Consider the following 57,671-nt stretch of genomic DNA (forward strand, 5'->3'; position numbering starts at 1 on the left):
ACAAGCTATAACCGAAGAAGAGTATCATCAAATTCTTACCGAAGTATTTGATATTATTCCGAACAGATATCTCAATAAAATTTTAGAAAGAGGCTAGCTTAGCTTTTTATCAACTAATATAAAATTTCTTTATCACTCTAAACATAAAATTACTTTTTAAGGAGCGTTTATTTTGAAGAGAACAACAGAATTTATATTAGGACTTCTCGGTGGAACCTTTGGCATCTTGTTTTCAGTTTTTGCTTTATTTATTGATAATATGAGTTCCACTCTAAAAACGGAGAGTATAAATGGACTGTTTGGATTTAATTTAGGTTCCATTTTTATATCTGCTATTGGAATTATTGGTTGTGTAATTGTTAAATTCAAGGCTAAGATTGGTGGAATTCTAATGACCACAGCCGCCATTGGAGGTTTTATATGTATCTCTCTCTTCTACCTATTACCGGGTACTTTACTATTAATTAGTGGTTTAATGGGTATTTTCCGTAAAGAAAAACCAAAGCTTTTTGTATTATAGATATTCACAACTTAATGACTTATTTTTATATCTTATATACTAAACAAATCTCGTTCTATTTAATAATCTCCATTTAGAATGTAAGTATAAATAAGGCATTTCCTTTATGTGAAAATGCCTTATTTACATAAAAAAGAAAATAGAAATCATTCTCTTTACTAATAAAATATCAGATTGTTTAAATTTTTGGGAGGGCATATTATCACATAGTAATAGCAAAATTGAATACTTTACTTTATTAAGTTAAACATAAATACTTATTATATTACGCCCATTATACATAATTTTAGTATATACGTTAGAAAATTATTAAATATAGACCTTCTCTATACCAATAGAACTATGAATATGTAAGAATAAACAAATGAAAACTAGAAAGATTTGTTATGCTTACAACTTTTGCAGTAGAATGTAGATTTGATTTTGGCTCCATACTAGCTTTTGCGAATCTAAATAAACTCTACTTTTATCTCATCAATTGAGAATCAAGAAAAAATCCCCTTCACAGGATATGTTATCTTTACTGATACTACTTATATCACTAGCGTGGATACACCTACGCTGGAAAAAGCAATGTTATATAAAGAAACTTAATGAGACCAAGTAAACATAAATAAAATCTCATCCCTCCTATAACTTACAATAACTAACATACTATATAAGATAAACTGAATTTTTATTATAATGCCTTGGCTGTGTTACTCCTACCTATTACAATTTCGACTATAATTAAAAAATACAGAGTATAACAATTAAATTCAATTTCCAAAAAACACATTGTGAATAATGCTTATTTATCATCAAAAGGTACTAGAATATGAAATTTTTTAAAATATTAATTTAATTTATTAACAAGTCTTCAAGCCAAAGCGGAAGAAATTAACTTGCTAATTATTGCAGGTTCAGCCTAATTTACAGCCCTTCAATTTTATAATGTAGCAATTAAAATAATATTTTTACAAAAATTTAAAATCGCAATATTTATTTATATTGTAACAATTATGTTTATCCCCCCATTCTTTTATATGGTAACATTTACCTGTAAGGCAAACTATTAATATAGGAGGCAGATTTATTATGAAAGCAAGAAAACCAAAATCATTTGTAAAACAATGTACAGGAATTGCGTTGGCAAGTTTGATTGGATGTAGTGGCCTTGGAGTTTTCGCAACGAGTGTAAATGCTGCTGAGAATACGAATCAAGTAACTATGAATCCGTCACTTCAGGCGGAAAACATGACAATTACACAGTTACAGAATGCTATTCAGCATAAAGATGATTCCTTTATTAATCACGTAAAAATATTTATTGATAAACACAAAGAAGAATCAGAAGTTTTATGGGGAAAAGTGAGTTCCTCACTGAAAAAAGACATTGTAAACATACTCACAGGGGAGAAAAAAGATTACTCAACTAAGATTAATAGAGCTCTTGTAAGACACTTTAGAGAAGTTCCTTCTTTATTAAAACTAGCAACCCCTGAATTTAAAAAGGAAATTATCCAATTACTTAAATACTTATAAGATATTTACTAAGATACACATAATTATAAGGTCTACTCCAAATGAATGAGTAGACCTTATTTCATTATTGTCAGATCAAGTATGTAGAAATTCTAAGAATAATAATTTTTTATTTACATAATAACCCTTAAGTGGAAAACATTATATAAATATATTAGGATTCATTAAATATGAAATTAGAGATTTTCTATCTTTCTAATGTATCCATCATCTATTAATCCCTTATGATGACGCTTCCTTCTTCTTCAAAGACAACAATCGTAATCCCATTCACTAAGTTTAAGATGATTCCGCTGTTTATTTTATTAATAATCTGAAAATCTATAAAATAAGACTGGCAGATAGATATTTTAAAGAAAAATAAATTAAGAAAGTTATTATTTTAGAAACATTGGCTACTATTGTCATAGTTCTTTAAGCTTTCACAGTATATCCCAAACTTTTGAGAGAGCGTTGAATATCAATTAATCCCACAACTACCATGCGTTAAGTCCATAAATATTAATATTTAATCTATTAAATCTAGAAGCAGAAAAACAAAGAGGACTTCTAAACTGAAGCCCTCTTTTCTATTTTTCCTTAGCTAATTATTAATATATTTTTCATACAATATATCATGTCTTGTAACAATTTGTTATATTTATCTGATTGCAATTGTTATACTTAAGATCAGATATATAATACGAAATTATTAACATAATTTTAATCCGTTATCTATATTAATTGGTATGATACTATATTATTTATATTTATTCAAAAATTCTAGAACTTTTTGAAAAGCTTTTTCCGCTGGTAGAGTATTCATTTGAAATTGATATTCATGCGTTACAATACCAAAAACTTCCTTGTTAAAAAAAAGGCTATCTACTGGCACTCTCTTACTCCTTAAATTAGATACTAATGCTTTTCCCTGACTTTCAAAAGATAACGTATTTCCATCTGTGATAAATGATGGTGGGTAATCTTCTGTAACATGGTTTAAAATTGAAGCTAATTTCGTATCAGGGGTATTCTTCCAATCTCTTTTACCCATGTAAGCCCAACCGATAGTTTCCAAAAAATGCTCTATCTCTTTAGTTGTTTCCATTTTAGCTATTGAAGATACATCATATGGGCCGCAAAACAGTAATACACCTTTTAATATAGAAGGTTCTACAACAGCCTTAATTCCCATTAATTTTGCATACTCCGGGGAGGTTTGAATGGTAACAAATTGAGCAGATATTTGCGCTCCAGCAGAATCCCCTGCAAAATACACATTATTTAGCTCCAAGTCATATTTATTTTTATGTTTTTTTATAAATTCATAGGCTTCACCCAACTGTAACAAAGGAGTGGGGTAATTTTTCTTAGGCGCAAGAGCATAGTTGATACTCACAACAGTATAACCATGAGCAGCTAGTTCTACCCCATATGTTGTAATTTGTGATTTATCTCCTCCTATAAAACCACCACCATGCATCCAAAAAATAATAGGTTTTTCTTTAATAGATTTAGTAGGAGAAATAATATCTAAACTACCATTTGGAAATTCAGAACTATAGTTGATATCTTTAACAATTTTTACTTGTTTTAAATTATTTTTATAGTCATTAGGTTGAACATTATTTCCTAAATTTTTTTCAAATGCTTTATTGATTATATATACTCTTGGGACTGGAGAAAGAAACCAGTAACTTACTCCTAAAAGAACTAATCCACAAATAACTAAGAATAACCAAAATTTTTTTTTGAAAATATATTTTTTCTTAACTTTCATATTAACATTATCTCCATTATCTTCTTGAATTTTAGAATTACCCAAATTAAAAATCAATTTAATAATTTGATTTTTAATAAAACGATAACTTTTTATTCATGATTATTTTAAGTCTATCAGTTCTCTTGAAATAATTATAATGATATGTATAATTATACTACAAACTTAATTAAAGCCAAAAATTCTTTCCTTTCAAAAGTTAACAACGTAATTTGGGCGCTAATATAGTCCTATGAATAAAAGAAATTTAATTAACAATCTAAAAGGGTTGTTAATTTATATCATTCATAATGATTTTTTATACAATATAAGAATCTCAAACTTCACTAATAAACTTATCAATCTCTAACTTGACTTTATTTTCCCCCTTTTATTTCTTCGTTTTCTAAATAACATAAATTAATATTTCGTATTATAATAAAATTGGGTTTATTAGATGTTAGTACGACGCTTATCTTTCTTCGGTATGATGAGACCATATAAACATACTCCCCATCAATTCTCCTATTTCCCTTTCAATTTCTTTTAATTCATCTGGTGATATACCTTGCGGATAATCATTAAACCACTCTAACCAATCCGAAGTATCCTCCACAGAGGATACTTCGGATTCTGAGCAGAAATTAAATTCCCTTTTTCCTGCTGTAATAAATGTGTCTAAATCATTTAAAATTAGACGGATTATATATGAAGTACTAACATTTCCAATACTATGTTTCATATTTTCTCCTCCTTTTCATTTTTTTCTTCCAATGAAATATGTTTGTTATACCATTTATTTATTTTTCCTTTGTAATACTTTTCGACTTCGTAATCCGGAATCCAAATTTCACGATCATAGATTTTACTCGTAACACTTTCTAAAACGTCCTCATGTTCTCTCGGTTTCAATCTACGGTTATGAACCTTAATCTTTTCTATATAAGCCTCTCTCAGCCAATTTGATATGATTTCACGCTGTTTTTGCTTTAGGTGAGACCATTTCTTCTTATTGGTTTGTAGTAATTGCCCCTTAGAATTCCTTGTGTGATTCTTCATTGAACGCTACCTCCCCTATTTTATTTTTACTTATTTCTTTTTCGAACCAAAAACACAGCGCATTCCAAATCGAGTCACAGCATATGTCGTGCCAATTTTACGGATTGAGCCTTTTGGGAAATCATTTATTCTTTTACGTAATGTCGATGATTCAATTCCCCATTCTTCTATTGCATCCGTACTACTCATAATTTCGTTATCCAATAAATTAAGCTCTCCCCATTCTACATCTTCAAAATTAAATCCATCCATCTCTAACTGCTGCAGCATGTCTCTTTCGTCTCCTTTTACCGCAAATAAATTATGATCCTCTCCCTGCTGGACTTCTTCTAACACTTTTACATTTAGATACTCATGGTCAGTTACCTCAATCGTACTATTCTCAGATATATAATAATAGATTCCTTCTTTTACTTTAAATATAGCCTTGTTCCATATACCATCTGCACTAGTACCCTCAAAAATTCGTTCTGCTTTCATATTATTCCATTCTCCTTTCACGCAAACGTGATACAACCGACTCACTTCAACTATATCACGTTTGCGTGAATTATTAAAGCGAGAATTATGATTTAAATATAAGTAGGACGCTTTAATTGACATATTTTTCTGAATTTTATCGAAAAATAAATATTAAATAGTTAAATACAAAAGAGATTTTGCTACAATGGTAATATATAACATTAGCATACTTCTATAGGATGGGGGAATATATAATGATTGTTTCAGTAAAGGGGAATGAGCAAGTTACCAAAATGTTAAATGACTGGTATATAGAGATACGTGCCAGACATGTAGGAAAGGCACATAAATTAAAACTTGACATTGATCAAAAAATACACAACATTGAAGAAGATCAAAACCTACTTTTATACTATGCTCTTTTAGACTTTCGTCATCAATATATGCTTGATAGTTTAAGTATTGCAAAAGATAGTTTTGATAAAGTAGATTCATTGGATGTACCTGCAGATCAGTTTTTACAATACTACTACCACTTCTTTAAAGCTATTCATTCAAATATTACAGGTAATTTTACAAGTGCAAAAGAACATTATAATCAAGCTGAATTACTCTTAAAACACATTCCCGATGAAATTGAACATGCTGAATTCCGTTTTAAATTATCAACTTTCCATTATCATATTTATAAACCGCTTGCAGCAATCAAAGAAGCTACCAAAGCAAAGGATATCTTTAAAAAGCATGCAGGATATGAAACTAATATTGGATTATGTGATAATTTAATCGGATTAGCTTGTACTCATTTAAAACAATTTGAGGAAGCTGAAGAACATTTCATTACAGCTATTAATACATTCAAAAAATCTGGTGAAGAAAAGAATATCACGTTTGTACGCCATAACTTAGGTTTAATGTATTCAGGTCAAAATTTATCTGAACTAGCAATACGATACCTCTCTGAAGTAATACAAGAACTCCCTAAAGATTATAAAGCAATTTTTTATTAAAGCTAGGGAGCATATGAAAATCGGTGAGTCCAAAGAAACTTCTAATCTTATAGTGAAAGGCTTAGAGATTTGTAAAGAGCTAAAGAATGAAGAATACGAACATCACTTTTTAATTTTAGAAAAATTAAATCAAAAGGTCTCTGCTGACGAATTAGAGAAGACAATTAAAACAGGAATCTCTTATTTTGAAAGAGAAAACCTACATGAGTACGTACAGGAATACGCTAAAAAACTAGCAGTTTTATTCCACCAAGAAAATAACCGTTCAAAAGCAAGCGATTATTTTTATCTTAGCCATCAAGCAGAAGAACAAAACTTTGAAATGGAGGCTTTAAAATGAAAAAAGTAATGTCTAGCTTAATTGGATTAACAGCCGTATTCACGTTTATGTTTAACGCTAGCAATGGAACTTATACACAGAAAGCTCTTAGCGAGGATAAAATCGTACAATATGCTCACGGCCATACTGGCGGATGATAAATAAACAAAGGTCTTCACTTCATTGTGAGGGCTTTTATATTTTATAAGAATCTCCATAAAAATGTTATAATTACACCATTACATTCATAAAAAGAATTTAAAAAGATTAGACTATTTATAGAGATGAGGATGCTAATAATGTATTCACAAGACAATTTTTATAAAAAATTAATTGAAGAAAAAAGAGTAGTAAATATTTTTCTAATCAACGGAGTTAGAATACCTGGAATCATTATTGCAGTGGATAAATTTTCAGTGTTGATCTCCAGCAATGGAAAACAACAATTCCTTTATAAGCAAGCGATTTCAACAGTTGCTGTATAGACTATCATGAACCCCAGTATTTCATTATTAATTTACTACATTTCAAAATTTATTTAAATTATATTAATATATGAAGCAATAAAAAAGGAATCCTTAGTAAAAGGATTCACCTCAGAAAGAGATATAGCTAGATATACATAAATAAAAAGAATTAACTATATTATAATATAAAAACGAACGAAATATATTGAGAAACATAAAATCAGATTGAATATTCTCGCTATTGTACGTAAAATGAATATAAGACAAGTAACAACAGCTCTCTAACCCTTCTAAAAGAATCCTTTATAACCTGGGGATTCTTTTACTTTAGACAAATTATTCTTATTATAACATTTGCAAAAGAACCCTCTTCTTAACCAACCACTCAACAAATATAAGTCGGGATTTAGTTTTATGAATATTTTCTTGATGTAAGCAACAGGTAATAATCTTCAATATTTGTTGGATGTTATCATCAGAGAATAAATATCCTAAAAAAATAAAAAGATGTTCTATTAATATTATAAGAAGATTCGCTGCTAAATATGCATTTTTTCATTGTACCCTTTATAATCTGAGCTTGTTAATACTAAAGAATCAAGTATAGATTTATAGCCATGAATTCTTCTATTTATACATATAATATTCTTTATATCGTTCGAAATTCGTTTTTTTGTTTGTGTAGATGTTATGGGTGATTTTAATGATTTAGATGTTGCTACCTGCTTTGGTATTTGTAATGCGCCCCGTTTCTTAAGTTCTCTATACAAACTACTCACATTGCACCTCAGTTTTTTTGCAATAGCTGGATATTCCTGTCCTTGATTAAATAATTGTACTGCTTTTTTACATTTTGTGTCCCATTTTTCTTCTGTTGTTTGAAATTTTTGAGTTCGTTTTTTAACTCTATTTTTTTCTAATTTAAAACTCTCTCGTTCTATTTTACATCGCTTGGCAGAATACTGTTCTACGTCTGCCCTACGCCCAAAATGCTCCTCCTGTAAACGTATCATTTGTACTTTTTTCGCAATTTCTCTCAAGTTACAGTCACCTCATTTCGTTTGATAAATTCTATCAGTACTTGATCCCAATCTGTATCCCCAGTCACCGTTTATAAGCAGGCTATAAATGCTCACATTACCTTATGATAGCTTTAAATCTACTATTTACGGAAAATTATAATCAGTTCTATTTTTACATAATTGTAAACTATAGTAAATTGATAATATTGACACATAATATTCTAAACTTTAATTCTCACTATACAAATAGATAAACTAAATATTCTCTTTGCTTGAAAAATGGAGAAATTATCCTAAATCTAAGTTGATAGATGTATACACCTATCTTTATTACAAATACTTAAATACTTTATCTATTGTAGCTAAGGCACAATAAAAAAGAATGCAGACATGTTCTGCACTCTTTTTTAGTAACTCTTATATCAACTTTCCACCACAGTCAGCTCCTCCATCATTAGAAGGACTACACCCTAAGCTTGTAAACTTATCATTCTGCAGCTGTTGCAGCTATATTTAACAATACTCTTTCTCGAGGTAGAATTACAGACCTAATACTCCGACAATTTGGCATGCTTTAGTATTCGCAACATGGTAGTACATCTCCAATCCTTTTCTTTCTGCACGAAGAATTTTTCCGCGCATTTTTGAAAGATGCTGAGATACGGTAGATTGAGGTATATTTAATAGCTCCGTTAACTGTGTTACATTACAAATCTTACGATGTTCTAACTCTTTTACAATTTGTAGTCTAACTGGGTGAGCCATGATCTTAAGTAATTCTACATCTGCCTCTGGAATTTTGTTCATTTCATTATTTACTTGTAGTGTTTTCATTTTTGTTATCTTCCTTTTCATATTTTTTATTTTTAAATTAAGTTTTTAATGCATTTAATTAGACTTACATGTAAATCTCTCTTGTTTAGCGATCTGTTTTACTCCGATTTAATTTACTGTTTGGTTTTATATACAGAAGTACGATTATAGCTAAAAACCCAACAAAAGATAGCATAGGTATCGAGATGAAACCAAATAAATTCAGGTAATCTTCTGTACAAGAAACTCCTACTGAACATATCTTCATCTCACTAGCTGGAAACGTTTGAATTGTAATTTGATATACAGATAACATTAAACCGATACACGCAAATGGGAATGCATACGTGCTGACGTTCGGATCTTTTCTGTACATTCCTATCCCCAATATTAATACTAATGGATACATGGCCATCCTTTGATACCAGTACAAATCACATGGCGGCAGCTTCATCCATTCACTAAAAAACAAACTAATTAACATTGCGCTAGTAGCTATTATCCAAGCAATGGCAATGTGGTACTTACGAATCAATTCCATTTTAGATTCTCCTCACACGATTTACACTGCATGCTATACACTTTTCTCAAGCATATATGCTTCAATTTGTTTTCGATGTTCCATATTCATGAAATCTACTTCAAAAGTAGTGTTATGGTTTGCCATATCAAAAAATCTTTTACTTACATACTTTTCTAGTTCAATTCCTTTTAGGTTTATAAAATCTTTTTTTGGTAAATAGACGAATAACTCCTTATATGGCACTATATGCCCTGAGAATTGAATGTGGATAAAAGGCGTCCATTCAAACTCGTCCATCTCTCCAAAACCAAATATCCACTCTTGTCCGAGCAAAAATCCTATTAATCCGCTTTTAGTCATAGAATCAAACATATGTCCATCGTCTATCGGTACAAAATATGTACTTGCCTTTTGAATGAAATCTAGTAAAACATACTTATCAGGATCCATCGGCTTTCGTACCCGGTTTATTAACTGCTTCATTCTAGTACTTACTGTTTCTATTATTTTAGACTCATTTACTAGCACATGAATAATAGAATCTTTTGCTTGTTCATCGAATGCGGACTGAAAATTCTCATGTGATAGCATCTCTCGTTGATATGTTTCATCCTGTAAAAATCTCAATATAATTTCATGGCTGTATGCCGTTTCAACATGCGAAAGGCAATCTATGAGTTTTTGTAAAAAATCTTTTGCATGTTTATTTTTATCTTTAGAATAATCTGGACAATAAGTTCCGATATACTGAATACCTGGTGAATTAGAAAAACGAAAATACGGTTCTAAAGATTTCGTATCAAGCATGTGATACTACCTCACTTTTCTATTTAGAATGTAACTAACTTATTTCCGTATTTGGAATAGCCTGTTTCTATGGATAGTATCCAATCATTTAAATCTTCCCAGTCATATCCCTTACCTTTTAAATCTGGTGGAAAGCGATTCTCAAAATCATCACGCATTCCATACATAGTTTCTAATGCTTTTTCTAGTGGACCGAATCCATATACAACATGTGTTTTCACTCGTTTATTTTTCTTTTCTGCTACAACCAAATATACATATCGTCTTTCCTTTGCTAAAACAAACTTCAAGAACCCCGGTATTTGACTCATCTTCAACTTCCCCTTTCAGTTTTCCTTACTCTTTGCTTTTACGTATGAGTAAGGAAAACTGGTATTTGTACCATATTAACTCAAGAGATGTCTCGTTTTTTTGCTCTGAAAATATAAGAATACGCTCATCATCACAATATTTATTACACCAGCTGCAGCCCCGATTTTTGAAATAACATATACATATTCATTACTACTAAACGGCAAGAGACTCAAAAAAATAAAGAAAGTTGAAATAAAAAAAGATAAGAGCATGTTTCTTTTGTTTCCATTCATTTATGGACCTCCTTTTTGAATAAGTATTGATATTAAGCTGCATCATTACGGTTATAATGCCGGTTCTTTTCATCTACAAATCCTTTAATGTTCCACACGCCAGCCCTTGTTTCTTTTGCTTCTTTTTCTGCTTCTAGCATTTCTGGTAGCAATGTAGTATTAGGTCTAGAAATATAGGCTATAATCCCATAACCCGATTTGACCATTATTTCGTTGATGTGTATTCCATCACAAAATACATAAGCCAATTTCCTACCTTATTTGTCTTCTTTTTGTCCCCGATCCTAAACCAAAGTTACACTTTTCCCATCTAGCTGTTTCTTTAAAAAGGAAGAAGCTTTTTTTCCCATCTTTTGTGGTGGGATTTTCTGAGATACAGACTCAGGGGTATCTAATAACAGTAATCTTACCGTCTGTTTCTGCCCCTTTACGTTTACGTCTATCGTATCTCCGTCTTTAATATGTAATACCTTCCCTTTAACAGTCTCTAAGCCTTTTAATTTCCCCTTATAAGTTTCTGGAATATCAACAATACCTTTCCCTTCTACGTGCTGTTGTATTCCTTTTTGTACTGCTTGGGGAGGTCTCGAATCATTTTTTGTTTGCGCGGAACTGCTGCATGCTGTTAACATCACAATGCAGGAAGAAACTATACTTACTTTTTTTAAAAACTTAATCATAATAAGCACTCCACTTTGATTTTCATAGATTACCCATCTCCATTTTCCCTGCGTAGTTTACTTTCCAATACTTAGTAATAAAATATTCATATTCCATATGCTCTTTCTCTGTACAACACTCAAGTGCAGTGAGTTCCTGGTACCTATATTCTTCAGATAATGTAGGATATAATACCCCTTCGTAGTTAATAAGCATTTCTAAAACAGTTGTCTTCTCTTCCTCATGTAACTGTTCTTCATTAGCGGAAACCATACAAAAATATCCTATATTCCAATACTCCACTTTTACCGAGTGTGCTAGTAGTAAGATAGCATTAATAAGTTGCAATATTTCAACTTTCTCTTTGTTATGTAATTGCAATTTACCCATTTCTAATCTTTTTCGTATATCGCGTAATATTTCACCATTTAATAAAGGGCCAGCTGAATCTTGACCGGACCATATGTTTTCTATCTCTTTCATATGGTTCACTCTTCTGTATTTACGTATCTCATCTTCAATTGATGAAGGTATGGATAATGTCATCTCTCCACCTGCAAAGCGCTGAAACATATCGACCTCTCCTTTTTTGAACAAATAAAAAAGGACACACCTATGGCATATGTATGCGTAGGTGTGTCCTTTTGCAAGATAGTTTTAGAAGTATTTTGTTACTTTTATCATATCATAGTTCTTATTAATTTTATATATGAAATTTAAGATTTTATGATATTATTTCTTTTTATTCGTTATAAATGTAATACGTTGTTTTTGTACATCATAGGTTAATTTTGCATCGAATTTTTCTCCGGTTTTCTTACTTTCAAATCCTGAGATTGTATCGGTCATATTCTTCTCTAATAACTTTTTTACTTGCGCACTAGTTATTTTCTTTTTCAAAATGGTTCCAGACACAATGAATGCGCAAGGCTTTTTATAATGCTCACATAAATAAGTGGTTTTCCCTACAATTACCCTTCCTTGGCACAAAGGACATTTCCCTATAGTACGATCATCCGTTGTTGGACGTTCAAAACAAATGCTAAGATCTTCTTTTAATCGGATAGCTGCAGTGAATTCTCCGTACTCTCCTTTAAAACCATGAATGAAGTCAGTAACGCGATTCTTCAATAATTTCTTAATCTGGCTATCAGATAATTTCTTTTCTTTAATTTTAGCAGATATCGCAAAATTACATCCGCTTTTATATTCTGAACACCCAAAAAACGTATCACGTTTTAAAATGTGTCCATTTTGACACTTTGGACACTGACCTAGCGATAATTCTTCAACTGAAGGCAAATTAAAGCTGACTTCACCATTAACGAATGCTAGATACGCAGAAAATTCTTTACCATTAGATTTAAATCCTTTTATAATGTCCGTTTTATTCTCTTCAAATAGTTTTTTTACTTGTACTGCAGGGATTGTTTTGTCCTTAATTTTCTTAGGTAATCCAATATTACAATTCGGATGATTACTACACCCGAAAAATTTCCCTCTATCTAAAATTATACCATTTCCACAAGGGCATTGGCATACTTCTATTTGTTTCTTCCAGATCTCTATTAGATTATACGAAACTGTGTCAGGAATTCTTATAGTCTCTTGTGTTATTTTTTGTACAAACGCATTTGTTTGTGCAATGTATTCTTTAAAACTCATTTCATTCTTTTCAATACGATATATCATACCTTCCATTTCTGCTGTGTACAACGGATCTTTAATTTGCTGAACGGGAAATTGTTCAATAAAGGCACGGCCAATTGGAGTTGTTATAATTTTCCCCTTTTCAATGTCTATAAAATTCTTCTCGTGTAAAGCCGGAATAAAAGCCGCTTCTGTTGCTACGGTTCCAATTCGTTTTCCTTTCATTAGCTCTTTTAAATGTTCATCATCAATTTTACGACCAGCCGTTTCCATGAAAGTAAGAATTGAGCTTTCTGTGTGTAGAGCAGGTTTCTTTGTTTTGGATTCCAGCAACTCAAAATCATAGATTTGAAGTTCTTGTCCTTTCTGCAGGATAGGAACTTTAAATGTTTCCACACTTTCTTCCTCTACTTCCTCTTGGAACACTTCTAGGAAACCTTTTTCTCGAAGCACACTTTCTTTTATTTGATAGGTATTTCCCATTGCATCAATAAGGGATACATCTCTTACCAGGTACACTGCAGGACGCATGAAATTGCCCACAAAACGTTTTACCACGAGACTGTATAGTTGTTGTTCAATCTCTGGACGACCTTCCTCTTGATATTGTTTAGTCGTCGGTATAATGGCAAAATGGCTTGATACAAGATCATCATCAAATGTTTTGTGTTTTATATCAATGGCGTCAATATCGACGGATTGTACCAGTAAAGAATAACGACTCTTAGCTAGCGCCTGCATAACACCTTTTACTCGTTCCACTTGTTCTGTAGGTAAATGCCTAGACGAAGAGCGTGGATAGGTTATAAAACCTTCTTCATACAAGTTCTGAATGTATTTTTTTGCAGTTTCAGCATTAATTTGTAATTGTGCATGGGCATCTTTGTACAAGTCTGTTAAGTTGTATAGCAATTTAGGATTTTGCTTCCTAGTGCCCTCTTTAAATTCCTCCACCGTGAGATATTGACCTTTTAGGTTCTCTCCCAAACTTCTTAATGGCAATGGGTTTAACACCTGATCTTCTGTTTTCATAACTGGAGTGAGTCCTAAATTTGTTACTAGCTGCAGATGATAATAAGACTGTTCCTTATAGTTTTCAATTGCTAACTCACGTTGACGGATCTCATGTAGCAAACACATTTGTACACGGCCAGATGCCAATAGGAATTTATTTTGTGCTAATTTTGTGGTGCATCCCCTGGTTATATTCATCCCTAATAGATAATCTAAATACTGCCTTGCTTTAGCAGAATAAGCTAGTCCATCATACTTAGACGCGCTTTCTAATCGATTGAGAGCTGCTTCGAATTCTACAGCTTCAAAAGAGGATTTATATACGCGAGATTGCTTTTTATTCACACCTGCGTATTCGTACACTTCCCTATAGATTAACTCTCCCTCGCGGTCCGCGTCACAAATATTCACGGCATGGTCAACATCAGGTCGTTGTAACAGTTTAACAAGGATTTGAAGTTGCTCTGCATTTTCTTGTATCACCTTATACGATGGTTGAAAAATTAAGGGTAAATGTTCTAACTGAAACACTTTATACTTTGGATCCATCTCTTCCGGATTTTTCAGTTCCAGTAAATGTCCACGGCACCAACTGACAATATAATGATCATTTTCGTAATAACCGTAATAAGGTTTGCTACCAATGTACTTTTGTGAGTGTCGGAAACGTGGCGATTTCATAATTTCATTGGCCACTTTTGGTTTTTCTGCAATAAATAACGTTTTCCCCATAACTTTTTCCTCCTTAACCAAAAAAAGGACACACCTACGCTATGGTTCTGCGTAGGTGTGTCCTTTTGCAATATGATTTTTTAGTATTGGATTAATTCAATTATAGCATAATACTTACGTTATGCAATTCGCTAAAAAAATGAAATTTACCTCAAGGGGAGTGCGCTCGTCCTACACTCATTATTAGTCCCTATTAGGTGAAAATGAAAAACGATACATACTCACTTATCCAAAAATATCTAAACCTATTACACTTTGATCCTCTTTATTCACAACTAAAACAATACATCATTTGTTAGTTGCACCTCAGTATATAATATACACAAAATATTCAGAAATCAATATATCAACTTACCCGAAACTTAACCTAGTGTAATAACATGATAATATGAATATATATAATTTCAAAAAAGCAGGAGATTCTATGAATATAAAAAATCTTTCCACCACAATATTTTGTATAATTAATATTATATGTAAGGGTTTGGTAATCTAGCATAATATTCTAATCGATAGCAAAATATTACAATATATTCAAATATGAACTACAATGTAATAGGAATCTAAAATATTCCAAATTACAATAAAAAGGTGGTTTTATAATGAAAGTTAAACAGATTTCAGCAGTTTTAAGTGGTGCATTATTACTTGGTAGCCTATCGCCTAGCATTTCTCAAGCCGCAACAGAAAAACAAACAGCAGTAAAAACAGAGCAAGTACAAGAAAATCAAAGTAATAAATTTATTCCCATTCAAACAAACGAACAATTTAATCAAACACTTAACACAACAAAAACATTTACTCCATATGTAAAAGTAAATGCAGAAGGACTTTTATATATTAATGCAACAGCAGATGAAATTGGTATAACAAATGAGGAATATCAAAAGTTCTTAAATGGATTAAACTTAGAAAATGAATATATTAAAAAAGGATATTTCACTCTAGAAAAAGATGAACAAGGAAACCCTGGAAAACTTTCCACAACACAAGCACTAAATTCATATGTTAATAATGACCTAAGTCAATTCAAAGAATTACAATCTTCTTCAGCTGGTTTTTATGGATGGGGATTCGGATTAAAATTAAGTAATTCTGAAACTCAATCACTAGCTGAAGCAATGGCATGGGGTAGTGCAGCAATTTGGGTTGCAGCCGAATTAGCAGCAGCTGGATATGTAACAATACCAGCTTCAGTCCCATTAGGATTAATTGCGGCTACAGTTGGACTTGGAGCTGCTACATTAGCTGTTGTTAACAAAGGAAAAGGCGTTACAGTTGGAATTACGTGGACAGGACACCCACACATACACCGTAACTAATAAATTGAAAAGGAGAACGATTTATGAAAAAAAACATTCGATTATTTGCATCTATAATCGTACTCTTAGGTCTTAGTTTATATAATATTGATGATCCAAATGAATCATCTTTCTCTGTTGTTTTCGTTCGATTGTTTAGTCCATCTTTAAATGATGACGAAACATCATTTCCTTTTAACTCATTAAAATCTACTTTTACAGAAGCTTGAGCTGCTTGTAAGGGTACAAGTAATAAAATCATCAAAACAAGCGTGCATAAGACTCCTATCATTCCTTTTTCTCGTTTCATCACACATCACCCGCTAATTTTGGTTTGATGCTCTTTAATTTAATTTCATTTCCTTCTGCTGCATAATAAAGGTCTGCTGCATAATAGATATTTGCTTTTGTATATGCCCCCATAATTGCATTTGCAATTTCTTCTTTTTCTACTGCCTCATATGTTTCATTTTCATTGTAAAACTCAATTTCAATTCGATTAATATTATTATTTAATACTGTAATATGTAACTCTTTTAAGCTATCTAAGCGATTGCCTAATCCAAACACTAACTTAAATACTTTATTTGCAATTGTTGGTGGTTTTACATACGTCGTATTAAAATGAATCGTTTCATCATCTATCACACCATCTTCCTCTACTTCACACGTCATAATGAAAGAATGATTTTGTTTTTCAATTTCTTGTTGACTCAACTTGCGATCAATGACATACTTCACGCTTGTTGACAGGTTTTCTATATATTCGTCCAGTTCGGTATTTGAAATTTTAACCTCTGAGAATTCCGGAAAAATCATGTAAGCGTGTATATTAGAACTACTTTTACTTACACGTAATACCTGGACTTGTTTCTTTTCATAGCGCACCGTTTGTTCTAATTTTTCTACTACATTGTTACTTATGGAATTAATATTCATTTACATTCACCTTTCAAAATTGTTATTTTTTCAACTCAAAAATATTTTTTCACTTCATATAATCCTCATGTTTGGATTTAATCTATTTTAAGCATTGTAATATTACGAAGAGTTCTCAATTCCCCTGTTTTAAGACTGTTAATCACTTGAATCTCAAAACATTTCAATATTACAATGACGTACAATGTCTCATTATAGTCGAATATCTTTATATGGTGAATCAATCTGTCCCACTCATTTGTACAAAAATAAAAAAATGTTTTATTCTTGTACAAATGAGTGGAAAAATGCTGTATTTCATGCTATTTAACTAAGAAAATACAACTAGGAAATAGAATTATATATTCCCTAGTTGTCTATTACTCCATTCAACAAGTGTATAAGAATAAGGTGAATCGACCTCTAATTTCATATACAGTAATTGATTTTTCGGTAATATCTCTCCCTCTGTATGAATCCAATAACGCTTTTTATTAGACATATTTATGACACGTGTTAGTCCTTGTTCTTGTTCTATTACTTTTGCAGTCCACCTCACAAAATCCATATCTTCAACATCAGCTACTCCTTGTTGAACAGGAAAAACGTGTTCCGTTTCCGGTGGAATTGAAACATATTCTGGTTGTGGATACATGTCCTCATATTCGAATAATTCTTCAGGTATATCCTCATCACTTGGAAAAGGAATATCACAAACAACTTCAGGAGTAGGAGTATGATGAAAAGATTCAGCATACTCCACTTCTTCTATATCCTCATTTTTGAACCTGTTACTCTCTTCCTCACCCAGATTCTTATGAACAGATGTAGCAACTAAATCATATATACTTGCTACATCCTTTTCTAAGGTGATTTCTTTTGTTGGAACAGTAACACGCTCTTGTTCCCTTCCAATAGGCTTGTTTTCTCTTGGGCACCAATAAACAGGGCGTTCCACCGGTTTATTTTCCATTTCTTTTTTCTTGGCTTCTTCTATTAGAAATTTTTTCTTTGAATTACGAACTACTAAAAACACATAACAAAATAGACCAATAAAAATTTTTGTAAACATAATATTCCCCTCTCGATCATCCAAATAAATCGAACTCAAACTGTCCATCGATTACTTTGTTTTTTCGTTTCCTTTTCTTTTTAGAAGAACCCACCTCTACAATAACTGAATCCCAGAATGTGATATCCTGTTTTTGCACAAGCATACGCTTATCAGTATTCAGTGTTGTTAAAGCTCGAATGACATCTTCGATTTCTCCATCTATTTCAAGTACATTCTGCTTCATTCGAACTCCAGGTACTTGCTCATTTTTAATACATTCAACAGCTCTTCGTACAAATTGAGCTTCTTTCATAAATGCTACGTCCATCGTTTCTGGTAATTTCTCCACCCAATTCGTAAATTGAATTTCAATTGATTCAAATACAGGTGTAATGACATTACCGATGTTTGCAAGGACGCGTTTCGATTCATCAGATGCTGCTTTTGTCCATTCCTCTGTTGAACCTTTTAATTTATTTCCACTCTTAATGTTTTGAATTAATAAAGTCTGTAGATCTCCAGTATCACCAAGCATTGCATTCAGCCCATCGCTTGTTGCATCACCATTCATTGCTTCAGCAGCTTTATTCTTCTGAGCAATTAACTGTGCCATCTGAGCTTGGAATGTTTCTTTGTAGCCCAGATAAAAGGTTCTACATTGCTTAGTTTGTCCAATACGCCAGTGTCTTCTTGCGGCTTGGTTTAACGTAAATAAGCTAAATGAAAGCTGGTAGAAAATGAGCGTTGGTGTTGCCAATAGTCGGGTAAGTCGGAGGTGTTACCACCTCTTTCTCCCCTAAGAACCGTACTTGTACCTTTCAGCACATACGGCTCAAGCCTCCCTTTATCCTTAACAATCTAGTATTTAAACTTTTTAAATGTGTTCAACATTGTTCTAACTGCTTTTTTGCTGTTAATAGGTATCTTTTGAGATTTTAGATAAGCTTGTACTTTAGGTAGCTGTTTTCCGTTCCCGTACCATTCTAAAAGGGCATGGTGCTGTTTATGACAACTACAATGAAGTAATTCAAGATTATCGTAATCATCTTTTCCACCTATAACTCTAGGAACAATGTGATTACTTTCAAGTGGTTCATCTCCAACTAATGAGTTGTTGCAAACTCTGCATTTATATTTAGTTTTTTTCGCTAATTTTCTCTTGGAATTTGTATTGAACCTATTGAATATCTTTTCATCCCTTTTTGCAAAGTATTTTTAAGATTAGCGTCATCTGGACTATTCTTGTACTTAATCAGTACATGTCTTACAATTGGTGTCCATCTCATACGAATCAATTGATTTTTGTGATTATCAGGGTCCGTTAGTAACCATTTATCTTGGCTAACACCTGTATGATCTGGATGGAAATATTTCTTATTTATCCATCTAGCGCCTTTTCGGTGATGTTTATATTTAAGATGGTGCATTACCTTCTTATGAATATAGTTGTCAATGTCGCCATAAATTACTTTTGCTACAACAGGTGACCAGTAATTTGCTATGCCCGTTATAACTGGATTCAGTTTTCTGATTAATTGTCCAATTGAACGTCCTCTATGAGATTTAAATATTTCGCTTACCTTTTCTTTAGCTTTTTTGACACTTTGGTTGGATGGTTTGATGAAGAGTTGTGAACCTTCTTTAGTAGGATATTGTCTAAAATTAAAGCCTAAGAAATCAAAACCATCAGCGATGTGTACTACTCTGGTTTTTTCCTCTGCCAATTTTAACCCTCTTTTATCAAGATAAGGTTGAAGTTTAGCATACATACTTTCAGCTTCTTCTTTAGAATTACACGCTATAACAAAGTCATCTGCATATCTTACTATCCCAATTGAATCGGGATATAACATAGCTCCATCCCTTTTTGGGAAATGGTATCTTACTCCTAATTCCTTTTCCATTCCACGTAAAGCGATATTAGCTAATAAAGGTGAAATAATTCCCCCTTGTGGAGTACCAGTTTCTGTTTTGTAGAAGGTTTTATTATCTATACATCCTGCGTTTAACCATTGGTTAATTGCATTACTGTAAGGAAAACCTTCTATACAGGATAAAATATGCTCATGATTCAGGTTATCAAAACAACCTTGAAAATCACCTTCGAATATCCATGCTCTATTAGTTCCTCTACTTAATTTAAGGAAAAGGTTTGCCATAGCATCATGAGCACTTCGTTTGGGTCTAAATCCATAAGACATAGACTCAAAGCGACATTCCCATTGAGGTTCTAATGCATTTTTAACCATATTTTGAAATATCCTATCTTTGATAACTGGAATCCCTAAAGGTCTTTTCTTTCCATTCTTCTTAGGAATATAAGTTCTTTTCACTGGAAATGCCTTAATATTTCTAACACTATACCCTTTTAATAAATGGAACAATTTAACTCTATCCTCTGGTGTGTTAGTAGTAATCCCATCAATTCCAGCAGTGCGTTTTCCTTGATTGATTTGCGTTACTCTCTTAATACTTAATAACAGATTTGCCTTACTTCTCAACATTAGACGTTGAAGTTTTCTCACCTTACGTTTATTACCGAATTGTTCGGCACGATAGATTCGTTGTCGAAGTTTCTTCACATAGTTTTCAATTTCCTTCCATTGTATGGAGTTCCATTGAGTTACCTGTGGAGAAACAGCCGACTTCATATTGACAGTATTCATAACATGTTCCTCCTTGATAAGATTCCTCTTTCCGCTTTCTTTCGTGTTGAAGACCAGTTGGAATTCAGCACTTTTTCAAGTTATGTCAAAAGACACTATCCGCTCAGTTATGATTTCCTGCTATCTTTCGATATAGCGGCATTCGCTTTCTCCAACCTCCTATACCCTCTGAAGAATTAGTCGCTCCTTACGGTTTGATTACCTCATTCATAGTGTTCTCGGCTAAAACGATTCACACGATTTATGAGGACTTCATAGGGCTTAACAAGTTCCACTAATAATAGATTCGTTTAAGGTAAGTGTCCTTCTTTACTCCGGCAGATCTGTGGGTCATTATACGACTCTTTGACCGTCGAGCCTTTCCTATCTGCATCTACGAGCTTATTCAATCACAGTACACTCGTTGTCGGTGACGAAGATTACAAAGATTCAGCTTTACGCTTACACATTCTCAAACTTTCCCTAGCCCCTTCAAACGTCTGTGTAACGTTATCCGTTGGACACTTAACTCTCATGCAACCCAACAATCCGATTACTCAGATAGCAGCTTCGAGCGGGAACACCTTTCATGACTAAGGTGACTTCATAATGAAGCACTATTTATTAGCGACTTCTTGTCGCACAGTCCAGACCAACCTTTACCAATTCTTGCGAACAAATGATTACGTTCACACCATTATTTACTTGCTCTTTTAACCATGCACTGCGCTTTGGCGGAGTAACTGTATTCGTGCGAAGAATAGCTACTTTCGCACCAGGTACTTGCTCTGCGACCTTTTGTAAACGAGGCTGAACGTCTCGTTCTTTCACTGTAGATCCTGTATCAGATACATAAATGATGGTTGGACGGCCTTCAGAGATTTCAGTATGCAATATTTCTTGCAACTTCTTCTCCTTCGGCTGTATACAATCCTCATCAAATTTGAATGTATCATTAGACCAAACCAGTTCTTTTCCTGCATTATCTAAGTAATAGTTCGGATAATGGATCATATTGTCTGGATATGCATTACCTGTACGAATATAAGAAAGCCACAGTTTTCCAGCGTCTGGTGTACCTTTCGCTGCTTCGATTGCTTTTTCGAACGACTCTTTCATATGCTCATAGGCTTGCTTTTGCTCTTCAGACATATCAACAAGAATTGTAGGGACATTGACTAGTTCCACAGGATTTGGCCATACATCTTTAAAGCGTACATTAATGGTTGTATCCATTAAAAATTGGGTAAACACATAAGGTGAAATACCAGGTACAACCTTGGTTTTATCTAATGTACCTTGTGCTCCGCGTGAAGCTATATTAGATGGGACCTCACCCTCATGGTAATATGTTCTCTCGATGTTTCCGTAGGTTTCATTCCATTCCATGAAAGAACTGTATTCAAAACCACTTTTCACCATTTTTTTAGGGAATAAACGCCATAACGTATAGAATACATCGCTTGCGCGGCCACCAAATAATGTACCTGTTCCAGCTACAACTTTCTTACAAACCTTTGCTAAACTTCCTAAGGCAGTTCCTTGTGCTGTTTCACTTTTTAATTCGTGGACTTCGTCACAAATTAAAGCATCAAAAAAATGTTTCATTTTTCTACGAATATACTCAACAGTAGCTACCTTTCGATATGCTCGTCCTGATTGCTTCGCATCATATGGCTTCACACGATTCTCTAACTCTAGTTGTTTTTGCAGCGATTTATTTCCCTCTTTTATTGCTTGCACTAATTTATTTTCATATTTGGTCCAATCTTTAAAACTTGCATATTTCGTTTTTACTTTTGGGCTCCAAATATTTGAATTACAATCAGCACATACACTGTTTTTATTTGTTTTCGAATCTAAGTCACTTCCTGTAAAATCTTTATACTGACAGACTTCTTTCTGTTCACCATTAGCTTGTTGAACCATAATTGAAGACGTTTTTTTACGCAACTTAGCACCACAATCTGGACAGTAGTATCCCTTCTTATAATATTTTTGCACCTCTTCCTCTGATTTCTTGGAAAGTGCAATTTTCTTATAAGGTAATGGCATCTGTTTAATAGAGTCCCCTCGCATTGTTGTAAAACTAATAACAAAATAGGTTGGTTTTTCTGGTTTTGGTCTTCCAGCCTGAATCCAGGATTGATGAATGCGAATTAAATCCTCTGTACGTTTAATTAGATATACTTCTGCGTCTGGTATTAAGTGTCGTATTTCTTCTTTTGCCCACTTCTCAGTTAGAGTTGGTGGAACAAATACGCAAGTACGATATCCTTTTTGTCCTGTCAAATGGAAATATCCATCTACTGTCGCTGTCATAATTGCACTTTTGCCGCTCGACATTTCCCCCTGTATAATGATCCCTTTTTGTACTTGTAGTGCTTTTGCTGCTCCTGTTGCTACATGTGCTTGTACAGGGAATAATGGTCTTTTGTATGTATCAAAATGAGATAATGCTTGTTCTTTCATCGGTTGATGTAAAGGCTCATCTAATTTTGTTACCTTATCAAGCATGACAGGCGAATATTCCAATAGATATTCATTTAAATCATTAATTTCATTGATTTTTTTACCTGTACCCTCTTGTGGAAATTGACATTTTCCAGTGCGTATCATTTCTGATAAAAACTCTTTACAATCCTCTGCTTTTAGCACTACCTGCGCAATAGATAGAGAAGTAAATTCATTCTTATCAAAATACACATCTAATGGTTGTAATAGCTTTCTTGTTAGCATCTCTTCGTAAATTGGTTTCGCCCATTCTTCTAAGATTGGAAGACCATACGGAGGAGCCATCAAGAAAACTCTTACTTGCATCTCTGGTGCTTCATCAATTGCAACAATATACTTTTCTTCTAATTCTCTAGAAAATGCAATAATTGCCTTCTTCTTATTTGCTGTTTGTGTGTTAATAAAATCAAACTGACCTTTTGAATTTACATTCACTTTTTTATCTAATATGTAATATAATTCTTCTTTTTTTCCTTCTCCAAAATACAAACGACTGGTTCCCATTGATATGGCAGCACGGAATGACTTTAATGTACTGTCATTCGCACCTAGTACTGCAAATTGCATATGGTTGTTATGATTAACTGCCATAGCAAAGCAGAAGGCTGAATGTGAAGCAGTGCCCATCTCCAATTGCAACATCGCTGGTGTTTGTTCCTGGTCAAATGTATCTTGTTGAATCATTTCTTTTAACATAAATTTCCCTCCTAAAATAAAAAACGCATCTTATCCGATACGTTTCATGTCCTACTCATTCAATTTATTAGCTAAAAATCTATAAACTGTTTCCACTCTGGTAATGATTGTTCAGCCGCATGTAGCATATCACCTGCACCTTGGAACACTGAAAACTGCTCTAATACTTCCAAATGTATACCTGCACCTAATTGAGAAGCACATAAACAAATGACTGTAAGTACAATGGCAATACGAAACATACGATTACTAAATTCCCATACGATAAATAATGCCCCTATTCCTAACAGTACAGACATATCCTTCTTCCTTTCCTAGACAAGTTCTTTGACTTCACCTTTAGGTGTTGCAATGATAAATTTCGCGCGACGTTTTTGTAAAACAACTTCTTTTGTTGTTTTTTCCAATTGCTCAAATGAATGTTCATAATACACATTTTCAGATCCACGAACTGCATGGAGTGTATCACCTTCACCAAGCAAACCGTCTGCCACACCTGTTATCAGCAATAGTCCTAATTGTCCGGAAGCAATTGGCATTTTTGCTCTTTCAGCATCTGTTTTCTCCTCTTGAAGTGAGTAACCATTTCCTCTATTTAAACGCTTCTTAAATGTCGAGATACCTTCCGATTTCCCCACACCTTCATAAGCACTTTTATAATCCACGCGAGATGTGAAAATAAGTTTGTTTTGATGACGCAATTCAGGTATAGTCCAATCCTTATGATTCACCATTTGTGCTAATGTACTCACATGTTTTCTTACGAAAGTAAGATCGGACATATTTTCACAAAAATTAGCAAATCGATCATTGAAATATGTATCATTTTTCGTAGCTGCACGCTTACGGCCAATAAAAACACATTGCTTAAATTGCTCAAATTCTTCATTTTCATCACCAAAACGCATCAAGCCTATTTCCTCATAATTCTTTGCTAAGTAATAACTGATATCGTCTCTAGCGAATCTGTCGTATGGAATGACATACACCATGATCCCACCTTCTTGTAAATAAAGGTGAGCACGCTTTAGGAAGTTGAACTCCATTTTCTCTGATTTTGTATTTTCTGTACGAAGCTCCGTATTATAAGGAGGATTTAAGAAAATAAGCGGAAAGTAGTCATGACTAATCATCATGCTTTCAAAGCTTGAGCGTACCACTACATCTAATTGCTCTTTTGCTTTGTTATATCGGTTTGCATCTAATTCCACACCATATGTATCAAGTTGTATGCCAACCTGTCTCACCTCATCTGCAATGCTTCGTAAAATTGCCCCTTCTCCACAACATGGATCAAAACAAGCATAAGCTCGCTCTGATTCCATTTGTAATAGTTGCATTAAGTGTTTCCCTTCTGTTAGTGGTGTTGGATAAAATCCCGCCGCTAAATCATTTCCTATTCTCATAATATTTTCCTCCAAGTTCTTTTTTTGCAATAAAAAAAGGAAGATCCAAGTATATACATCACTTAGTTCTTCCTTTTACCCTCTATACACTACCTCGATATAATTAGAATGGTAGTTCTTCATCTGTAATCTCCGATAGCTCATCCAAACCAGCGAATATATCATCCGGTTCTTGAGATGGTCCTCTTGTTTCCTGCTCTTTTGGATCGTCTAATATTGTCCAAATGTTATCCTTTTTCATACTTATATCCCTCTATCTTTCTTATTTTTCAGTTTCATAAACCACTTCTTCATAATCGAAGAAAAAATCTTTTAGCTTACGCATGATTTTATGAAACTTCGGTTCAGCTACAATCTTTGTACCATGGTAAAAACTTTGTTGCCCGACAAAGCGCCATAAGATAACATAGCCTATCTTCATTTCCTGAATCCCTTCAATATATAACGCGATTTCTTGAGTGGCTTCTTTTTCATTAAGAGCATGTGGTTTGAAATATTGAAATTTACCATCTGGTAATATAATTTCTGCTTCAAAACACCCTCTCATTTGATTTACTCTTGCTCTGGATTCAGATGACATTGCTGGTGCAGCATATGACTTCTGGTTATTTTCCATTCGTGTTTTATGCTCCTCTACTGTTGGTACTAGTTTTAAGTGTCTACAATCTTTTTTCATTTTACTATCTCCTCTACTGTTTAATTTGTTATGTTATGAATCATAAATAACCCCGCCTGCAAACTTGAAAACAACACAAAAAGGGCTTCTTCAAGTCGATTAAAAATGTGCATAGCAAAATAAGCTATATATACACTAATCGGCTCAAAGAAGCCCTTTCACAATTGAAACAAGACGCAACTTGCTTCTACAACTCAACCACAACACAAGAAGGTGTGGGAATAAACGGAATCAAATAAACTAACAATATAACTGTATATTACACATTTTAGATTTTTATATCAACATTTTCAAAAAATATTTCAATAAATAATATTTTACTATTAAAAGCTAGCCCAAAAATGAGTATAATGCACTACTGATACAAGACAACTGTTGGTACAAAAAATTCGTAATCAGCTCATGTCTAGATTATTCCTTAGCAATCTCCTTCTTGAAAATTCTTAATATCAAAATTAATCATTCTTGAAACTAAATCGATCTCTTTAGGATTATTAATTTGTTCTAGATAATCTAGTTTTAGTTTTGTTAAAGCGGATTTTCTTCTTTTTTCAATCAATCTATCAGCATGTTTATTAAACTCACTAATAACCTTAAATTTTATATACTCTAAGGTTACCACCTCATTTTTCAAATCAGCATAAATATCATTTCGAATATCTCTGTAAAAATCCTCTAATTTCTTTGCCATTCCATTCTCATTAAAACGCGTTTCGATCTTAAATAGCGAAAGGAAATTATTTGCCTTTTCTCTATCTAATGGATTAATCCCATTAACAAAAAAAATTTTTATTTCTTCTTTAACCAATCTGAACTTAAAATAACTAGCTACTTCATCAAAATAGGGATGAAAAATAGGCAATTTAATATAATGTTTTTTAATTCTATCATTACATGTAGGACAAGACATAACTAGATTCTTGGGATATATTGAAAACAACGGGAACTTGGACTTTGGTAAGAAATGATCTATTGATACACCTGCTTTCTCTATCTCATACCAGTCACAATATGGGCAAACATTATGATCTAAAAGCAATAAATTTTTAAATTCATTAATTGCCAATTTATTTTTATTTCCTATTACTTCATTAAATACTTTTGTATGCACTAACTTTTCATATAAGTAGGTAAAAGAATGCTGCAGTGACGTAGAGTATTCTGTCGAATCTTCATATAAATTAGAAAGGATATTTTCATAGTTTTTCGTTAGTTCCATATATTTTTTAAAAATATCATATTCTTCATATTTTAATTTAGTGATACTCTTTTTTAAGTCCGTCTTTGTCGCAACTTTTACAACCGAATGATAAGTAGTTGCAACAGTTTTATTCTTTTTTAGTATTTTAAGCTCGTCAATAACAACCTGTAAATCTTTATTAAATCTCTTTTCCTTTTGCTCAGCTGTTAAATGCTCAATGCTTTCTAGATTAGGTAAATCGTTAATACATTTCAACAGCTCAAGAACAAATCCATGATATGCTCCTATACGTGTCTCTACTTCTTCAAGTAAAAGAAATTTATACATCTCTCTCACCTTTTTGCTCTTGATATGCTCTTAACTTTGAGTATAACTTGTATCTTATATCACTATCTGCCATTTGAGAGTAAATTTCTAATGCTTTGTCAAACTCATCATTTTCAAGTGCTTTTTCTATTACTTTGGCATATTCATGAATCATATTCCCTTTATCATCATCCAGATCAAAAACCTCTGAAAGAATCTCATCATAATTCAATCCTAGTGTTCGTTCTCTAATTTTTATCTGTTCAATAAATCCTCCAAAGTTTTTTAAAGCTACAATACTATTCTTCGGCACATCTGAAACAATAAGTGGTGAATGCGTAGCTATTATTACATGACACCTTTTTTTCCCCAGTAATTCGTTTAATATTTTCACATATCCTTTTATCCATTTTGGATGTAAATGTGTTTCTGGCTCATCAATCAAAATTATTGATTCATGCTCTACATAGTCATATAAATCAAAAATCCTTAGAAATAAACTTAATTCCCCAGAACTTAACATGGATAATGGTAGCTTATTATCTTTGGGACCAATCCAAAGTTCTTTCCAAAAACTAGTTGAACATACTTCGAGTATTTTAAGGTCATTTTTAAACGCCTCTTCTCCTCCATGATAAAGGCTGAATTTATCAATAGGTAAAAACATACTTTTTTTATAATTTACGTTTGATGGCTTTAAGGTATTTATAAGAATTTTCATTTTGTATAATATAAAAAGTACTTCTATGTTACAAATTAATATTTTTCTATCTACATCACTAACATCTTTTAATTTCCAAAATCTATTCCTATCTTCCATACGTCGATCTAAAGTTCCTATACCTTGCAATAAGTTTGCTCTAACTCGAGCTTTATAGCCTATTTTTTCTAAACTCTCTTTAAATAAATCTAGCTCCTTTTGGTAAGATTCGATTACATAGGTAAAGTTATTTTCCTTATATTTATCCTCAAACAGATATGATACAGCATCGTAGTTTTCTACCAATCGAAAAACTGCCCTCCTTCTCATTTCAGATACCTGTGCTAATTTATAAGGGCTAATCTCTAAGTGTAAATCTGGATTTTTGTATCCTACGTAATCAAATATTGAATTTATATCTGCCGTTCCTTTAAAAACATAGTGTTTCAAAATTCTTGTAGCAATATGTTGTAAATTAAGGCGATCAATGTTTGTTTTACGTAATTCTTTATTGTGTTCTAACTCTTTAATAACTTCCTCTAACTTATCAATAGGTGTATAAGTAGACACTATAATTTTTTTGGGTAAGGGTGCCTCATCTTCATTACTAACGAAATCTTCCCCCTCATAAGAATATTCAATATGCCCCATTTGATTGAAGCGTTCCTTATTTAGAAAACAACGAATAACCGCTTCGAAAACCGTTGTTTTTGCTGTACCATTTTCCCCAATTATTATTGTTAAATTCATATTCTTATTACTATCTAACTTATTTACATTTGAAAGATCGAGTTCAAATAACTTCAACTTTCTAAATGATGAAATCTTTATCTTCTTTATAAACAAATTTTTCACACCCTATAATTTATATAATATCTACTAGCTACTTGTTAAAAGATAATTCTCCTACTAATTAACAATATCTCCCTACATATCCTTATTTCTTGATAAAACGTCTAACATCAATTAAACCCCTTTTACTCCCTATAAGCTCATTCACATGCAACTCGTAGCAATATAAGGTTAAATACTACAAGAGGTAATGAATTTATAATAAGTTCACTACTTCTTGTCTCTCTATCCACTTATCCAACTTACTACGTGTTTCTTCGCTTAACCTTTTTCTCTTACCAGTTAACAATTTCGAAAGATTGGAAGGTGATATCTCTATTTCCTTTGCAATATCTCTTAAACTACATTTATTTTCCTCTTTATAATGAAGAATATTCTGCTGATACCAATTAATATCCTTATTTACTTGTTGCTGATTCAATTGAGGTGGTTGAATTTCTTCTGTCTCCATATCCTGTACTTCTATTACTGGATCTTTTACCAATGTTCCCATCAATTTGTTCTTAGGGACTATTTTCTTCTTTTGTAAGAGCTCTTGCTGTAACGATACTAACTCATCAGAAGGCGTAACCGTTACTTTAAGGTTTAACCAATAATTTTCAAGCCAGTTACGCCCAGAACATTTCCCCTCATCAATCGGTGTTTGGTATTGCCATTCCTTTATTACTTCATCACGCATTAGATCATCAAGCGTTTTTTCGAATACATTCCTTATTCTAGCAGGGTTTTGCCCCATGCTTACACCCATTACACTTAGAAGACCTTTAGGACCCCCAATTGAATACGGGTGTACTAAATGCTGATAAGCTTGCTGAATTCGCCATCTCCAACTTAAATACCTAGTCAACCTTTTGTGATACCTCTGTTGTTTACTGTTGTATTCAAGAGCCTTTTTCGATAACAAACCAGTCAATTTTTCTGATCCATATAAATACTTAGATAAAAATGTTCCAGGTGCAACATTCATACTTTCAATACCTAACATTTCATCGGTATCAATATCTTTAGCAAATACTATTTCATCCATTACGAATAGTCTTCGTACTCGTTGCTTTTTATAAGCAAGTGACTCATTTGGATTCTCATCATCATTTAGTATAACTATTTCATTATCTTCGTTTACATATATAAAAATACTTGCCAGTGCAGCTAAACGCTCCATAATCTTTAAACGGTCCTCTTTACGATAATAGGACTTACCATTTCTCACCTGCTTCATACTACACATTTCTAATATTTCTTCGTAACCTATATGTACTGGACTACTTTCCGTGCTTGCTGACTTCACCCATATTTCTGTTACAATATCCAAGCAATCAGCAGTTAAATCATCCATTACACGATCAACAAAAGTAGAATCAACTAATGTATTCCATCTATTCAACTCCCCTGCGCCTCTTAATTTCATATCACCATCATTAAAACGTGAAGATACCACAACAAGGCTATTACTCTTATCTGGTAGCTCAGCAATATGGGCATTCAATTCCTTATCTTCTGTAAAATTATTTTTTGCAATTGTGTCTGTTAAATGGTACATAAAACCAGCACTACTATGTTCGATGAAGCTCTGCTGCTCCTCTGTATGCTTTTTTTCTTGTTTTTGTTTCACTAAAAGAATTTCAAATTCTTTTTCTATATCATTAGCAAGTAATTCAAATACTTCTGGTCGGTATCCTTCTATTTGAGCAACAATTTCCATAATACCAACACCTTGGGATTCCTTATACGATATCCAATTTGCAAATTTTTTAAAGGAGACAGATGTGTACATAGGATCCTCTAAATAACTAACATCGCTATTAATTAACGTACAAAGTCCTCTCCATTTATTAAAGATTCGTTCGTTATTTTCTATATTTTGAAATAGTGGGTATGCCACTAATAATGTACTTTGAAACAATTGTTTTAGCTGATCCATATTCTCCTCCTATTCACCTAATATGGTGCGCATACTTATTTATGTACTAATTCTTCTTTTGAATTATCTGCTAATAATTTCAATAAATTTACACATTGCTCTTTAATTTCTTTTGAACGCATTAAATAAACTATAATTTTTTTATTTCTTGTTTCTGTTCCGGTGATAATTCTGATACCAACGAAGGATGCATTATGTGAATATCTATATATCTCAAAAAATTATCGCTCATAGCATATTTTTTTATTTCTTGTATTACATTTTCCTTCTCATAAATAGATGGAAGGGACTTATCTCTGTATTTTGCTATAAACGAGTATACTATCCCGTCTACAGGTACGTAATCATTATTAAAGTTTTCTTCAAACCTCTTTATAAGGCTTCTCATTCTGTTAACCACTAGCGCATTAGAATTATTTAAAGCATCACATAAATACATTAAATCTAAAATTAACATATTTGCAGTATCTTTGAAATTAACATTCTCGTGCAACCTTCCATGCGCTGCTGTATTTCTTAACTCAATAAAATCATACTTAAAATATTCATGACATTTGAACCGTCTATCTTTTTTTACTATCTCTTCTATTTTTCTATCCAAAGAGGTACGTTCTATATTTGCTGAAGAAACCCCTAACTCAATACAATAATCATATATTATCCCCTCAATTTGAAGAGGTATAATCTGGCAGAATAATTCCATCATATCTTCTTTATAAATTTCTATTGCTTGTTTAAGCATTCCTCTCTTATTAAGTACATGATTTTCCTCTATAAGAGATAATATTTTATTGTCAATTTCATATGTAATTATATATCTATCCACACGTTCATTAAATTCATCTTTATTATTACTGTGTAGAAGTTTCAATTCATTTCGCTCCTGTAACGTTATAAATTCAAATTTATAATTCAATCCATCAAAAACTGACATTTCATATTCTTCTTCCCTACCTCTAAAAGCATATCGAATCGGTAACATTTGATTAAAACTACCGGAGCTAGGAAATCCATTTGGTTTACTCCAATCTTTTACTTCTTTATATATACATGAATTGATTTCCCCTGTCATATATTCACATATCTCATCTTTCGCCTTATAAAGCTTTTCAGCTAAGTATTGATACTTTTTCTTTTCATATCTATCAATATCTTTAACTTGCTGTTTTGATTCATATTCTTGGATCATAAAATTAATTTTTCTTAAATCCTTCATTACAAGAAAAACCTCATGGTTAAAACATTCATAAGGCTCTTTATCCTCTTTAATTCCCATTATGTTATGAGCTACAAATAGATAGATTTCTTCTTCATCTGATAACTGTTTTAATTTATAACCATATTTCTCACAAATTATTTTAGTGACTTCTTCTTTGTTTAGATTACATACATCGATTTCAAGAACATTATTTAGAAAGTGTAGTGCAAGTTGAGTCTTATTCACACTGAAAAATATACCATTGTCTATTAGTTTATAATTAACTTCTTCTATTCTTTGATCCATTCTCAATTCCCCTTATAAATGTTTTTAAAAAATTTCTCTTAATATTTTCTCCTGTATATTTAATCATACCTTGCTAATTTTTCAGATTCAATTTGTATTGTTTCTTCTTTTTCAGAGGAAACATTTTTCCAAAGTTACGCGTATAACGAAAAAAGAGGAAACACCTGCAACAAAATACACTACTTTTGGGAAACATATTCCTTCTTAAAACACAAAACAAGAAACACTTTTCCCAAGTCGCGCGCGTAACTTTTTTATAAACATGCCAAAAAACCTTTTATACCAATAGTTCTATAGTATCTTCGTTTTTTCAAAACATAAATAAACTCTATTTTTTTTCCCAAGTCGTGCGCGTAAAAAAACGGGAAACAGGAAACATTTTTCTCAAGTCGTGCGCGTAACTAAAGAACAATGAGTAAAAAATATGATTAAATCAAGGTTTATTCTGATTTCCATGTTTCCTCTAGCACCGAAACAGGAAACACATTTTCACAAAAGTTGCACATAAAATTTTTTGTAACTTTTTTTTGAAGCCTTGTATATCAAGGGTTTAGCAAGTGTTTCCTCTTTTTAAAAACTCTCTTAAAGGGCGCGTTTTTACAAAATTCGTTTTGATATAATCAAAATTGGAATATTTTATAGTCTTTTGGCATATATTTCTGAATTTGTAGAACGGAGGTGAAAAAGATGGGAAAGTCATTTGTAATACGAAATCAACGTAGCTTAAATGGGGAAACAACTAATGCTGTGTTAGTAACACTAAAATCTTGGCAAAAATTTGTGGAAACATTTGAGGAGAAATACTACAGCTATAAAGATACATATTTAGAAGATATTCTGCAGCACATGACATACGAAGATCGTATTGCTGACGTAGAAGGCTTTGTCGAAAAAGCCAAACCATCTTTTTCACGTCGCACGATGTCTGCACTTGCAGAAAAAGCGGGAAGAAAGCATAAATTATACGGCATTACAAATGCTGATCTCGAAGTGTTCTTATATCTACATAAGAAATGTTTTACTAATGGTGTCATTCCAAATGTAACAATACATATGATGTGGGAAGATTACAAGCAATATAAAGAAGAATTTGCTTATATCCAACACTCTCAATTCTATATCGCATTAAAGAAATTAAACTTACATAACGTTATCTCCATTGAAAACGGACTAGATGGCCGTTATACAATTAAACTCACTCATTTTATGAATGAGGAAACAGAAAAAGCAAATCCATACGTATATATTAGTCCTGTTGTATTTACAAAGGCTTTCTTTAAGCTATCTGTAGCAGCTAAGAAACTATTCTTAGACATCGCAATGCAACAACATACGGAAACAACATTAAAGCGTTCTTTGGACAAGCAGGACGAAAGAGGAAACAAAACTCACTTCGGTGGGATGTATCGTTTCTTACATAAAAAATATCCGCATCAGATCCGTGCGGTTATCGAGGAATTAACAACTGTATTACCATGTACGGGGAATCCCCTATTCAAAATTTGCAAAATGCAAAAAGGTGTAAAGCATACAAAACGATATACGACATTATATCTGTCTATCCATTCAGACTTCTTATGTTCGAAAGAAGCTGGAGAAGAACAACATAGGGATCCATTTACACCAAAAGCTACCTATGCTCGAAAAGCGAAATTTATCGAAGCAGTCCTACAAGAGATGAATATCGGTGAATTGTCTGCAGACATGAATAAATTCATTCATGTATTAAAGCATACTTGTCATCGTCAAATTCGCAGTGTAATTCGCGGACTACGTGACATGGTTGATCGAAAAGAAGGATATCCAACGAAGATTGTATATACGTTGAAGAAACTATTGCATCAAACATCTCAATATCAAATTCTCGATACAGCAGCAAAAGAAGGTATCTACCCTCTTATTGCGCAACATATACCAAAAGAGAGAAATAGCGAACGTGAGCAAGCTGTCTTTAATTTTGGTCTACATTATTCTATGTACTCTCTTCATAACATTAAGAAGATGTTTAAGAATGTGCATGCACTACTGAAGCAGAAGTTTGCGGTACCAGTGACGGAAGAGTCTTATCACCGTAATTATCTAAAATACCAGGAAGAAACGTTATTTAGAAAATATGCATATGATCAGGGAGTGAATCTCCATGCATATATTGCTTTAGAAATTGAAATGCGTGAAAAACTAAAAGTTCGTGGCCATAAAGAACGCACGATTCCAAGTGATGTTCGTGAATGGTTTATCGAGGCAATTGATAAGCTGCCACAAGAAAAACTTCGTGTTATTGAACTACCAAAGCAGTTTAATTTACTAGAGTTTATGCGTACCTTCGAACGTTTAGTACGTGCTGGAGTAACAATAACAGCTCCAGATCAGGTGCTAAACGAAATGGAAATAAAATAATAGTAATGAGCTCTCTATTTTTGAAAAAATCGAAATTAGAGGGCTATTCGTAGTTGTTTCATTCATACTCCTTTTCTACTACTCTATTTATAAATACAAAATCAGAAGGACTTCATGTAAAATGAGGTCTTTTTTTATGCACTTCTATACAAATTCTCTTCTAGCATTATAGAACTCTCCACATAGTGCTAGGGAGTATTCTTTTAAAGTAGTAAAACCTATCTCATAATACCTACAAAAAATCAGAAGAAAAATAATAAAAATAGTGGATATGAGGAAAAATATACTTGAATGTGAATAATATTTTCCTGACATCATTGTAACTACTAGTGTCGTTGTATTTATCTAATAAAAATCATCAATAATAATGTGAGTTATGTGTAAATACTGAGTAATGTTAACAAATAGCAGCCTAATCTGGATAAAATGTGAGTAATTGAACGCTAGATACTGCTGTATTTAACAAAATAAAGAAAATAAAGCCTATTTCCATAGTTGGATAAATATAAAGTGATTTGTATCAATTTCTTTCCGATTTCATGTAGAAATATATAATTCTCTTTATGCTTTTTTGTAGAATTGATAGTCTAATAATCATTGAATTTCCGGATACATTTTCTACTATTTATGATTTTTTACGTTCTAACATCAAATTTTCCCTTGTGGGAGTAGATCTTCCCCCTATTTTTGACACCTATAATAGTTTTATCTTTATTACTTTTTAATATATAAGATATATATTTATAATAGATTTTTAATACAGCTAGTATGATTGTTAATAAGATGTCCGACCTAATTGAAAATATTTGTAAATTGCATTATAATAATGGTAAATAAACATATCATTACCCACATACAAAAGGACAAACCTACGTATCCCTACCAGGGCGAGGTTTGTCCTTTTTTCATTTTAGTAAACAATTCATATTTGGAGGATTAAACATGACTGTACTTAAAGATACGAGTTACATAGAAATGTATACCTATAACGAGATTAGATTTTTCAAAGAGATATTTTGGGGACTAATCTTTGTAGTTCCCTTTTGGAGTATTATGATAGCCACATTCATTTGGCTTTGTAAATAATAATCAACATATCAAAAAAGCAAAGGGTTGTTTGTCCGTTTGCTTTTTTGATATGCCAGCAACCGTGCGTAGCAAAGGGCGGTAGCAGGTCCTTCAATTATTTTCTGTTATAATATATCCTAAGAAATTAGGTGATTATTATGAACGAAACAATTTGCTTAGAGAAAACATTAGAGGCTTTTTCAGCGTATTTAAATGAAAAAGGACGAAAACATTCTACAATTCAACGTTATGCATACGATATTAAGGATTTTTTTAAGTGGTTAGAAGTAAATGAAATACTTTTTCATATCAAATCATGGAATGAACTTTCTGAAGCAGACTATCAGATGTATTTCTCTGAGTTAGAAGACAAACGCAAATATTCTCAGAAAACAAGACACAGAATATGGGTTGTTTTAAAGAAGTTACACATGTTTTTAGGTATAGTTAGTCCGTTGGATGGTATTAATCTCTCTTTAATTCCGGATCAATCACTAAATGATAATGATCTTATTACCGAAATGGAAGAAAAGCTTTTAAAGCAAACTGTTCTATCAATAAAGGGATTAACGGAAAGACAAGCCCAATATCGGCCTTTAATCATGGATAGAAACGCTTGTATAATTAATTTAATAGTAAACTATGGTTTGTCTTTACAAGAGCTTGTATCGCTTAATATGAGCCATATACAGTTTGCTAGAAATATATTAATGATACCTGGGGAAAATGGAGCAACTAGGTCTGTTTCTTTAACTATGGAAGATACGCAGCAGCTTTATAAATATTACACCACTATTCCGGAACCTGTAAGACCTAGACAACACACAGATAATCCCCTATTTGTGGCATTTGATTTTAATCGAGGTACGTATCGATGGGTGTACGAAAATGATGCACCAAAGGCTTTGTCTGAAGTTGCTATACAAAAGATGATACGACTTGAAGTGAAACGTGCGGAGTTAAATAGACGTATTTCTGCACAGCAGATGAGGAATACATTTATTCTACGCCTTATTAAGTTGGGCTTAACTGAAGATGACTTGGTAAGTAGAATGGGATTCAAAACTAAGATTTCTTTAAAAAGGTATTACCAATATTCACTGGGAGCTATAAATAACTCTAAAATATAGTTTTATTAAAAGTTAGAAAGGGTGATTTATTTGGAAGAAAATATTTTTGGACAGAATCTTAGAAAATTAAGAAAAACAAAGGGGCTTAGCCTAGACAAATTGGGTATAGAGTTAGGGGTCACAGGAAGTGCGATATCCTCTTGGGAATTAGGGAATAAAGAACCGAACTTTGATATGGCAAAAAAAATTGCAAGTTATTTTATGGTTAGTACTGACTACTTGTTCAATCACCAAATTTTAGATAGTGATGAACATACAAAAGCAATTGTTACACGTTTAGCTCATAAAATGTACGAAAAAAGCAAGGATGTTCTAGTATTCGAAGAAGAACTACTATCTTATCTTGGTTATTTAGATTTTAAAAATAAATCCAGGCAAATAGCATTAAAAAAATTGAAAATGAGAATGAAGAAGAAAATGTATAGCACAATATATATTAACGGTTTTACCGTGCATGTATTTGTCATATTCTAATAAAAAGACGTCTTCTATTCGTAGAACACGTCTTTTTATCGATTTATTTTAGTTTTATCCCACTTGGTTTACTTTTGTTTTTACCATCTATATTTTCATAGCAGATTCACTCTTACTGATTACCTTTTTTCAATGATCTTCTTTATTCTCTTCTATAACCTTCACAATTTATTTTTTATTAATTGTTCTAATTCAGATACAGAAAGTACCTGAATGTGTAAGAATCTTTTTAAGGCATTCCAAAACTCTCTATGGTCATATAATGATACCTGAAGAATGCTTTCCCAAACAGTAATCCCAACCTCGTTATATTGAGGGCTTCCTTTTATAAGGCATGCCTTATGTATAGTAATCGAAAACAAATCAGGTTTTACAGATTGGTGAATTTCAAGTGAAGGAATCCATTCAATCGGAGCATTTAAGTGCATAAGATTATCTATACATTTCCTTAGCATGTTGTTGTCTCCTATACAATGTACTTCACCTGTTCTGATATCCAAAATGACTGTTTCATTTGCATGTACTTCTCTAATATGAGAAGGCACTTGTTCTGCATATTGTGTATATATTCTCTGAAATCTTTTGATAGCTTCAGTTATAGTTCTTGCATAAAGGAAGCTTATCTTCTGTGCAAAATGTATTTCCAATATGTATAGGCGCATAATGGATCATCCCCCTATATTACTTGTTATACAGTGTCCTCTTGCCTTTTTAATATAGAAAGCACCTATTGTATAGGTACTCTCTAAATATATCTATTATTAATATATTATGCTATCAGATATGCTTCGTAAGCTAATTCTTTAAGTATCTTTGCAAAGAGATGGTTTGTCTCTTCGGATAGTATTTCCTCTGTTTCCATTAATCTAGACAGTCTATTTGTAAACTCTGCAGCATACAAAAGCTTCGTACTAGCTTTTTCATCTTCTTTAAACAATTGTTCATTCTTCATGGATTGAATTAATAGCTGAATTAGCATTTGTTTATGTTGTTCGTTCTTCTTTCCATGGTACATATCCATTCCTAACCAATGACGAACAATTCGTTCAGCGTCTCTTGCTTCTGTTACATCTACTCTAGATACAACAAAGGTTAGCTTGTTCCATGTTAACTTTGCAACTTCATTTGAATAATTTGAAGGAAAGAAGAAAAAGCTTCGTTGTGTAATTCTTTGCCGCTCTTTAATCCAACGAAATAGTTCCTGCTTCCCTAGATGAATATCTATTTCTACAAAAAATACGGGAAATGGAGACGTTGTTTTTTCCTCATTTATTGTACAATCGGGTTTGAACACCAATTCACCTAGATATGCGTGGTGTATAGGTTCCAATTCATCTCGGTATACTCTAATTCCATCCGTTTCATACCAGGCTTGCAGCACTGCCTCAATTTCTTCTTCAGAAATAAGATTTGTATTCATCTTTTGTTGTGTAAAAAGTAGATACTCTAAAAGCATTCTTCTACCTTCTACCGTAAGCCCTCCTGGTGCATAGTCTCCTTTTTCTGTGCGATCAAACATAATATAATCATATTCAGCATGATTTTGAATTGAAAACAAGTCCGAATCCCCTTTATTTTCGTTTTTAAGGAGTGTTTGCAGACTTCGCCTATTCATTACATTCCGATAACGAATATCGTTTCTAATGGAGCGTAAGAAGCTTTTCCATGATTGTAGATAAGCATAATCTGTATATCCTTCGCTTATTAGTTGGGTTAGCATTTTATCCTCACCATTCATCATAAGGCAAGTCCAACAGCCACTACGCGAATTTGCAGCTCCACAAGCATTTCCTTGTTGTTTTCCGCCTGTTTTTATGCCGCATTCAAACATAGCTTGTCCGTATTGTATACTCATTTCTTCAACGTCCACACCAAAAGGCAGTATCCCTCTATCTAAAAGCAACATCCATACTTCATCACCGGTTAAGAATTTGACTGGATTAAAGCAGAGTATATTTTTCATGTCATTGTGACGTGAAAATAAAGATTCATTACTTACTGCATATTTTTGAATACTATGTCTTCTACGTGCGCTTTCTTCGTTACGAACGGCCAACGCAAGGACGCCATCATACTCTTCAAAGCAGTCTACTACTTTTTTAGTTTGGAAATCTATTAGTATTTCCTTCATCTTACGTTGCATGGGTTTAACTTTAAGGGAATCAGTACACCATCGTAATCTACTATTTCCTGTTGGTGGAAGAACACCTCTACCTAGTAGTTTATACCAATATGAATCTTTCATTAATGGTCTCACACTATGTACTATAAACGGAAGGTTTTGCTTATCCGCACTCTTTTGGATTTTCTTTAATGTACGTGAGATATAAGCAGTCATAACAGGTGTTTCTACCCCAACTTCGGAAGTTAATACATGAATAGGTTTTGTACGATCTTCTAGCGACAGCTCGGAAATCGCATCCCATAGCAATGTCAACATAGCAGAACTATCTTTTCCCCCGCTGTAACCTACAAAACAACAATCGCGAGATAAATAGACTTTTTTCATTTCCTCTTTAATTTCTTTATATATATCCATCATTTTATTTTTATCCCCATAGAAAAATAAGATTTTATTTTTTATGTATGGGGCATTCCTCCTCTTTTTGAGATAGAAAAAGAGAGTCCCTTAAAGGCACTCTCTTTTATGTATTTCCTCTATATTTAATCGATTACGATTTCATTTATATTTAGCTTGTTTAAGGTCTCTTTATAAAAACGAATTACTTTTTGAGCATGTTGTATAGCTATTAACCCATCTTGCACAGTAAGGGCTTCAAAATACGGATAACGAATGTCTGTAGCATAACCATTCAGCTGCACGCATTGTTCTAAAATCAATGAGAACTCCTCATCTAATCTACAACAAAATTTATGCAGCATTAAAAGGTTATGAGTTTTAGGGACTGGTCTACCGTTTAGTGCAAGAAATCCTTTTAGGAGTTTCTCCACACATTGTTGACTATGATAACAAATAATTGCAGTGGGGAAAGGTTTCATATCAGATAAGTAAATAGCAGAATCTAAATCGGATTTTGCTATGAATACCCACTCTTTTAGATCCTCAATATTTCTCATATAGGACCGTCCCTTCTAGAGCAATCTTATGTTCCATAGTTACAGTACGGCTAGCACGTTCTTGAAACTCTTCTGGCCCATACACTAAAATATCAACTGGCGTTTCCATTACATCGTAAATCCCCCAATTGATACGATTAATGACTTCCCTTTTTCTTTCTCCTACACCTTCCACAACAATACAGAGATCAAAATCACTGTCTTCATTTGGTGTGCCATATGCATGAGAGCCAAAAAGGATGATTTTTTGGACAGAAGATACAGTTTCACGAATCTTTTGCACCAATAGGTCCAATTCCCTTTGTACCTCTTCGTTAATCCGAATCACCCCTCGGATAATGTAATTAAATTGACGTTTAAGTATATTATACATGCGTTTCTCTTCTCCCTGCTATTATATATATTTTTTTTTATTGTTTTCTTGTTTTCCAACGTTTTGCAATGCTTGATAACATTCGTATACCTGCTTGAAGTCTCGTAAGAATCCATCATCAGAAATACTATGAAATCCTTTGAAGTTCTTTCTACACCAATATAAAAGATCAGATTTATCCTTAGCTAAAAAAGAATCCGGATAGAAATGAATCAGAGCCTCTGCTAGACAAGCCAGAAGCAATGGCATCATTTCGGGATCATGCTTTGATAAATCCAGTACAGATACAACGGTATACTGTTTGTATTGGTAGTATTGTAGAACTCCATCACACATGTTTGTTGGTGTTAATGTACATTGTAATTGAGTGGAATTTAATTGATACACTCTCACTTTGTCCCCTCCTACATCATTACTCACCAATTGGCGCTGCTTTCATAAAAGCCTTTTGAGCATGGAAAATGATATAGTGATTTGATACGGTCCCTTCATCAAAAAGTTCATTAACAAACTGTGAAACAGACAATGCAGCGAATTTATTTGTAATAACGCGCTGTGGTTCTGAAGCAGCTAATTCGGAACAACTTAATTGACTTGGAGCTGTTTCTTTTTCTTTAAAAGCATCTGGAAATAGGTCTCCTAGCGGCGGGAGAATAACCTCTCCATTTCGTTTAATACTTGGCCATTATACCCGCTATTTTTATAGTCCTTTAATTGCTGTGGAGTCCAATGCTTCTTGTCTATCTCTCTCCAATTAGTTGGTACTGTTACTGCTGTATTACCTACATCAATATAGATTAGATTTTCACATTGATTAAAGTATTGATGGAATACTTCCCTAGAGAACATGTTATCAACTGCCCCTATGAGAATAGGTAAATACAAATAGTTATCGTCCGCTTCCTTCTCTAAGATTTTATATTTGTTTTTATATAGTGAACCTAGCGTCTCTATGTCTTCAATATAACTCGAAGTAAATGAGCTTATATTTACTTTATGAGGTTTCTTGTATGCAGCAGTATACCGATCTCTAAGTACATCAGCTTTGTATTTACCAATGTCCTGTAGAACAAAGTGTTGGTTACCTAGATTCTTTGATTCAACAACATCCGGATCAGCAGCAACTATTTCACCATTTAATTTAAAGATACTAACCATTTGTGCAATACTTTGGAGAATTAAACTTCCATTTGCTCCAGTGCCTACTACTACAATATGTGGTACGATCTTCTTTCCTTCTGCGATATCGATAATAATACTCATTTTATATATCCTCCTAATTTTATTTTGAAAGTGTATTCTCTAAGTTTTTTAGATATGGAATTGATAAATTTGTAATCCTATGCACGGTATACAAGTCAAATGAATGCATCAATAGTATCGATGCAGCATGATCGATTCCGTCCTCTTGCACAATGAATACAACATATTGGAGTAAATTCAACTGCACAACAAGCGTATTTACATATTCTTGATGTGAGTTTAAATCAATATGAGTATTCTTGCTCTGTCCTTCTAATGCTTCATATATGTACTTCATCTCTAACTTGCACATAAATTGAAATAGCTTGTAGTCATAATGTGGTTCCTCTAAAACACATTCATTTTTTGTAAGAAATAACAAGTAATGCTTTATCTTTGTAAGCATCGATACGTGAATTGTTTTTAATATTGTCATAATAAAGAAGGAGACATGAATATATGTCTCCTTTACGCCCCCTTTGTAAATTTATTTTAGAAACTCAATCCCACTTAAATCATAATCTTCGCTAACTCCTTTAACGGAATACTCACCTGCAAATATGAGATTTGGGTGAATAGAGTGGAAGGTATTTGCTATGCATGTCCGTACACGTAGTTCAGGGAATACATCCTCAATTCTTCCAACAATTCCATAAAGTATAGGTGCACGTTCGCTTTGGTCATCTATATCACTTGGTTCAGCTGAGTAACGATGGTGGCTATGTAATTCCATTACCTTCATAGCAATACACTGCATCTCTATATTTGTTTCTGGAATTACTAGATCCAGTGAAACCTTTTGGTTTGGAAAGTCCATGAAATAGCCTCGTTTTCTGCTGTAATAAATATCGGCATGTACCTCACATTCAAACTTACGAGAAAAACCTTGTGCGATGACTATAAAATCCATAAGTATTACTCTAGGAATTTCTCCACCAGGTAATAGATGATTTTTCCAAGCGGCAAAAGAATAGGGACAATCCAGAATTGGTTGTCCCTCTACGTTACTTGCTCCTTTTGGTCCGATAGTTAAAATCGGAATTAGTGCATTTGTATCCTCATCAAATTTAATGACAGTTAAATCTTTAACAAATGAGGGACAACGGTGCTCTAATTTTACGCGAATGTCCTCTGTTTCTATTTTTCTTACATTTGTAGAATCTCCATTTTGAACTGCGATTCCATGTGTAATTTCTTCCTCTGTGAACCAATCAACTAACGGTATATCTCCAAATACTTCGTGACGAACAACCGTTTTTGTATTGATCTTATTTAGACAATCTGTAGCATTTGAAGCCTTAGCTTTCTTGCTCGTCGTTGTCTTATTCTTTGCTTTTTCTTTTTTCTCTTCCTTTTTAGCAGTGGCTTGCTCTGAAGCAGCTTTTTTCACTGGTACTGTTGTTTCCTCTACTTCTTTTTCCATATCAAAAAAATCGAATAAGTTATTCATAATAAAAAAATCCTCCTGGTATGTTTGTTTATATAAAATCCTGCTATATTTTAAAAAGTCATTTTTGATTCTATTAGAATGGAATCATCGAAACTTTGGTTTTCAAATCGTTTAAATAACTCTCCTACTAGTTCTGTATGATTATGTGTAAGGTCATGGTTGAATGAACTTGCAAAGAATAAAACATGAAATGTTTCTAAATCTTTTAAAGTCCGGAATTCAGGAATCATAACTCTACCAGTACATACAGATCCATTAGCGTTAACATTTGAATAAGGAAATCGATAAAGTTTCATTCCTTCTTCTAACGCCGTGTCTTCTTTTACAGCAAAGATAGAAATATTCGTAACCTTATTTTGAAACACCGTATAACGGAATAGTAGACGTGGAAAGCCTACTTGTTGAAACGGACGTTCAAAAAATTGAATATCCCATTGTGCTTTAGGAATTTCAATCCAAACAGATTGTTTGTCACCTTTTTGGGATAATACCTCATGTTTCACACAACCTTTTGGAAGAATTCCACTCGATAGGTATGTATTATCCTGTGTTTCCTGCTCCATCACTTCTTTTAAAGCCGCATAGAAGTCTTTAAATGTAACTACAGTTTCACCACGAGATAATCCGTTGTTTGACTGCTGAATCGTTACAATTCCTTTTGGCTCTAAAGCATCAAATATTGCTACTGTCTTCATTTGTTGTTTCCCCCTGCGTAAAGATTGTTTCCAATAAATCTAGTAACATCTCAAATTTATATGGTCCGTATAATGGTTCCTCGCCATAATAGAGATAAAGAGATTCTCCATCAATTTGGTAAGAATACTTTACTGGATAACAATCTAGTAATTTAGATATTTTTTCTTTATGATTCGGTGATATGCCATCTATTGTTTCAGCTATAGCACCCCATGTTTCCTCTGCTACTTTCTTTATTTCCTTTAATGGTATGTCGAATAGTGTAGAGAGCGTTTCATGCTCTTCTTCGTCAATAGGAAAGGCTTCTAATCCCATCTCTTCGATCATGTCCGTCCCCAATTCCACAAATTCTTCTTCATGGTCTAATTCATAAATATTCTCTTGATCCAAGTACACGGGAGAATACTGGGTTACATTAATCGAAAGCGAATGCATTCTTTTAAAGTAATGTAAGTAATGAAATTGACACGGATAAAAGCAAGATAGATTTATATGTAATAGGTTCATGGAAAGTAAGAAGATAACAATCGTATCTGTGGATTCTATGTCCTTCCAACTTAATGTTTGATTTACATCTAAAAAGTCCACACAAGTTAGGATTTTATCAATTGCCTCATGAGAGATTTTGTTAAAATCTATTTCAACATCTTTTGAAAGACTTTCTAATATATATATTTCCTCTTGGTATCGTTGTTTAATCTGTTCCAGATTTACGATGCAATGGTGTTTATTTAACCTAAGAGCATGTAAATAGTATGAAATGGAGAAATTAAGATCATAATGAAATAATTTCTTCACTAGAATTCCCCCTTAATGTGGCCTTGAAAGTCCTTTGATTTCATATAATATTCTTCTTTTTCTTCCCTTCAATAATTGCTGCAAGTCGTATTGCAATCTCATAATAATAAAGCACCCACTCATCAGATGAGTAATCCTCATAACCACCCTCTAAATGTTCGATAAGCATATAATTCGGATATTTTATACTGTCATATGAAAAGAAATTAAAATCATTTAGCACGGAATTAAAATCAGATTGTGATAAATATTTTGATCCAATACATAAGTAGTAACCAGCCGTGTTAACATAGCAGCCATCAGCAGCCATAGAAAATATATCCGAGGTTAGATGCGAATAAATGTCCTCTATACACAATGAGGGATCCTGAGAATTTTGTAGCGTCCCGTTTACAAGCTCTTCATCAGTTATGAAGGCAAAGTGACAAAACACACGAGTTTGCTCATTAAAAGATGCAAGTGACTTATATAAAAGGTCAGGATCAAAATAAAAATTTTGCTTGTGTAAATTTTGTATTTTTAAAGGAAAAGGAATGTTATACTCTTTAATTAATTTTTGTAAACGAATGATTCGAATGTACATCTCCATCTCGTTTCCATGATTAAATAAAAATTTCATTTTCTAATCCCTTCTCTTCAACCTTCTCTAGTTGTTCCATAAAAAGGTTTAGATATAATAACTCTTTTAATAGACAATCTGGTCCACCACTTATGCCAAATGTTCCAGTAGTATAAAAACGAACATGGTGGCGTATTTGCTCAAATTGCTTTCCAAATTCATCTATATGTTCTAATGGTATGTTTTCTAAATCAGGTATTTCGTTCGCAATAAATCCATTTATAATCGATTCAAAAGATTGACGAAGTTCTTGATTATTAGGAAGGACTTCTTTTGACTGTAATAAGTCAAAGAAGTCACTGTGATTCATACTCATTTGGATTCCCCCTTACACACGAACCGGTAGAATTAACTGCAGATTAGAGTTAGTTTTGTCATCTGCTCCCACTATCACAATAGGTCTCTGGTTATTTATTATTTTTATCGTGATTGCTTCAGACGGTATTGTCTGTAGTGCTTGTAACAGATATTCCACATTACAAGCAAACGTAAATGTTTCTTCTTGATCGCATGGAATTTCCACACTCGCAGTCCCTACTTGTGAGTTTTTTGGTTCAATTCTTAAAGATTTTTTTCCTTCTGAAGTAAACATTACTAATGTCGAGAATGCTGACAGCTGTTCTAGTGTATTTTGTACCTCGCTACGTTCTACAGTTACATAGATATCTGAGTAATCGGGTATCATCCTTGATGTATCAGGATATATTCCGGCTAATAATCGAGATTGATAAATAATGCTCTCTCCTCTTATAAGAAGTTGCGTGTCACTAATCAATTTCATTTCTAATTTAGATTCTCTATTAAATAGTTTTAACGCCGTTTTAAGGGATTTACTTGGTAAGATGACTTCACCATCTTTAGCAGCAGGAATATGCGTACGTTCAAAACGTAACCTCGCTAAACGATACGAATCAGTAGCAGTACATGAAAGCTCACCTTCCATGGATTTTAAATTTAAACCCGTTAAGATTATTCGTGTATCTGATACTGCAATAGCATGTAAAGTTCTACTAGCAATTTTTGCAAATTGTTCTTGTGTCATCGTTAGCCAGTCTTCTCCAGCTTCAATTTTGATTTCAGGATATTCTTCATGATCCATGGTACAAAAGCTAAATTGTTTCTTCGTATTTTCTACGATTTTCAGCTCATTGTTTGTATGCTCTAAACCGATGAATTCACTTTTGAATTTCTTAATCGTTTTAAGAACCGGAGCGGCCGCAAAAAGCACCTTCCCCGGTTCAGTACAATCCCCACTGTTTACGTTAAAGCGTGTCACTAATGTTACCGTCTCTGTACCGTCTGAACCCATTAGAATCATTCCTTTTGAATTACACTCTAATAAAACACCTTGTAATGCTGGCATTGGGCTTTTAATGTCTACAGTAGCGCTAGCTTTCTCTAATTTTTCAATAAATAAAGTACGGTTAATTTTAAAATTCATAGTAAATCCCTCCAAAAAAGTAATAAAAAAAGAACAGACCTCATATCCTGTTCATTCGTCTTCCTGCTATAAAACAAAGCTTTACGCGCTTTGTTGTTTTTTTAACTGTTCTATCAGTTGATGAATGGCTTCTGTATGATCATGAAGTAACCATTCTCTAAAGGACGTAATATCGCCGGATATATAGGTAGATAACCAGCGGTTAAGCTGTTTTTCATTCCCATGGCTAATACTTATGGCCTCATGAATCCACTGCAAACGAGTTATAATGTCCTCTAATCCACCAGTCGTTGTATCTTCGAATGTTCTAGCCTGTGCATTATGATTGTGATTATAGGCAAGTAAAACATCCCTAGATGTAATTCCTAAAGGATTAACTAGTTGTTGCATGTCACGAATTAATAACCCCAGACTTGGTTGGGCATCTGATGGTTCTTTCTGTGAATAACCTTGTTTATTCTTTTGCTGTAACATAGTAGGTGGTGTGAAATAATACCTTTTCTTTTGATAAGAAACATAGATATCATTTTTCCCCTTACTAAGTGTAGTAAGCTCTACTTTATGTGGTTTTATATTATATAAATATCTTCCCACGCCCCAAAGGACTGCTGCCCTTTTTAAGCTATTGGAAAATCCACCTTTTACAGCATTGTAATCAGATTCTTCACTTCCATCCTCTTTTAATATCCAACGTTCATTCAAAAACACTGAAATGGTACATTTCGTTGCCTTTTCACCCCATTTTTCATAAGACACTTGCCATTTATCAATACCAAAGACTTCATCAAATCGGTCCTGAATGGCCCGTGCGTCAACAAATGGAGCTACATACGCAAAAAAACGCCCGTTGCTTTCGAATGTATGTGTAATCTTCCAACCTAATTGTTCAAATGGAAATTCGGCTTGTAAACTTTCCATATTCGTCATAATAATCCCCCTACATTAATTGGTATTTCGAATCTGGGTGAATCCCCTTTTTCTTTCGAAATTCATCAATCATTTCACAAATAATCCCTCTATTTTCATGAAGCAGCCAATCCTCATAGGAAGTAATATTCTTTCCCGATTGAATGGATAAGCGCTGATTCAACACTTCTATACTTGTATGACTGATATTCCTTGCTGCATAAATGAGACTTAAGCTTACTTTCAAGTCCCTTAAATCAGAAATAGTAATATCTTTAAATGTCGTAGCTTTCGTATTGAAGTTTTTATTGTGCGCTTGCAGCATTGATACAGAACTGATCCATAAAGAGTTAGCTAGTTCTTTAATTTCTTCAATAATGTCATGTAAATGAGCATCATTTTGCAATTTTCTTTGTGATTTTTTCATGATGTTTCCCCCTAAGTAATAAAATAATTGCCTAAAGTGCTGGCTATACAATAACTCCAAACTTGAAGACAACACAAAAAGGGCTTCTTCAAGTCGATTAAAAATGTGCATAGCAAAAAAAGCTATATATACACTAATCGGCTCAAAGAAGCCCTTTCATAAATGAAACAAGACGCAACTTGCTTCTACAACTCAACCACAACACAATAAGGTGTGGGAATAAACGGAATCAATTAAACAATAAATATATTTGTATATTAAACTATCTTTATTTTTAATGCAAGTCAAAAAGAGGGAAACGGCGTAACACTCTTTGATCAGCAATATATTAGTTCCTTTCACAACCCCACTTATTTTAACTAAGAAAAACAGTTACCTTTGAAAAAATCTTCAATAATTAGAATTTGGGTAGTGCTCACTAAATATTCCTCGTCTATCTTCATTATTCTTTTGCTAGTTGTTAATATTCCTTTTTCTAATTCTAATATTCTATCTAATAAAAGAAATGGATAATGGATTTTAAAACATTTTTTATTAATTTTTAAGTATATTAAATTTAATTTCGGTCAGAATATTTATGGGCGAACTTTTATAGACTAGGGCAGGCAATCGCCTCTTATTAACATATAGATAGGGGGTGAGACTATGGATAAAAGAGATTTGAGAAATGTTACTTCTGTAGAAGAATTATCTAAAATGACGGTTGAAGATCTTTTGACTGTAAGTGGTTGTACATTATGTACTCAAACTTGTGGTACTACGACACATATAGAAGAAGAATAATATTTCACATATTTTCAATAACCTGCCCTAGTTCAAAAGGAGAGGTTTTATGACAAACCCTATTCAAGAAGCTCTTGCTGATATGGAATTGAAGTTTGAAGGTCCATGGATATTCCTATCTCCAAGTGGTAGTACGTACCCACGTCAAGGATGGAAACTACATATTTCGGCAACGGAAAGTTCAGCCTTAACTGTACTCAAAAAGGTTTTACCAATTCTTAAGCGTGGTAATTATTCTTTTAAAGTAGCAGCTAGTCTAAAAGAACTTGGCAAAATTAACGATGTTAATGGTCAACGTAGCCAAGCAGGTAAGTTTATAACCGTTTATCCACCGAACGAAGAAAAAGCAATCTCTCTTGCTGCTGAACTGGATGAAGTCACTCAAGGACTCGAAGGACCTCGTATTCCTTCTGATCGATCTTTACATCCAGATAGTTTAATTCATTATCGATTTGGTGCTTTTACTCCATCATATCTAGTTGATAATGAAGGTATAGTAACACCTGCTGTATTCCATCCTGATGGACATCTAATCCCTGATTTACGCCTTCCTTGGTATTCACAGCCTGAATGGATTAGTGATGACCCATTTGTAAAAGCTGGAATAGCTTTAAAATATATTCCAGAGCAAGGTCCAATTGGACAACGTTACCGTGTATTTGAGTGCTTACGCCAAGCTAGTCGTGGAGGTATATATTTAGCCGAAGATAAGCAAACAGGATTACAGGTAGTAATTAAGGAGGCTCGGAAGCACATAGGTATCGATAGGTTTGGTCGTGATGTACGTGAAAGGTTGCGTTATGAATTTAAGTTGCTAGATAAATTCTCCTCATCCCCTTTGACTCCAAATCCATATGATTTTTTTGAGCAAGAAGGCAATCTCTATGGAGTTATGGAGTATATAGAAGGGACCTCTTTACGTAATCATGTTAAAGATTTACGTAATAGTGGAAGGTATATGTTTATTAACCAAGTGGTAGAACTAGGCAAGGAAATGCTAGAGATAATTGACTTTTTTCATAAAAATAATATTGTATTACGTGATTTTACTCCTAATAATCTAATTTACACCGCAAGTGGCCTCCGATTAGTTGATTTAGAAGGAGCTTGTGAACAAGAAATGTCGAATCACCCTTTCTATGTTTATACTCCAGGCTATGGTTTAAAAGTACGTTCTAACCAACCAAATATGACTGAAGATTTGTTCAGTTTCGGAGCGACACTTTTTCTGGTCATCACTGGTCATGATCCGTATCTTCCAAATGATCACCGCCCACTTATATCTAGATTAATAGAGCTACTTAAGCAAATACGCCCTGAAACTCCTGATGCCTTGGTGAACCTTATTTCTGGCTGTCTTTCAAATCAATTCACTAATGTGGAGGAGGTAAGGTCTGTATTTAAAGATGAAATACCAAATAATTCTGGTCACCCAATAGAATTAGCGAAAGGAGTAGGTGATTATATATGCCGCATTATAAAGCCCGAAGATCCTAATCGCCCTTGGCCAGCAAATTTCGGAATTCACTCTGTGCCTACTAACCTACATAATGGCACAGCAGGTATTGGGCTTTTCCTTAAAGAATTGTATAATGCTACTGGTTGGAGTCATTATAGAGAATCTGCAGAGGCTGCAGGGGAATGGATTCTTAACCGGATTAATTCTCCTAAGCACTTACAACATCCAGGTCTATACTTTGGCGATGCTGGAGCGGCATGGTTTCTTTGGCGTTTAGGATGGAAAGAAGAATCGAAAAAATTGACTAAACAAATTGCATCCTTACCATTGCCTAGTACTGACATAACCCATGGAGCTGCTGGAGTGGGACTTTTATATTTATTAGTAGGTGATATAGAGAAAGCACAGGCTACAGGGGATGAGTTACTAACCCAAGAATCTAACTGTTCCTATTACGGATTTGGTCATGGTATTGCCGGAATTGGTTATTTTCTACTGGAACTTTTTAAGGAAACAGGAAAAGAACGATTCTATAATTATGTTATAAAAATTGCTGGAAAATTAATAGACGCTGCTCAACCATTACCACACTGTAGTGGGTGGTCTTGGCCGCACTGGTGTCACGGTGCTTCAGGAGTTGGCTTGTTTTTTCTACGATTACATACTGAGAGTGGGGATTCTATTTATGCAGATGCAGCGGAACGGGCAGGTCTTGCTACATACTATGGTAGTCGTAGTGGTTCACCTGTTCAGTGCCACGGTATAGCTGGTAATGCTGAATTTTTACTTGATCTTTATCAAGCAAGTGGTGAGTCAATGTGGCTTAATCGTGCTCATGAACTTGCAAGAATTTTAGATGCAATGTCAGTTTATCGTGAGAATGTGAAACTTTGGCCTGGTGATGATGGAGAAACTTTAACTCCAGAGTTAATGACTGGGTATTCAGGTGTAGCAGCCTTCTTATTACGTCTGAGTAATCCTGACACCTTTAAAAGATTAATGGAGGTAAAATCATGAATGCCTGTGAAGTTCTTGATGTACTTAATTCCTCTGTTGAGGTTGATAAGGAAAATGTAGATCGCCTTGTTAGGCATTATACTAAACTTTATCAGACTGCATCCGATCCAATAACTGTGGCACGAGCAGCAACAAATCTTGGCTTTGCGCTTACCTTTGTGCCAAGTGCTATTTTCTCTGAATTATTAGAGTATGTAAAAACAGGATTAAATGGCCTTACTAATACTGTTGAAAGAGCGAGAGTTCATTTTGAATTAGGACAATTGTTTACTCGAACCCGAAAGGATGTTCTCTACGAACAGGCACGGAAACACTATCATGTGGCTTTAACTGAGCTAAAACAGGCAAACCTAAAGGATTCCAGTATTGGTGCTTCTATTCTAAATGGGCTAGCCCTGTTGTCTTATTTAGAGGGGCGGTATGATGAAGCATTAAGATTAGAAAAACAGGCACTTCTTTCACTTTTTTGCCTTCCAGAGAGACCAGAAATTTGGCAGCAACGAATGGTAATAGCTTTACATACAGGGGATGTTTATCGAAAAAAGCTATTTGAGTATGACAATGCTCAGCATTATTATCAGTTGGCTTTAAACTGTTCCAAGCATACAGGTAATCCAAAGGATGTTATTCTAGTTCAGGAATCTTTAAAATCTGTAGAAGATTGCAGGAGTAGTAATAATGAGAATTAATCTTTATAAAATAACAGAAAATTGAAAGGGAAACTCAATAATGTTTCTCTTTTTTGTTTGCACGATTGTGTCTAGAGATATGAAGGGCATGCTATATTTTGGAGAGATGAGTTTAACCTGAGAGGTACTAGTGTATTCAAAAAATGAACTGTTTTTCTGTTACTTTCAACAAGAAGAAATTTAAAGAAATTACCTAGAATTCCCCCGATATGTCTGTATTTAATTGTTAATGAATCAACGTTGGAGCTTAATTACTGTATAATAAGGGGGCATGCAACCTCCTTTTCCTATAAAAAGGACTTTTTATGGAATAATATTATTTACGGATTTAAACACCTTTTAGATGGTACGGCATACGACCATTGCTAAAAACATCCCCTACACATATTGTCCAAAGACTCGTTTCTATTTCAGTTACACTATTCATTATATATTCTCCTCTGCAGATTAATAAAAAAAGACATTGAACAAATATGCCCAATGTCTTTCTCCCTCTTATATACTTGTTAATTCAAAGTACAATTTTTCTGGTTTTCCATACATGTTAAGTTCATTTTGATATACGATAGCTAATCGCTGAGACATCTCAATGCTTTCCACATAGGATAAGGAAGCAGCTGCTTCGATTTTTTCTTTAATTTCATTAGGAATGATTGAATAAGATAAGTTATCCATTTTACTTCCTAATTTAGTATCTGTACCAGCTTGATAATAAATTTCTGTAATTAAGACCTCATTATCATCTGGATCATACATATATCCTCGGTTAACTGTAATCATATTATAGTACTCCTCTCAGGTTTTCATTTTCTATTTCCTTGTGCTTTTAGCATTGCAACAAGTAACTTAATTCTATATAAATACCCTAGTTCTTATTTTTCACATTCTATTCCTTATCTACTTTACTACAAATTAGGCATTACTCTCTTTCTTTACAGTCAAATTCAAAAATCTTTAACAATAGTAAAAGACGATAAAGACCTGGTAAGTGTTTTTCTCCATAATAGATATATAATTCCTTTAATTCTTCTTTATAAGCAAATTGTATACCTAAATGGGTAGGAAGTTCCTCTAGTATCCTTGTGTTCTCCAACTCTATGTTTTGAATAATCTCAATAACAGTATGTGGGGATTCTTTTAAAATAGCTTTTAATGTCTCATAAGACATACGAAACAGTTCGCTACATTCTATTGCTCTTCTTTTATCATACTCTACTCGTTTTAGTTCTTCTTCCGTAGGCGGTATAGTAGAAGGTCTTCTATATTCAGATTTTACTACCTCTCTTTTGGATTCCATTGTTTTAATAAAAAAGTGGCCCCATTCTTGGATACGATCTTCTATTTCGCATGGATTCCCATATTGGTATTCAAAACTTCTTCTTTGAAATTCGAAATCACAGTCATCGTCACAATCATGATAATCGAGTTCCATAATAAAGTCCCTATAATCATAATAGTCGACATCGAAGTCTTTCATTCTATCCCCAATCATACCTACAGTATCTTGAAAAATAGTAATTTCACGACTTCTAATTGGTTCAGTGATTTCTTTCTTTTGAAAAATTGATATAATTTCCCCTAGTGATAATGCTGGTTTATCTAAAGTAATTGCATGTTTATATTTCATCTAATCATCCTCTTTTCCAAATAAAAAAAGCACAAATTGTGTGCTGTTCTCATCTAGCATATTATTAGCCCCGAAGGTCTATGTAGCAGTGATTCCTAACTCGAAGACAACACAAAAAGGGCTTCTTCAGGTCGATTAAAAATGTGTATAGCAAAAAAAGCTATATATACACTAATCGGCTCAAAGAAGCCCTTTCAAAAATGAAACAAGACGCAACTTGCTTCTACAACTCAACCACAACACAAAAAAGGTGTGGGAATAAACGGAATCAATTAAACAATAAATATAGTTATATATTAATCTATTTTTATATCGTATTCAATTGTTTTGAACAAATAAAAATAAGAAGGGAGATTATATGTAGTTGTTTTATGTACCATATAATAATGCCTCTGTATCTACGTTTATAACTCCCCACTTATTTTCAGTTCTTGGTGTTACTTCATGTACTGCATTTCAAAATAAAGTTTTTCTGGCTTTTGATTCTGGTCTAAATAACAAAGTATTTCTGGAATGGTTTGTTCGTCTACTTCCATACTTTCCATATAAGACATACTTTCGCTTTCTTGAACTTTTTTAAAAATGGAAGTAGGTAGTTTTTCTGCAGCAAACACACTCATTTTGCTGCCTAACTTTTGGTCGGATGCAGCGTTGTAGAAAATTTCGTTCACAATGACCTCATTATCATCTGGATCACACATGTACCCTCGTTGTATACGTAGCAATGCTTTACCCCTTTCAAATATATTCCTTTACACAAATGGTTATATTTGTATATATTGTTATTTTGTATAAAGGTGTCAAAGAATATTATTTCGTAAAATCCGTAATTTGTATAGGGGCAGATACAGGATAATTAGTTTTCTTAAGTTCTTTTTGAATATTTCTTGATATTGAGTAAGGGAAAAATAATGATGTATGTAGAAAATAATAAATCGTTCTTGATAAGACTTCAGATATATTCGCTATTCACTTTTTAATAAAATGAAATTTAATGATCCTTAGTATACCAATTATTATTAGGTTAAATACTATTATGGTAGTAATTTGTGACTGCTACAAATATTAGCATTTGGAGGTAATTATGAATACTGAAAATAAAGATCTGCTGGAACCATTTTCTTGGACAGCATTTGCAGTTTCAATTGCTGTTGGCATTATTAAAGATTTAGCTGGAGACTATATAAAAAAGACGTTTCTTAATAACGATATAAATTTTGAGGGTATTTTTAAACAAGCGATTGAGGAAATATGCTCATATATTGATGCGAAAATAGATGAAGCTTTTTTGAAACAATATATTAGTGCATGTGAGCACCTTAGGAAGCAATTGAAGTACTATGCCGATACTAAAGATGAAGCCATATTAATGGCGGCTCAAATATACGCTTCAGAATTAGTGGAAAACTTTAAGTCCTATGATATAAAAGGATTTGGTGGATTAGTTATTGCATGTAATTTACACTTACTTACTTTAAAGGCGCTTTCAGAGATACCAGGTAAAGAAGAGTGGAGAGTTCCCTTTGAAGATACATGTAAGGATTATGTTGATATTTTGGAAGAATCGTTGAGTTTATATGTAGAATCTTTTAAGAAAGCATATTCTAAGACTTATATAAAAATTGAGACAATGGGAAATGAAATGTATGTATTTCATAAAGGAGAAAGAGTTGCTACTTGCTTGTATGCTTTTGGACCATGTATTGAGAAAGCGAAAAAAATAGTAGAAGATTCTCCAAATGAGCATATACCATATATCAAATGTAAAGAAATGATACAAACATATAGAGAATTTAAAGTCCCGATTGCCTATCAAAATTTATTATTTAACCAAAATGTTATAAAGTATTTAAATTAAAAGAGAGAGGATAGAAAAATTAAGATTTTATGTGACTTTTAATAAAGCGTACAAAATTTTATAAGTAATATAAGATTTTGTAAAAGCGCAAACAAGCCATCTTTGAAGCGACAGCTTGTAAAGATGGCTTAGTTTGTTGTAAATAACTTTGTATTTAATTGCTTAATCTCCCCTTCTGCAAGAGGCTGATAGAATGCATGTTGTAATCCTTGTACATGTAAGGTCTCCCCTATACATAATAAAACTCTACCAGGAATTAAATCTAATAATAGTTCTTTATTAATACGTTGTGCTTGCTGAATAGTAGAAACATATATAACTAAGATTGTAGGGTTATTCCCCAAACCCCTCATGATAATATCTTTACCTGACTCTACGAAATCTTTCCATCTAGCAATAATCATTTTCAAGCGATCCTTTTTATCTGTTAATAGCGTGGAGTATACAACAAAATTAAACTCTTGATTTACTCCGGCTTGCACTGCAAAACTTAAAGGAGGGGTAAAAACCCCTTTACTAATGGATGGATGCATAATATGCCCTAAAAAGGATGGAGCATAGCGTAGATGGCAGAGCAGATCTATATCATGCCAATAACGTAGGTGAACATATTTACCGTGATTATCAATTCGCTCTGGAGCAAAGAAAAACATATTTCCTTGCCAGTATTTTAATAGCTTATAGCCATTATCGGATAACGTATATGTTTCTTCAAAGATCTCCATATCAAAATTCTCCACTTGCCATTTTTCAATTAGACGATAGTAAAGTAATCCTTGAAGTGCATCATTTATTTTCTTACGTGAATATTTATCCTTGAATAAATATAATAAATGATTAAATCGAACAGATGTATGAACACCAATGAAAGCAAGTACGGCATACTGTTCTTCTGTTAAACGCTGCTTAAACTTAACCAATTCGTCATAAGAATGGAATACATAGGTTTTATCCAGTTCATGTATTCGATATATTTGAAGTCCTTGTACATCCTCATTTGATAAATGAGGAATAGAAGGAACATAAGTAGATAATTGTTTCTCTATTGTACGCATAGTCATCCATTAAAATTGGAAAATTGACGAATTAGATTTTTTACTTTGTCCCTGCGGATAATTTAGGATACGCACTGTTCCTTTTCTATTTTTGGCGTCGATATTAAGCAGCTCACATGTAACAATCGTTTGATTTTTTGCATCTTCTACAGTTGGATTGGCAAGATTACGGCTCTTAAGTCCTTTAAACTGAATTCCTGGTGCAACCTCTACAAAAATACCCGCAATTGCATCTACCCCTACTATTTTACCTACAAAGCGATCACGGCGTTTCTTTAGTTCTAACAGTTTTTCAATTGGATCTGTTTCTAGTTTCTTTTTATTTCCTCTAAATTCATAACGGCCATCCTTTTCCACTACTTTATCGATGATAAGTTCTATAACATCACCAATGACGATATCCTCTGGACGAACGAATGAATAGGACCAGTGTGAGTACCTTACCCCTACTGTTACACCATGAATTTCAACTAAGACAGTTTG

52 protein-coding genes and 9 pseudogenes (1 of these 61 running past the window's edge) are annotated in these 57,671 nt (G+C 33.2%); 13 read left to right on the forward strand and 48 right to left on the reverse strand.

Annotation, left to right across the window (positions count from 1 at the left end):
- Positions 1–172 precede the first annotated feature (172 nt).
- Both MR169_RS17105 and MR169_RS17110 read left to right on the forward strand, forming a co-directional pair.
- Positions 173–520, forward strand: coding sequence for a DUF4064 domain-containing protein (locus tag MR169_RS17105; protein WP_044798431.1), 348 nt, complete (start codon positions 173–175; stop codon positions 518–520).
- A gap of 1,077 nt (positions 521–1,597) precedes the next feature.
- On the forward strand, positions 1,598–2,044 hold the full coding sequence (locus MR169_RS17110; RefSeq protein WP_242319712.1) for a hypothetical protein: 447 nt from the start codon (positions 1,598–1,600) through the stop codon (positions 2,042–2,044).
- A gap of 739 nt (positions 2,045–2,783) precedes the next feature.
- On the opposite strand, the gene MR169_RS17115 is transcribed toward MR169_RS17110, so the two are convergent.
- The 4 genes and pseudogenes from MR169_RS17115 to MR169_RS17130 form a co-directional block, all read right to left on the reverse strand.
- Complete coding sequence (locus tag MR169_RS17115) at positions 2,784–3,803, reverse strand: alpha/beta hydrolase (protein ID WP_242319713.1); 1,020 nt, start codon at positions 3,801–3,803, stop codon at positions 2,784–2,786.
- A gap of 454 nt (positions 3,804–4,257) precedes the next feature.
- Positions 4,258–4,524 (reverse strand): annotated as a pseudogene (locus tag MR169_RS17120) (hypothetical protein); the annotation flags it as partial.
- Positions 4,521–4,841 carry a hypothetical protein gene (locus MR169_RS17125; RefSeq protein WP_044798428.1) on the reverse strand — a complete coding sequence of 107 codons (321 nt, stop codon included), beginning with the start codon at positions 4,839–4,841 and terminating at the stop codon, positions 4,521–4,523. The gene MR169_RS17125 and the pseudogene MR169_RS17120, both read right to left, overlap by 4 nt.
- A 30-nt stretch (positions 4,842–4,871) precedes the next feature.
- On the reverse strand, positions 4,872–5,321 hold the full coding sequence (locus MR169_RS17130) for a helix-turn-helix domain-containing protein (protein WP_044798427.1): 450 nt from the start codon (positions 5,319–5,321) through the stop codon (positions 4,872–4,874).
- Positions 5,322–5,557: 236 nt separating this feature from the next.
- On the opposite strand from MR169_RS17130, the pseudogene MR169_RS17135 reads away from it, so the two are divergent.
- From MR169_RS17135 to hfq, 3 genes and pseudogenes are all read left to right on the forward strand, one after another.
- Positions 5,558–6,653: pseudogene (locus MR169_RS17135) on the forward strand (response regulator aspartate phosphatase).
- Entirely contained in the window at positions 6,650–6,790 is a 141-nt protein-coding gene (locus MR169_RS17140) for a hypothetical protein (RefSeq protein ID WP_242319714.1), read from the forward strand. Before MR169_RS17135 ends, MR169_RS17140 begins: the two are co-directional and overlap by 4 nt.
- Before the next feature lie 141 nt (positions 6,791–6,931).
- Entirely contained in the window at positions 6,932–7,117 is a 186-nt protein-coding gene (gene hfq / locus MR169_RS17145) for an RNA chaperone Hfq (RefSeq protein WP_044798425.1), read from the forward strand.
- Positions 7,118–7,726: 609 nt separating this feature from the next.
- On the opposite strand, the pseudogene MR169_RS17150 reads toward hfq, so the two are convergent.
- From MR169_RS17150 to MR169_RS17190, 9 genes and pseudogenes are all read right to left on the reverse strand, one after another.
- Positions 7,727–8,139, reverse strand: a pseudogene (locus MR169_RS17150) (hypothetical protein).
- A 522-nt stretch (positions 8,140–8,661) separates the two neighbouring features.
- Positions 8,662–8,955, reverse strand: a complete 294-nt coding sequence (locus tag MR169_RS17155) for an ArsR/SmtB family transcription factor (RefSeq protein WP_044798423.1) — start codon at positions 8,953–8,955, stop codon at positions 8,662–8,664.
- Positions 8,956–9,040: 85 nt separating this feature from the next.
- On the reverse strand, positions 9,041–9,475 hold the full coding sequence (locus MR169_RS17160; RefSeq protein ID WP_044798422.1) for a disulfide oxidoreductase: 435 nt from the start codon (positions 9,473–9,475) through the stop codon (positions 9,041–9,043).
- A 33-nt stretch (positions 9,476–9,508) separates the two neighbouring features.
- Positions 9,509–10,264: a hypothetical protein gene (locus tag MR169_RS17165; RefSeq protein WP_242319716.1), complete on the reverse strand. Its 756-nt coding sequence runs from the start codon at positions 10,262–10,264 to the stop codon at positions 9,509–9,511.
- A 23-nt stretch (positions 10,265–10,287) separates the two neighbouring features.
- Positions 10,288–10,575, reverse strand: a complete 288-nt coding sequence (locus MR169_RS17170; protein ID WP_016078682.1) for a hypothetical protein — start codon at positions 10,573–10,575, stop codon at positions 10,288–10,290.
- 75 nt (positions 10,576–10,650) lie between these two features.
- Positions 10,651–10,851 (reverse strand): hypothetical protein, encoded by a 201-nt coding sequence (locus MR169_RS17175; protein WP_001014125.1) that lies wholly within the window; start codon positions 10,849–10,851, stop codon positions 10,651–10,653.
- Positions 10,852–10,883: 32 nt separating this feature from the next.
- A pseudogene (locus MR169_RS17180) lies at positions 10,884–11,531 on the reverse strand (thermonuclease family protein).
- Between the two features lie 22 nt (positions 11,532–11,553).
- Positions 11,554–12,084, reverse strand: a complete 531-nt coding sequence (locus MR169_RS17185) for a hypothetical protein (protein ID WP_242319718.1) — start codon at positions 12,082–12,084, stop codon at positions 11,554–11,556.
- Between the two features lie 159 nt (positions 12,085–12,243).
- Positions 12,244–14,907, reverse strand: a complete 2,664-nt coding sequence (locus MR169_RS17190) for a type IA DNA topoisomerase (RefSeq protein ID WP_242319719.1) — start codon at positions 14,905–14,907, stop codon at positions 12,244–12,246.
- A gap of 602 nt (positions 14,908–15,509) precedes the next feature.
- Between MR169_RS17190 and MR169_RS17195 the strand changes: the two genes are divergently transcribed.
- Entirely contained in the window at positions 15,510–16,229 is a 720-nt protein-coding gene (locus tag MR169_RS17195; RefSeq protein WP_242319720.1) for a hypothetical protein, read from the forward strand.
- Positions 16,230–16,302: 73 nt separating this feature from the next.
- Here the strand turns inward: MR169_RS17195 and MR169_RS17200 are convergent.
- The 15 genes and pseudogenes from MR169_RS17200 to MR169_RS17270 all read right to left on the reverse strand — a co-directional run.
- A pseudogene (locus tag MR169_RS17200) lies at positions 16,303–16,518 on the reverse strand (hypothetical protein); the annotation flags it as partial.
- Complete coding sequence (locus MR169_RS17205; protein WP_242319721.1) at positions 16,518–17,147, reverse strand: hypothetical protein; 630 nt, start codon at positions 17,145–17,147, stop codon at positions 16,518–16,520. The gene MR169_RS17205 and the pseudogene MR169_RS17200, both read right to left, overlap by 1 nt.
- Before the next feature lie 337 nt (positions 17,148–17,484).
- Entirely contained in the window at positions 17,485–18,198 is a 714-nt protein-coding gene (locus tag MR169_RS17210) for a transposase (protein WP_097855852.1), read from the reverse strand.
- Between the two features lie 16 nt (positions 18,199–18,214).
- A pseudogene (locus tag MR169_RS17215) lies at positions 18,215–18,940 on the reverse strand (hypothetical protein); the annotation flags it as partial.
- A 98-nt stretch (positions 18,941–19,038) separates the two neighbouring features.
- A complete protein-coding gene (locus MR169_RS28350) occupies positions 19,039–19,368 on the reverse strand; it encodes an HNH endonuclease signature motif containing protein (protein ID WP_347408024.1) in 330 nt (109 codons plus the stop codon).
- Complete coding sequence (ltrA, locus tag MR169_RS17225; RefSeq protein ID WP_242319722.1) at positions 19,329–20,846, reverse strand: group II intron reverse transcriptase/maturase; 1,518 nt, start codon at positions 20,844–20,846, stop codon at positions 19,329–19,331. Before ltrA ends, MR169_RS28350 begins: the two co-directional genes overlap by 40 nt.
- A 603-nt stretch (positions 20,847–21,449) precedes the next feature.
- On the reverse strand, positions 21,450–24,035 hold the full coding sequence (locus tag MR169_RS17230) for a DEAD/DEAH box helicase (RefSeq protein WP_242319723.1): 2,586 nt from the start codon (positions 24,033–24,035) through the stop codon (positions 21,450–21,452).
- 71 nt (positions 24,036–24,106) lie between these two features.
- Entirely contained in the window at positions 24,107–24,334 is a 228-nt protein-coding gene (locus tag MR169_RS17235; RefSeq protein WP_044798405.1) for a hypothetical protein, read from the reverse strand.
- 15 nt (positions 24,335–24,349) lie between these two features.
- Complete coding sequence (locus MR169_RS17240) at positions 24,350–25,441, reverse strand: DUF6094 domain-containing protein (RefSeq protein WP_044798486.1); 1,092 nt, start codon at positions 25,439–25,441, stop codon at positions 24,350–24,352.
- Between the two features lie 103 nt (positions 25,442–25,544).
- On the reverse strand, positions 25,545–25,682 hold the full coding sequence (locus MR169_RS17245) for a hypothetical protein (protein WP_175581940.1): 138 nt from the start codon (positions 25,680–25,682) through the stop codon (positions 25,545–25,547).
- 21 nt (positions 25,683–25,703) lie between these two features.
- Positions 25,704–26,117, reverse strand: coding sequence for a DUF6018 family natural product bioysynthesis protein (locus MR169_RS17250; protein ID WP_044798410.1), 414 nt, complete (start codon positions 26,115–26,117; stop codon positions 25,704–25,706).
- A gap of 418 nt (positions 26,118–26,535) precedes the next feature.
- On the reverse strand, positions 26,536–27,645 hold the full coding sequence (locus MR169_RS17255; RefSeq protein WP_242319725.1) for an HNH endonuclease: 1,110 nt from the start codon (positions 27,643–27,645) through the stop codon (positions 26,536–26,538).
- Positions 27,638–29,170, reverse strand: coding sequence for an AAA family ATPase (locus MR169_RS17260; RefSeq protein WP_242319726.1), 1,533 nt, complete (start codon positions 29,168–29,170; stop codon positions 27,638–27,640). The genes MR169_RS17255 and MR169_RS17260 overlap by 8 nt, the downstream gene beginning before the upstream one ends.
- A gap of 202 nt (positions 29,171–29,372) precedes the next feature.
- Positions 29,373–31,097: a helix-turn-helix domain-containing protein gene (locus MR169_RS17265; RefSeq protein ID WP_044798407.1), complete on the reverse strand. Its 1,725-nt coding sequence runs from the start codon at positions 31,095–31,097 to the stop codon at positions 29,373–29,375.
- A gap of 35 nt (positions 31,098–31,132) precedes the next feature.
- Positions 31,133–32,601 (reverse strand): annotated as a pseudogene (locus MR169_RS17270) (hypothetical protein).
- Positions 32,602–33,288: 687 nt separating this feature from the next.
- Here MR169_RS17270 and MR169_RS17275 point away from each other — a divergent pair.
- The 3 genes and pseudogenes from MR169_RS17275 to MR169_RS17285 all read left to right on the forward strand — a co-directional run bounded on the left by MR169_RS17275 (position 33,289) and on the right by MR169_RS17285 (position 37,621).
- Positions 33,289–34,998 (forward strand): hypothetical protein, encoded by a 1,710-nt coding sequence (locus MR169_RS17275; protein WP_242319727.1) that lies wholly within the window; start codon positions 33,289–33,291, stop codon positions 34,996–34,998.
- Positions 34,999–36,224: 1,226 nt separating this feature from the next.
- Positions 36,225–37,196: a tyrosine-type recombinase/integrase gene (locus MR169_RS17280; protein WP_242319728.1), complete on the forward strand. Its 972-nt coding sequence runs from the start codon at positions 36,225–36,227 to the stop codon at positions 37,194–37,196.
- Positions 37,197–37,226: 30 nt separating this feature from the next.
- Positions 37,227–37,621: pseudogene (locus MR169_RS17285) on the forward strand (helix-turn-helix domain-containing protein).
- Positions 37,622–37,831: 210 nt separating this feature from the next.
- Here the strand turns inward: MR169_RS17285 and MR169_RS17290 are convergent.
- The 15 genes and pseudogenes from MR169_RS17290 to MR169_RS17360 all read right to left on the reverse strand — a co-directional run bounded on the left by MR169_RS17290 (position 37,832) and on the right by MR169_RS17360 (position 48,700).
- On the reverse strand, positions 37,832–38,332 hold the full coding sequence (locus MR169_RS17290) for a hypothetical protein (protein WP_242319730.1): 501 nt from the start codon (positions 38,330–38,332) through the stop codon (positions 37,832–37,834).
- Between the two features lie 107 nt (positions 38,333–38,439).
- The gene (locus tag MR169_RS17295) at positions 38,440–40,212 is read right to left on the reverse strand and encodes an adenine nucleotide alpha hydrolase family protein (RefSeq protein WP_242319731.1); all 1,773 of its coding nucleotides are present in this window, start codon (positions 40,210–40,212) and stop codon (positions 38,440–38,442) included.
- Between the two features lie 122 nt (positions 40,213–40,334).
- Positions 40,335–40,748, reverse strand: coding sequence for a HEPN domain-containing protein (locus MR169_RS17300; RefSeq protein ID WP_001244154.1), 414 nt, complete (start codon positions 40,746–40,748; stop codon positions 40,335–40,337).
- Entirely contained in the window at positions 40,735–41,121 is a 387-nt protein-coding gene (locus MR169_RS17305; protein WP_000282361.1) for a nucleotidyltransferase domain-containing protein, read from the reverse strand. Before MR169_RS17305 ends, MR169_RS17300 begins: the two co-directional genes overlap by 14 nt.
- Before the next feature lie 21 nt (positions 41,122–41,142).
- On the reverse strand, positions 41,143–41,514 hold the full coding sequence (locus MR169_RS17310; protein ID WP_242319732.1) for a hypothetical protein: 372 nt from the start codon (positions 41,512–41,514) through the stop codon (positions 41,143–41,145).
- A 19-nt stretch (positions 41,515–41,533) separates the two neighbouring features.
- Positions 41,534–42,384: pseudogene (locus MR169_RS17315) on the reverse strand (ThiF family adenylyltransferase).
- Positions 42,385–42,403: 19 nt separating this feature from the next.
- Entirely contained in the window at positions 42,404–42,799 is a 396-nt protein-coding gene (locus tag MR169_RS17320) for a hypothetical protein (protein WP_242319733.1), read from the reverse strand.
- A gap of 51 nt (positions 42,800–42,850) precedes the next feature.
- Positions 42,851–43,813 carry a Mov34/MPN/PAD-1 family protein gene (locus tag MR169_RS17325; RefSeq protein WP_242319734.1) on the reverse strand — a complete coding sequence of 321 codons (963 nt, stop codon included), beginning with the start codon at positions 43,811–43,813 and terminating at the stop codon, positions 42,851–42,853.
- A 50-nt stretch (positions 43,814–43,863) separates the two neighbouring features.
- Complete coding sequence (locus MR169_RS17330; RefSeq protein ID WP_242319735.1) at positions 43,864–44,508, reverse strand: prokaryotic E2 ligase family D protein; 645 nt, start codon at positions 44,506–44,508, stop codon at positions 43,864–43,866.
- Complete coding sequence (locus MR169_RS17335; protein ID WP_086402640.1) at positions 44,486–45,307, reverse strand: hypothetical protein; 822 nt, start codon at positions 45,305–45,307, stop codon at positions 44,486–44,488. Before MR169_RS17335 ends, MR169_RS17330 begins: the two co-directional genes overlap by 23 nt.
- Before the next feature lie 40 nt (positions 45,308–45,347).
- A complete protein-coding gene (locus MR169_RS17340) occupies positions 45,348–45,926 on the reverse strand; it encodes a hypothetical protein (RefSeq protein WP_242319736.1) in 579 nt (192 codons plus the stop codon).
- The gene (locus MR169_RS17345; protein WP_003319690.1) at positions 45,910–46,242 is read right to left on the reverse strand and encodes a hypothetical protein; all 333 of its coding nucleotides are present in this window, start codon (positions 46,240–46,242) and stop codon (positions 45,910–45,912) included. The genes MR169_RS17340 and MR169_RS17345 overlap by 17 nt, the downstream gene beginning before the upstream one ends.
- A gap of 12 nt (positions 46,243–46,254) precedes the next feature.
- Entirely contained in the window at positions 46,255–47,367 is a 1,113-nt protein-coding gene (gene dnaN / locus MR169_RS17350; protein WP_242319737.1) for a DNA polymerase III subunit beta, read from the reverse strand.
- 81 nt (positions 47,368–47,448) lie between these two features.
- Positions 47,449–48,294 carry a Rad52/Rad22 family DNA repair protein gene (locus tag MR169_RS17355; RefSeq protein WP_242319738.1) on the reverse strand — a complete coding sequence of 282 codons (846 nt, stop codon included), beginning with the start codon at positions 48,292–48,294 and terminating at the stop codon, positions 47,449–47,451.
- 10 nt (positions 48,295–48,304) lie between these two features.
- Positions 48,305–48,700 carry a hypothetical protein gene (locus MR169_RS17360; RefSeq protein WP_242319739.1) on the reverse strand — a complete coding sequence of 132 codons (396 nt, stop codon included), beginning with the start codon at positions 48,698–48,700 and terminating at the stop codon, positions 48,305–48,307.
- Between the two features lie 645 nt (positions 48,701–49,345).
- Here MR169_RS17360 and MR169_RS17365 point away from each other — a divergent pair.
- Genes MR169_RS17365 through MR169_RS17375 form a run of 3 tightly spaced genes read left to right on the forward strand, consistent with a single transcriptional unit; the run spans position 49,346 to position 52,648 of the window.
- Positions 49,346–49,483, forward strand: coding sequence for a hypothetical protein (locus MR169_RS17365; RefSeq protein WP_242319741.1), 138 nt, complete (start codon positions 49,346–49,348; stop codon positions 49,481–49,483).
- A 49-nt stretch (positions 49,484–49,532) separates the two neighbouring features.
- Positions 49,533–51,959 carry a class IV lanthionine synthetase LanL gene (gene lanL / locus MR169_RS17370; protein ID WP_242319743.1) on the forward strand — a complete coding sequence of 809 codons (2,427 nt, stop codon included), beginning with the start codon at positions 49,533–49,535 and terminating at the stop codon, positions 51,957–51,959.
- Entirely contained in the window at positions 51,956–52,648 is a 693-nt protein-coding gene (locus MR169_RS17375) for a tetratricopeptide repeat protein (protein ID WP_242319745.1), read from the forward strand. Before lanL ends, MR169_RS17375 begins: the two co-directional genes overlap by 4 nt.
- Before the next feature lie 495 nt (positions 52,649–53,143).
- Here MR169_RS17375 and MR169_RS17380 read toward each other — a convergent pair whose 3' ends face one another.
- The 3 genes from MR169_RS17380 to MR169_RS17390 all read right to left on the reverse strand — a co-directional run bounded on the left by MR169_RS17380 (position 53,144) and on the right by MR169_RS17390 (position 54,976).
- Positions 53,144–53,428, reverse strand: a complete 285-nt coding sequence (locus tag MR169_RS17380) for a hypothetical protein (RefSeq protein ID WP_242319746.1) — start codon at positions 53,426–53,428, stop codon at positions 53,144–53,146.
- 139 nt (positions 53,429–53,567) lie between these two features.
- The gene (locus tag MR169_RS17385; protein WP_242319747.1) at positions 53,568–54,275 is read right to left on the reverse strand and encodes a hypothetical protein; all 708 of its coding nucleotides are present in this window, start codon (positions 54,273–54,275) and stop codon (positions 53,568–53,570) included.
- 437 nt (positions 54,276–54,712) lie between these two features.
- A complete protein-coding gene (locus MR169_RS17390; protein WP_242319752.1) occupies positions 54,713–54,976 on the reverse strand; it encodes a hypothetical protein in 264 nt (87 codons plus the stop codon).
- A 383-nt stretch (positions 54,977–55,359) separates the two neighbouring features.
- On the opposite strand from MR169_RS17390, the gene MR169_RS17395 reads away from it, so the two are divergent.
- Positions 55,360–56,133, forward strand: coding sequence for a hypothetical protein (locus MR169_RS17395; RefSeq protein WP_242319748.1), 774 nt, complete (start codon positions 55,360–55,362; stop codon positions 56,131–56,133).
- Positions 56,134–56,261: 128 nt separating this feature from the next.
- Here MR169_RS17395 and MR169_RS17400 read toward each other — a convergent pair whose 3' ends face one another.
- Positions 56,262–57,188: a hypothetical protein gene (locus MR169_RS17400; protein ID WP_227558017.1), complete on the reverse strand. Its 927-nt coding sequence runs from the start codon at positions 57,186–57,188 to the stop codon at positions 56,262–56,264.
- 9 nt (positions 57,189–57,197) lie between these two features.
- Positions 57,198–57,671, reverse strand: partial view of an RNA-binding protein gene (locus MR169_RS17405; RefSeq protein WP_242319749.1) — the final stretch only. Its footprint extends 510 nt past the window's final position; only the last 474 of its 984 coding nucleotides appear in the window; its start codon lies beyond the right edge, outside the window; it ends in the stop codon at positions 57,198–57,200.

The organism is Bacillus cereus group sp. BfR-BA-01349 (assembly GCF_022663795.1).
GTDB lineage: Bacteria > Bacillota > Bacilli > Bacillales > Bacillaceae_G > Bacillus_A > Bacillus_A cereus.

Bases quoted from the DNA above. Each gene is read 5' to 3' on its own strand.
- MR169_RS17390 (WP_242319752.1), bottom strand. From the start codon at position 54,976: ATGTGTGATCCAGATGATAATGAGGTCATTGTGAACGAAATTTTCTAC.
- MR169_RS17400 (WP_227558017.1), bottom strand. From the start codon at position 57,188: ATGCGTACAATAGAGAAACAATTATCTACTTATGTTCCTTCTATTCCT.
- MR169_RS17295 (WP_242319731.1), bottom strand. From the start codon at position 40,212: ATGATGGATATATATAAAGAAATTAAAGAGGAAATGAAAAAAGTCTAT.
- MR169_RS17130 (WP_044798427.1), bottom strand. From the start codon at position 5,321: ATGAAAGCAGAACGAATTTTTGAGGGTACTAGTGCAGATGGTATATGG.
- MR169_RS17325 (WP_242319734.1), bottom strand. From the start codon at position 43,813: ATGAATAACTTATTCGATTTTTTTGATATGGAAAAAGAAGTAGAGGAA.
- MR169_RS17365 (WP_242319741.1), top strand. From the start codon at position 49,346: ATGGATAAAAGAGATTTGAGAAATGTTACTTCTGTAGAAGAATTATCT.
- MR169_RS17115 (WP_242319713.1), bottom strand. From the start codon at position 3,803: ATGAAAGTTAAGAAAAAATATATTTTCAAAAAAAAATTTTGGTTATTC.
- MR169_RS17330 (WP_242319735.1), bottom strand. From the start codon at position 44,508: ATGAAGACAGTAGCAATATTTGATGCTTTAGAGCCAAAAGGAATTGTA.
- MR169_RS17250 (WP_044798410.1), bottom strand. From the start codon at position 26,117: ATGAAAAAAGATTGTAGACACTTAAAACTAGTACCAACAGTAGAGGAG.
- MR169_RS17280 (WP_242319728.1), top strand. From the start codon at position 36,225: ATGAACGAAACAATTTGCTTAGAGAAAACATTAGAGGCTTTTTCAGCG.
- dnaN (WP_242319737.1), bottom strand. From the start codon at position 47,367: ATGAATTTTAAAATTAACCGTACTTTATTTATTGAAAAATTAGAGAAA.
- MR169_RS17185 (WP_242319718.1), bottom strand. From the start codon at position 12,084: ATGTTTCAGCGCTTTGCAGGTGGAGAGATGACATTATCCATACCTTCA.
- MR169_RS17320 (WP_242319733.1), bottom strand. From the start codon at position 42,799: ATGACAATATTAAAAACAATTCACGTATCGATGCTTACAAAGATAAAG.
- MR169_RS17245 (WP_175581940.1), bottom strand. From the start codon at position 25,682: ATGAAAAAGGATAACATTTGGACAATATTAGACGATCCAAAAGAGCAG.
- MR169_RS17395 (WP_242319748.1), top strand. From the start codon at position 55,360: ATGAATACTGAAAATAAAGATCTGCTGGAACCATTTTCTTGGACAGCA.
- MR169_RS17125 (WP_044798428.1), bottom strand. From the start codon at position 4,841: ATGAAGAATCACACAAGGAATTCTAAGGGGCAATTACTACAAACCAAT.
- MR169_RS17290 (WP_242319730.1), bottom strand. From the start codon at position 38,332: ATGCGCCTATACATATTGGAAATACATTTTGCACAGAAGATAAGCTTC.
- hfq (WP_044798425.1), top strand. From the start codon at position 6,932: ATGTATTCACAAGACAATTTTTATAAAAAATTAATTGAAGAAAAAAGA.
- MR169_RS17235 (WP_044798405.1), bottom strand. From the start codon at position 24,334: ATGTCTGTACTGTTAGGAATAGGGGCATTATTTATCGTATGGGAATTT.
- MR169_RS17255 (WP_242319725.1), bottom strand. From the start codon at position 27,645: ATGTATAAATTTCTTTTACTTGAAGAAGTAGAGACACGTATAGGAGCA.
- MR169_RS17170 (WP_016078682.1), bottom strand. From the start codon at position 10,575: ATGAGTCAAATACCGGGGTTCTTGAAGTTTGTTTTAGCAAAGGAAAGA.
- MR169_RS17355 (WP_242319738.1), bottom strand. From the start codon at position 48,294: ATGACGAATATGGAAAGTTTACAAGCCGAATTTCCATTTGAACAATTA.
- MR169_RS17375 (WP_242319745.1), top strand. From the start codon at position 51,956: ATGAATGCCTGTGAAGTTCTTGATGTACTTAATTCCTCTGTTGAGGTT.
- MR169_RS17340 (WP_242319736.1), bottom strand. From the start codon at position 45,926: ATGAAATTTTTATTTAATCATGGAAACGAGATGGAGATGTACATTCGA.
- MR169_RS17305 (WP_000282361.1), bottom strand. From the start codon at position 41,121: ATGTATAATATACTTAAACGTCAATTTAATTACATTATCCGAGGGGTG.
- ltrA (WP_242319722.1), bottom strand. From the start codon at position 20,846: ATGAATACTGTCAATATGAAGTCGGCTGTTTCTCCACAGGTAACTCAA.
- MR169_RS17240 (WP_044798486.1), bottom strand. From the start codon at position 25,441: ATGAGAATAGGAAATGATTTAGCGGCGGGATTTTATCCAACACCACTA.
- MR169_RS17175 (WP_001014125.1), bottom strand. From the start codon at position 10,851: ATGAATGGAAACAAAAGAAACATGCTCTTATCTTTTTTTATTTCAACT.
- MR169_RS17300 (WP_001244154.1), bottom strand. From the start codon at position 40,748: ATGAGAAATATTGAGGATCTAAAAGAGTGGGTATTCATAGCAAAATCC.
- MR169_RS17380 (WP_242319746.1), bottom strand. From the start codon at position 53,428: ATGATTACAGTTAACCGAGGATATATGTATGATCCAGATGATAATGAG.
- lanL (WP_242319743.1), top strand. From the start codon at position 49,533: ATGACAAACCCTATTCAAGAAGCTCTTGCTGATATGGAATTGAAGTTT.
- MR169_RS17140 (WP_242319714.1), top strand. From the start codon at position 6,650: ATGAAAAAAGTAATGTCTAGCTTAATTGGATTAACAGCCGTATTCACG.
- MR169_RS17155 (WP_044798423.1), bottom strand. From the start codon at position 8,955: ATGAAAACACTACAAGTAAATAATGAAATGAACAAAATTCCAGAGGCA.
- MR169_RS17205 (WP_242319721.1), bottom strand. From the start codon at position 17,147: ATGAATATTAATTCCATAAGTAACAATGTAGTAGAAAAATTAGAACAA.
- MR169_RS17230 (WP_242319723.1), bottom strand. From the start codon at position 24,035: ATGTTAAAAGAAATGATTCAACAAGATACATTTGACCAGGAACAAACA.
- MR169_RS17190 (WP_242319719.1), bottom strand. From the start codon at position 14,907: ATGGGGAAAACGTTATTTATTGCAGAAAAACCAAAAGTGGCCAATGAA.
- MR169_RS17360 (WP_242319739.1), bottom strand. From the start codon at position 48,700: ATGAAAAAATCACAAAGAAAATTGCAAAATGATGCTCATTTACATGAC.
- MR169_RS17160 (WP_044798422.1), bottom strand. From the start codon at position 9,475: ATGGAATTGATTCGTAAGTACCACATTGCCATTGCTTGGATAATAGCT.
- MR169_RS17345 (WP_003319690.1), bottom strand. From the start codon at position 46,242: ATGAGTATGAATCACAGTGACTTCTTTGACTTATTACAGTCAAAAGAA.
- MR169_RS17385 (WP_242319747.1), bottom strand. From the start codon at position 54,275: ATGAAATATAAACATGCAATTACTTTAGATAAACCAGCATTATCACTA.
- MR169_RS17275 (WP_242319727.1), top strand. From the start codon at position 33,289: ATGGGAAAGTCATTTGTAATACGAAATCAACGTAGCTTAAATGGGGAA.
- MR169_RS17195 (WP_242319720.1), top strand. From the start codon at position 15,510: ATGAAAGTTAAACAGATTTCAGCAGTTTTAAGTGGTGCATTATTACTT.
- MR169_RS17110 (WP_242319712.1), top strand. From the start codon at position 1,598: ATGAAAGCAAGAAAACCAAAATCATTTGTAAAACAATGTACAGGAATT.
- MR169_RS17210 (WP_097855852.1), bottom strand. From the start codon at position 18,198: ATGTTTACAAAAATTTTTATTGGTCTATTTTGTTATGTGTTTTTAGTA.
- MR169_RS17165 (WP_242319716.1), bottom strand. From the start codon at position 10,264: ATGCTTGATACGAAATCTTTAGAACCGTATTTTCGTTTTTCTAATTCA.
- MR169_RS17265 (WP_044798407.1), bottom strand. From the start codon at position 31,097: ATGGATCAGCTAAAACAATTGTTTCAAAGTACATTATTAGTGGCATAC.